We start from the raw sequence: 56,451 nt of genomic DNA, 5'->3' as shown, positions 1-56,451 counted from the left end.
TGAGCGACCCGATGCAGTCCATCCGCACCGCCGACTGGGGCGTGGTGCGCATCGACGACGGCGTGACCGAAACCGGCCTGTCCCACTCCCGCGACTTCAACGGCGGCGTGCAGGGCGAACCGGTGAAGATCACGCATGTGCGCGACTTCCGCACGCTCGCTCCGGGCGAGGTCTCGGTCGACAACTTCGGCCAGCCCATCTGCAAGGACGGCGCCACCACGGGCCGCACCTGCGCCAAGCAGATCGGCCGCACAAGAAACGGCATCTACAGCTGGGGGCTGAACTACGTGCAGGGCGACTCCGGCGGCGTGAACTTCGACCCCCGCGACGGCGCCGCCATCGGCGTGTCCTCCATGACGCTCGGGCCCCTCGGAAAGGCGCAGCCGGTGGACCGCATTATCGAGGACGCCTACGGCATCCCCGACGGCCACGTCAACGAAGTGTTCACCCCCACCGACTCCACCGCGCCGCGCGAGAACTTCACCACCTCCGGGGATGAGGAAGAGCGCGTCGCAGCCGAGATCGAGCGCCTCAACCCCGACTTCAAGCAGCCGGTGCCTCGCGACGAGCTCCGCAAGGCCGTCGACAACGCCCAACAGGAAGCAGCCGGCCTGGCGCAGAAGGCCTCGCAGGGCCAGTTCGACCCGGCGGAGATCAACCGCGCCATCGGATACCACTCCGACCGCATCGGCTATTGGGGCGGGGCATCCCTCGGCGAGGAGATCGGCAAGCGCCTCTAGCTACATTCCGCCCGCGTCCCGGGTGGCCTCGCCCGGGACGTAGCCGGACAGGGTGTCGGTGTAGACCTCTATCAGCTTGTCCGCCGAGGCGGCCCAGCTAAACGCTTTTGCGTGGCTGACGGCCTGTTCGCCCATGTGGATGCGCGTGGGATCGTCGATAAGCAATTGCTCCAGTGCTTGCGCCCACGCATCCGTGCCGTGGCCCTGAACCAGCAAGCCCGTCTCCCCGTCCGCGACCGCGAGCGGGAGGCCCCCGACGCGCGCCGCGACGACAGGAGTGCCCGCGGCCTGTGCCTCCACCGCCACGAGCCCGAAACTTTCGTTGTAGCTGGGCACGGCCACAATGTCCGCGGCCTGGTAAATGCTCACCAGCTCCTCCGGCGGGCGCGGCCCGAGGAAACGGGTGCAGCCGCCAATGCCTTCCGACGCCGCAAGCTCGCGGTAGCGCTCCACCGACGAGCCCGCGCCACTCGCGCCGCCGCAAATAATCACGCGCAGCGGGCCGTCAACCCGGCCGCGGCGCACCACCTCCCCCATCGCCTGGATCAGCACCTGCGGGCCCTTGAAATCCTGCAACCGGCCCACAAACGCCACCACCTTCGCGTGCAGCGGAATGCCCAGGTGGCGCCGCGCCAGCTCCGTGTTGCGGTTCGTGCCGGGAGTGAACAGATCCGTGTCCGCGCCGGGACTGACCACGGAAATCTTCGCCGGGTCCACGTCGTAGAAGCGCGCGAGCTCGCTCGTTTCATCCGGGGTGTTGACCACTAAGACCTCGGCGTTGTCCACCAACTGCTGCTCGCAGATACGGCGCGCCTCAGACTCTTCGGATTCGGTGGCGTAGGCGTTTTTCACCGCCGCCCAGGTGTGCCCGGTGTGCACCAGCGGGATGCCGGCCAGGTCCGCCAAGAGCCACCCCACCTGGCCGGAGAGCCAGTAGTGGGAATGGATCAGGTCGTAGTTTTCGTCGTTCGCGCGGGCGAACTGCACCACCCCGCCGGAAAATGCGGCGAGCTGGGTGGGCAGGTCGTGCTTCTCCAGCCCCTCGTAGGGCCCGGCCACCACGTTGATAACCCGGTAGCCGGGCTCCACCTCCACCACCTCGCCCTGGCTGGGGCGGGTGGCGCGGGTGAACACGTCCACCGTGGTGCCCTTGCGGGCCAGCTGGGTGGCGGTGTTGTGGACGTAGACGTTCATGCCGCCGGCGTCGCCGGTCCCCGGCTGCTCGAGCGGGGAGGTGTGCATTGAGATCATGGCGACGCGCATGCGGGCAAGATTAGCGCACACGGGTTTCACCTAGGTTCCTGACAGATCACGGCGGCCGTTTGCACCGACCTGGGCCGGAAGGGCCCGGCTGACAGATTCGGCCGCGAAGTGTCGGGGCGGGGCCGCGACGCCCGAACCGCACCCGTCAGAGCGCCGCGTGCCGGTGCCAGGAGCCGAAGTCCGCCGCGACCGTCGCCGCGAGGTGCTGGTACGCCTTCAACGTGGCGGGCGCGACGCGCTCCAGGTCCACCACGGCACCTTCGGCGAGGTGGCGGTCGTACGGGATGGTGTGCACTGCGCGGGCACGGGAGGCGAAGTGGTCGGCGACTTTGCCCATGTCGATGGTCGGCTTGCCCGGCGCGGACGCGGAAATGACCACCACGGCGTTGGCGGCGAGCTGGTCGTAGCCGTGCAGGTTCAGCCAGTCCAGGGTGGCGGAGGCCGACTGGGCGCCGTCCAGCGCGGGTGAGGTCACCAGCACCAGCGTGTTGGCCAGATCCAAAACTCCCGCCATGGCGGAGTGCATCAGGCCTGTGCCGCAGTCGGTGAGGATGACGTTGTAGTGGTGCTGCAGGATGTCGATGGCGCGGCGGTAGTCGTCCTCAGAGAACGCCTCGCTGACGGCCGGGTCGCGCTCGGAGCCGATGACTTCCAGGCGCGAGGATGCCTGGTTGGTGTAGGCGCGCACCTGGGGGTAGCGCTCCGTGCCCGGCGCCTGCAGCAGGTCGCGGATGGTCGCCGGCGGCGCGGTGGCGGCGCGCTGGGCCAGGGTGCCCAGGTCCGGGTTGGCGTCGATGGCGATGACGCGGTCGCCGCGGGTCTGCGCGAACACGCCGCCGAGCGCGACCGTGGTGGTGGTTTTGCCCACGCCGCCTTTCAGGCTCATCACGGCGATGCGGTAGTCGCCGCGCAGGGGTGCCCGGATGGCGTCGAAAAGCTGCTGCTGCTCCAGCTCCCGCCGGGAGCCTCCCGGGTTGATGCGGCCGCGCGTGGCGGAGTGGATGAGTTTGCGCCAGCCCTGCTTGGGCGGCGCCTTCACCGGGTCCACCAGGTTGGACTGGTCCAGCACTGCGGGCGGTGTGAGCTCAAACCCGGCATCGGTGTCGATGGACGGCTCGAAATAGGTAGTCATGGTTTCCCCCAATTCCCCCTCGAATGGTTTCGCGCCACAGCCTAGAGCAAACCCGCCCACCCTGCAGCGCAACAAACTTACCGCAACGTAGGTTACACTTGTCGCCAACTTGTTTTGCCCAACTAACAACAAGGAGGATTTCCGTGGGAGCCTTTGACACCAAAGCCTGGATCGACCACTACGCCGAGTGGACCGACCCCAACCCCGACATCGGGACGGACACCCTGGTCAGCTGGTTCAACCAGGCGGTGGCCATGCAGCCGAAGAGCACCGCCACCTGGTTCATGGGCAAAACGCTTACCTACAGCCAGCTCAACGAGCAGGTCGCCCGCGCCGCCGCAGCACTAACGCAACTCGGCGTGCGCCGCGGAGACCGCGTGGCCGTCGCGCTGCCGAATTGCCCGCAGCACGTCATCGCCGTCACCGCCATCCTGCGCCTCGGTGCGACCGTGGTGGAGCACAACCCGCTCTACACCGCGGCAGAACTGCAGCCGCAATTCGAAGACCACGGGGCGCGGGTAGCGATTGTCTTTGACAGGGTGGCGGAGACGTTTTCGTCGTTAAGCAAAAGCACCCAGCTTGAGACCGTGGTGGCAGTGAACATGCTCGAGGAAACCCCGCTGCACCTGCGCGCGGCGCTCGCGCTGCCCATTCCGCCGGTGACCAAGCTGCGCGCCGAGCTGACCAAACCCGCCCCCGGCGCGATGCCGTGGCGCGAGTTCATGCGCCAGCGCTCCCGCTCCGTGCACTTCCCGCAGATCACTCAGGACGCCACCGCGTTCATCCTTTACACCTCCGGCACCTCGGGCAGGCCCAAGGGCGCGCCGCTGACGCACGGCAACATCATCGCGGTGCTCAAGGCCGGCATGGAGTGGATGGAGGATTGGGGCGCGGTGCGCGAGAAGGTCCTCGGCGTGCTGCCAATGTTCCACATCTACGGCCTCGCGCTGAACTACGCGCTGCCGCTGAGCATCGGCGCGGAAATGGTGCTTGTGCCGGCGCCGAAACCGAAGCTCTACCAGGCCGCGATCACCAAAACGCGCCCCACAGTGCTGCCGGGCGTGCCCACCCTCTACGACAAGATTGTCGAGTGGGCGGTGGAAACCAACGCGGACCTGTCGTCCATCCACACCTCCGTCTCCGGCGCGTCCACCCTGCCCGTGGAAACCATCGAGCGCTGGGAAAACGCCACCGGCGGGCGCCTGATCGAGGGCTACGGGCTGACCGAAACCGCCCCGATCCTGGCCGGCAACCCCCTCGACGGCACGCGGCGGCCCGGCTACATCGGCCTGCCGTTTCCCAACACCGAGATCCGCATCGCCGACCCCGACGACCCGTCGCGCACCATGCCCGACGGCGAACCCGGCGAGCTGCTCGCGCGCGGGCCCCAGGTCTTTTCCGGCTACCTCAACAGCCCCGAAGCCAACGAGCGCGCGTTCCACGACGGCTGGTTCCGCACCGGCGACATGGCGGTGATGGAGCCGGACGGCTGGATCAAACTGGTCGCGCGCATCAAGGAAATGATCATCACCGGCGGCTTCAACGTCTACCCCGACGAGGTCGAAGGCGTGATGCGCAACCACCCGGACATCGAGGACATCGCAGTCGTGGGCCGCCCGCGCCCGGACGGCTCCGAGGATGTCGTCGCCTGCATCACGCTTATCGACGGCTCCGCCCTCGACCCCGACGGCCTCAAGGCCTACGCCCGGCAGCGCTTGACCCGCTACAAGGTCCCGCGCGACTTCTACCACTTTGACCAGCTCAACAGGGACCAGACCGGCAAGATCAGGCGGAGGGAAGTGCGCGACACGCTACTGCAGTTGCTTACGCAACCGTAGGTTACGGGCGGCAAAGCGCGTAGGGTGGTGCGCATGGCTCTCACCCCATCCAACGTCAACGACGTCAAACCCTGGCTGCAGTACTACCCCGAGTGGACCGCGCACTCGCTGGAATACGGCGAGAAAACCCTCGGCGAGCTGTACCAGGAAAACCTGTCGAAGAACGTCTCGCGCATCGCCACCCGCTTCTTCGGCCGCACCCAAACCTTCGGCGAGCTCGACCGCGAGGTGCGCCGCGCCGCCGCCGGCCTGAAAGCGTTCGGCGTGCGCCCCGGCGACCGCGTGGCCATCATGCTGCCCAACTGCCCCCAGCACGTCGCCGCCTTCTTCGCCGTGCAGATGATCGGCGGCGTGGTGGTGGAGCACAACCCGCTCTACACCGCGCACGAGCTTCGCCCCCAGTTCATCGACCACGGCGCCCGCGTCGCCATCGCCTGGGACAAAGCCGCCGACACGCTGGAGAAGCTGCGCGCGGACACCCCGCTGGAAACCGTGGTCAGCGTGAACATGACCAAGGCCATGCCGCGCGCTCAGCAGCTCGCCCTGCGCATCCCGCTGCCCAAGATCCTGGAGGCCCGTGGAGCGCTCACCGCCACCAGCAAGAACACCTCCCTGCACACGGTGCCCTGGGAGTCGCTGACCAGCTCTGCCATCGGCGGATTAGGCGCCGACCTGAAAACGCCCGAGGAGGTCACCGCGGACTCCACCGCCGTGATCCTCTACACCTCCGGCACCACAGGCACCCCGAAGGGCGCCGCATTGTCGCACCGCAACCTCATCGCCAATCCGCTGCAGGGCCAGGCCTGGGTCAAGGAGCTGCAGGAAGGCAACCAGCGCATGCTGGCCACCCTGCCGTTCTTCCACGCCTACGGACTGACGTTCTCCCTGACCCTGACCATGCTGATCGGCTCCGAACTCGTGCTGCTGCCGGCGCCCAAGATGGACCTGATCATGAAGGCCATCCGCATCACCCCGCCCACCTTCGTCCCGGGCGTGCCCACCGTCTTCGAGCGCATCGTGAAAACGGCGAAGAAGAAAAACGTGGACCTCTCCGACGTCAAAATCGGCTTCTCCGGTGCGTCGTCCCTACCCGCCGAGGTCATCGAGGAGTGGGAGCGCGCCACCGGCGGCCGCCTCGTCGAGGGCTACGGGCTCACCGAAACCTCCCCGATTATCGTGGGCAACCCCGAATCCTCGGACCGCCGCCCCGGCTACATCGGCATCCCCTTCCCCGACACCCAGATCCGCATTGTCAACCCCGACAACCCGGACGAGGACATGCCGTTCGGCGAAGCCGGCGAGATCCTGGCCAAGGGCCCCCAGGTCTTCTCCGGCTACTTCAACAACCCGGAGGCCACCGAAAAGGTCTTCCACGACGGCTGGTTCCGCACCGGCGACATGGGGATCATGGAGGAAGACGGCTTTATCAAGCTGGTCTCCCGCATCAAGGAGCTCATCATCACCGGCGGCTTCAACGTCTACCCGGCCGAGGTCGAGGAAGTCATCCGCACCCACCCGGACGTCGCTGATGTCGCGGTCGTGGGCCGCCCGCGCGCCGACGGTTCCGAGGATGTCGTCGCATGCATCGTGCTTAACGACGGCTCCGCCCTCGACCCCGACGGCCTCAAAGACTTCGCCCGCGAGCGCCTCACCCGCTACAAGGTCCCGCGCACGTTCTACCACTTCGACGAGCTGGCGAAGGACCAAATGGGCAAGATCCGCCGCCGCGAGGTGCGCGACGACCTGCTGTCCAAGCTCGCCGAGCGCTAGCGCTTCAGCGGCGCGGCCGCGGCGGAGGCGGGGCTGGAGCACGGAGCGGGCTGGGCCCGACGCCTAGAGGCCGACCCAGACGGGCTCGGGGTGCAGCTCCACCCCGAACGCGTCGCGGACCTGCGCCTGCACGCGGCGGGCAAGATCGACGATGTCGGCCGCGCGGGCGTTACCGCGGTTGGTCAGGGCGAGGGTGTGCTTGGTGGACAGGCGCGCCGGGGCATCCTCGCCGGGGAAGCCGCGGTGGCAGCCGGCGCGCTCGATGAGCCAGGCCGCCGAGAGCTTCTCCTTGCCGTCGCCGGCGGCGAAGCGCGGCATCGACTCCTCCCCCACGTGGGCGGCGATCTCGTTGGCAAGCGCTGTAGGCACCACGGGGTTGGTGAAAAACGAGCCGGCGGACCAGGTGTCGTGGTCGGCGGCATCGAGCACCATGCCTTTGGCCCGGCGCGTCTCCAACACCGAGGCACGCGCCTCGGCCAAGGGGACGCGCTTTCCGCCCAAGTGGCGCAGGGGGATGGAGTCGTCGGTCTTTTCCAGCTGCAGCTCAATCTCCAGCACCACGGCCCGCGAGGTGAACTTCAGGTTGGAGTACCGGTACGCCAGATCCAGCGAAGAGGCGGGCACCCACTCGTCCACGCCCGTCTCGCGGTCCCAAAGCCGCACGCGGGTGAGCACGTCGGCGATCTCCGCGCCGTAGGCTCCCACGTTCTGCACCGGGGTCGCGCCCGCGGAGCCCGGGATGCCGGACAGGGCCTCAATGCCGCCGAGTCCGTGCTCCACCGCGTAGGCGACTACTGCGTCCCATTCGGTGCCGGCTTGGATGCGCAACCGGAGGTCGTCGATAGGCAAGATGCCCTCATTGCGCACAAGCACCGCCGCGAGATCAAGATCACCGTCCGCGACGACCAGGTTGGAGCCGCCGCCGACGACCAAAAGCGGGGTCCGGTCGCGGTCGAGCTTGGCCACGGTTTCGGCGATCTCGTCGGCACTATGGCACTCGTAGGCCGCGGCCGGGGTGCCGCCGACGCGCAGCGTGGTCAGGGAGGCGAATGATGGGGCAATCACGTCCACAACGGTAGTCTGTGAGCCATGACTGCACGTAGTGAGATCACTGTGAACATCAACCAGCCGATCGAGAAGGTCGCGCAGGCCTACAGCACCCGCGAATACTGGGAGTTCATCGCCGAGAAGCTCTCCCCGGAGCCGGGCGAGCTCCACGAGTTCGCGGACAACACCGCCACCCTGTTTGAGATCCTGCCCAAGTCCATCCTCCCGGAGGCCGCGCAGGCCATGGTCTCCCAGGACCTGAAGCTCAAGCGCGTGGTCACCGTCGGCGAGCTGGACGGCGACACCGCCAAGCACACCATGACCGGCGACGTGAAGGGCACCCCGGTGGACCTGGGCGCCGAGTACACCGCCACCCGCGACGGCGATAACACCAAGCTGGACTACGAGCTCGAGGCGAAGGTGAACATCCCGTTCATGGGTGCCGCGCTGGAGCCGAAGGTGGCCGACGCGCTCGAGGAGATCGTGGAAAACGAGGCGAAGCTGACCGAGCAGTGGATTAGCGAGAACCTCTAATTCCCCACTACCACAACCTGCGCGCCACCCCGGGTGCCGCCGGCAAGCCCTACGGGGTGATCACCCGCGGCACCACCGGGGTGAATCGTTTGCGCAGGTCAGACCGCTGGACCCGCTTCAACCCGCGGGTCCAGTCCCTTTTGCGCTCCGCCGCCGCGCCGCTGGCGGTGGACGTGGGTTACGGCGCGTCGCACACCACCACCGTGGAGTGGGCCGGGTGGCTGCGCCAGATCCGCCCCGACATCGAGGTCGTGGGCCTGGAGATCAACCCCGAGCGCGTCCTGCCGCCTCGCGACGGCGTCCGCTTCGAACTCGGCGGCTTCGAACTCGCCGGCTACCGCCCCCACCTCGTGCGCGCGTTCAACGTGCTGCGTCAATACGACGTAGACCAGGTCCCGGACGTGTGGCGCACGGTGTGCGCGGGGCTCGCCCCCGGCGGCCTCTTCATCGAGGGCACCTGCGACGAGCTGGGGCGGCGTTGCGCATGGCTGCTTCTCGACGCCTCCGGTCCCCGCACGCTGACCTTGTCCTGGGACCCCTTCCACACCTCGAAACCCTCGGACGTGGCGGAACGGCTGCCCAAGGCGCTGATCCACCGCAACGTGCCAGGCGAGCCGATCCACCAGTTCCTGGTTGATGCGGACGCGGCCTGGGAGCGCGCCAGCGGCTGGGACCCGCACGGCCCGCGCGTGCGGTGGCGCCACGCCCTGGAAGACCTGGCCCGGGACTGGCCGGTGCACCCCCAGCGGCGCCGCCTGGCCGACAACTTTGTCACTGTGGATTGGCTGGCAGTCGCTCCTGCTTCGTAAACTGGCCCGCATGAAAACTGCGTGGAAAGTTGTCCTATCGATCATCGTGGCGGTGCTGCTGCTGTTCATCGTGGCGGAGGCAGGCATCCGGGCGTTCGTCGCCCACCAGGTCACCTCCCAGGCCCCGGAAGGCACGTCCGTGTCCTTCGGCGCCAGCCCCGTGACCATCGGCCTGCTCGGCGGCAAGTTCCCCCACATGACCGTGGACCAGCAGTCCGACCTCCAGATCAACGGCGACCAGATCACCGGCAACCCGGCGTCCGTGGTGGACATGGACAACGTGCGCCTGAACAACGGCGAGCCGGTGGCCGAGTCCGTGCGCCTGACCACGGAGCTGCCCAACGACTTCGTGCGCGCCATGCTGAACCAGCAGATTCAGGATCAGATCGGCGACAACTTCCTCGCCAACGTGATCACCGTTTCCGACGTGGTGTCCAACGAAGACGCCGGCACGTTCTCCATCGTGTTCACCTCCGGTGCCGCGGGGATTGAGCTGCAGCCGGAGATGCGGGACGGCCAGCTGACGTTCAAGGCCCGCAGCACCGAGTTGTTCGGCTTCGCCCTGCCTGACGACGTCGCCGACGCCATCAGCTCCGCCATGTCCCAGGGTGTCGCGCAAGAGGCCACCGGCGGGATGAGCGTGGAAGACTTCACGGTCATCCCCGGTGGCCTCCGGGTCACGGTTTCGGGCGAGAACGTCAACTTCAAGGAGCTGCAGGACATGCAGCAGTCCCAGCAGCTGCCGGGCCAGCCGGAGCAGGCGCTCCAGCAGCCCCAGCAGCCCGAGTCGCAGCCGGCGTAACCGCCGCTGCGGCGCGCTTTACCAGCCGTAGTCGCCGTTTACGATGCGCTGGATCTGCGGGCGTACGTCGAAGAAGTAGATGCCGATGGCCACTGCGCCGAACCACGCGATGAACGGGAAGCGCAGCAGGCACGCCAACGCCGCCAGCACCAGGATGCCCACCCAGGCGCCCTTGGACTGCCGGTTCGCCGCCTCGAAGGCGTCGGCGCGCGTGGTGGCCGCCATGACAGCCCCGACGATGCCGGCGATGCCCACCACCACCATCAGCGCCATCCCGACGCGGGACGGCAGCATCATAATCTGGTGAATTTGGCTGACAGCGGCGGTATCCATGGTGTTTACTTCTTCAGGTCCTCGACGTTGACGGTGGTGTCGTTCTTGGTGTTGTCCACAACTTCGCCGTCGATGATATCGCCGCCGGTCTTCTCTCCGGCGAACTGGTCCTGGACGCGCTGCACCAGGCCCTCGAAGCGGGCGCGCAGGTCGTCCACGGTGCCCTCAATGCCCTCGGTCTGGGTGCTGTCGAGGCGCTCGTTGAACGCGGCGCGCGCATCGTCGATAGTGCTGCGCAGCTTCGCCTTCACGTCGTCGGTGAACTGCAGGTCGCGCTCGCGCAGGCTGTTGAAGAGCTTCTCCGCCTCGTCCGTGAAGTTGGTGGCGGCGCCGCGCACCTCGCCCTCAGTGTTCGCGTTGCTCAGGTTCTGGCGCGCGTCCTCCGTGGCGGTCTTAAAGCGGTCCGACAGCTCGCCGGTGGCCCTCGTCAGCGCCGCACCGATAGCGGAGCCAGCGGACAGCAGCGCGTCGCCGGCCTCGCGGAGGTTGTTGCGCACCTCGTCGCCTGTGTTGTTTTCGGTGTTGTTGTTGAGGTTGGTGTTCTCGGTCATCATTCGCTCCTTCGCTAGTAGAAGATCAGTTGCGAACCAGTGTAAATAGCTAGCCCGGCCAGTGCACCGACGATTGTGCCGTTGAGGCGGATGAACTGCAGGTCTTTGCCCACCATGAGCTCAATTTTCTCCGCCGCTTCCTCGCCGTCCCAGCGCTCGATGGTCTCCGCAATGATGCCCACGATCTGGTCGGCGCCGTTGTCCGCGGCGAAGTGCGTGGCCTTCTCCAGGGCCCGCTCTGCGTCGGCGCGCACCGCAGGGTCGTCGACAAGCTTTCGCCCCCACTCGCGCGCCGAAGCAGCAGCTTTACGACGAAGCCCGCTTCGCCCATCCGACGCTTGCGCCACAATCGACGCCGAGATTTGCTCCCAGATGCTGCCCGCCGCGGACGTGACCGCGCCGGAGCCCATGATGTCGGCCTTGAGCGCCTCCACCCGCGAGATCATCTCGCCGTCGAACTGGAGGTCCTGGGCGAACTGGTTGATCTGGCGGCGGATCGCCCGGCGCGCCTCGTGGTGCGGGTTCGTGTCCACGTCCTCCATGAACGCGACCATCTCGTCGTAGACGCGCTGGCCCACCAGCTCCTTGGCAAAACGCGGGGCCCAGCGCGGCATCCGCTCGTCGATCATGGTGACCACGGTCTCTTCCATGCCGTCGACCTTGCGGCGCCCCCAGGCGACAATGTCGTCCACCACCGGATCCACCTTGCCGTCCGCGATCAGCCCCTCCAGGGTGCGGCCCAACGGCGGGCCCCAGATCGGCTCGGCCAAACGGTCGATGAGCTGGGTGTTGATGAACGCCTCCGCCTCCTTCGGATCGATGCCCTCGACCATGCGGACGGTGAACTTGCCGGCCTCCTCGCTGACACGCTCCGCGTTCTCCGGCTTGGCAAGCCAGCGCCCCACCCGCTCCGGGATGCCGGCAGCCATGACCTTGTCGGTAATCGTGCGGGCGTTGAGGAAGTTCTCGGACACAAAGTCGCTGAGCACCCCGGCGACCTGGTCCTTCTTCCGCGGGATGATCGCGGTGTGCGGGATGGGGATGCCCATCGGGTACGTAAACAGCGCGGTGACGGCGAACCAGTCCGCCAAACCGCCGACCATGCCCGCCTCCGCGGCGGCGCGGACGTAGCCGATCCAGGCCGCGCCGTTGCCCTGGGACTGCGCCCACGAGCACGACAGGAACACCACCGCCATCAGGCCCAGAAGACTGGTCACCGCGATCTTGTGCTTGCGCAGCACGCGGCGGCGCTCGTCCTCGTTTGTGGGGGTGGGCATCATGGAAAGCTGCTCGCTCATGCCCATGATTAAAGCAGGCGTGCCGACACGGGCACGAAAAATGCCCCCTCCGCAGGTGGAGAGGGCATTTTGCGGGAAGCGCTACGCGGCTAGTTCACGCGGCCGGTGCGCTTGCGGTAGGCCTTGTAGTCCTTGCGGCCCACGACGATCAGGATGGCGCCGAGGATGGCGGTGACCACTGCCTCGACGATGCCGAGGATCAGCAGGCGCTGGGCCAGGTCGTGGGTCTGGGAGCCGAAACCGTAGACCATCGCGCCGGCACCCCACACGGCCAGACCGATGCCGAAGAGGGTGGACAGGATCAGGCCCATTGCAACCCAGGTGGAGTTCCGGGTCAGGGAAGAGTGCGGAGCACTCAGCGACACCGGGTCGTAGCCGTCGATGTAGGTGTCATCGATGCGGCCGACGTACTCCGGGTAGGACTCGTTGCGGATATCTGCAACTGCGGTGGAACCCATTGTTCTTGTTTCCTTCTTCAGCTTCGGTGTGACTTCAGCGTGAGCTGCTGCGATGGTTCGAGTATACGACAGGACGCGTGGTCGTCCCTAGTCGTCGCCGCCCTTGAAGGCGGCGCGGGCGCGCTCGGCATTGATTGCGCCGACCGCATCCAGCGGGATACCAGCCGGGCACACGTCGGCGCACTCGCCGTACAGCGAGCAGTGGCCGAAGTTGGTCTCCAGCTCGTCGACCATCTTGCGGGCGCGGCGGGAACGCTCCTGCTTACCCAGCGGCAGCAGCTTCAGGTGCTTCAGCTTCGCGCCGGTGAACAGGTGCGCAGCGCCGTTCGGGCACGCAGCCACGCACGCGCCGCAGCCGATGCAGGCCGCGTAGTCGAGCGCGGTCTCCGCGTCGTGGTGGTTGACCAGCAGGGTGTCAGCGTCCGGTGCAGTGCCGGCGTTGACGGAGACGTAGCCGCCCTGCTCCATCACGCGGTCCAGCGCGGAGCGGTCCACGGCGAGGTCCTTGATCACCGGGAACGCGCCGGAGCGGAACGGCTCGATCTTCAGGGTGTCGCCGTCCTTGTAGTTGAACAGGCGCTGCAGGCAGGCAGTGGTGTTCTGGCCTGCGCCGTGCGGGCGACCGTTGACCAGCAGGCCGCAGGTGCCGCAGATGCCCTCGCGGCAGTCGGAGGCGAAGACGAACGGCTCCTTGCCCTGCTCGACGTAGGTCTCGTTCACGTGGTCGAGCAGCTCCAGGATGGACATCTGCTCCACAGCGTCATCGACCTGAACGGTCTCGAAGCTGCCCTCGGTGTCAGGACCAGCCTGGCGCCAGATTTCAAGTGTCAGTTTCATTACTTGTAGTTCCTTGCCATCAGCGGGATCGAATCAAAGTGCAGGGGTTCTGCGTGGCGGATGAACTGGCCTTCTCCGGCCGGCTCCCAGGCCGACACGAAGCACCAGTTGTCGTCGTCACGCTCTGCCTCGCCGTCATCGGTGAGGTGGTCCATACGGTAGTGCGCACCGCAGGACTCGTCGCGGTCCAGGGCGTCGATGCACATGAGCTCGCCGAGGTTGATGTAGTCGACGAGGCGCAGTGCAGCCTCCAGCGTCTGGTTCATGTCGTTCGGGGAACCCGGGATGGAGATGTTGGTCCAGAAGTCCTCGCGCAGGGCGCGGATCTTGCGGATGCCCTCCTCCAGGCCCTCCACCGTGCGGGACACGCCACAGTGCTCGTAGAGGATGTCGCCGAGCTGCTCGTGGAAGTGCTCCGGGCCGTGCGGCTCCGGGCCGCGGATGGACATGATGCGCTCGATGCGCTCGGTGACGTCAGCCACCACGTCCTGGGCTTCGCGGGAATCCTCGGCCAGCTTCTCCTCGCCGAGGTGGTCGGCCAGGTAGTTCGGCACCGTGAACGGCAGGGTGAACCAGCCGTCCACAGAAGCGGACAGCAGCGAGTTCGCGCCCAGGCGGTTCGCGCCGTGGTAGGTCCAGGAGCACTCGCCGGCGGCGAACAGGCCGTCGATGGAGGTCATCTCGTTGAAGTCCGTCCACAGGCCGCCCATGGTGAAGTGGACAGTCGGGGCGATACGCATCGGGGACTTGTACGGGTCCTCGCCGGTGGAGTCCTCGTACATCTCGAACAGGTTGGAGTAGCGCTCGCGGATGGTGTCTTCACCGAGGCGCTCGATGGCGTCGGAGAAGTCCAGGTACGCGGAGTTGTGCAGCGGGCCCACGCCGAAACCGGCGTTGAGCTGCTGGGAGATCGCGCGCGAAGCCACGTCGCGAGGCACGAGGTTGCCGAAGGCCGGGTAGCGGCGCTCCAGGAAGTAGTCGCGCTCCTCCTCCGGGATGGTGTTCGGGTCGCGGTCGTCGCCCTTTTCCTTCGGGGTCCAGATGCGGCCGTCGTTACGCAGGGACTCCGACATCAGCGTCGTCTTCGCCTGCCACTTCGCGTTGACCGGCAGGCCGGTCGGGTGGAACTGCACGAAGCACGGGGACGCGAGGTACGCGCCGCGCTCGTACGCGCGCATCATGGCGGAAGAGTTGGAGTTCTTCGCCAGCGTGGTCTTGTGGTACACGTTGCCGTAACCGCCGGTGGCGAGGATGACAGCGTGGCCGGTGAACGGCGCGATCTCACCGTTGATCAGGTTGCGAGTGACAATGCCCTCGCAGTGCTTCTTGCCGTCCTTCTCGGTGATGATCAGGTCCATCAGGTCGTGGTGGGTGAAGATCTCCACGTTGCCCAGGTGGATCTGACGCTGCAGCGAAGACGCGGTGGACAGCTGCAGCTGCTGGCCTGTTTGGCCGCGGGTGTAGTAGGTGCGGGAGACCTGCACGCCGCCGAAGGAGCGGGTGGCCAGGGTGCCGCCGTACTCGCGGGCGAACGGAGCGCCGATGGCGTTCATGTGGTCGATCACGCGGACAGACTCGACGGCCAGGCGCCAGCAGTCGGACTCGCGGCAGCGGTAGTCGCCGCCCTTGACGGTGTCCTTGGTGTGGCGGTAGGCGCCGTCGTTGTCCACCTTCTTGCCGCGGGCGGAGTTCACGCCGCCCTGGGCCGCAATGGAGTGCGCACGGCGCGGGGCGTCGTGGTAGGTAAAGGCCTTGACGTTGTAGCCGAGCTCGCCCAGTGCCGCGGCCGCGGCGCCGCCGGAGAGGCCGGTGCCGACCACCAGGACGGTGAACTTGCGGCGGTTCAGCGGCGAGACCAGGTTCATGTGGTCCTTCTGGTGCTGCCACATGTCCTTCATGCGAACCTCGTCGCGGTTCGGCTCGTTGGACTCGAGGACGTTGCCCGGGGTCACGCCTGCAGCTGCAGACTCGGGCTGGCGGAAGCCGCCGGTGCTCTGCTGGCCCTGTGCCTCAGCGGAGGTCTGCTCCCCGCCGTTGGAACCCTGGGCCCCGGAAAGACCGGAAATAGAGGTAGTCATAGTTGTTCTCCTAAAAAGCCGTTACCTGGAAAAATCCGGGACCCAGCCGAACGCGATGGCGAGCGGCATGACAACGTTGCCTGCGACAACGATGAACGGGAGGATGTACGCGAGGATGACCATCAGGCCCTCGCCGCGCTTGCCCAGCCAACCGAGGTCGGACACCGCAAGGTAGATACCGTGCGTCAGGTGCAGCAGCAGCGCCAGGTTGGCAACCACGTACACCAGCGTGACCCACCAGCGGCCCGGGGCAAAGGTGGCGAGCAGGTTGTTGCGCACCGCACCCTGGACGAACTCGTCGGAGGCGACAGCCTGGCCGAGAGTCAGGTCCAGCAGGTGGAAGATGATGAACAGCAGCAGGATGATGCCGGTCCAGATCATCGACTTCGTGGCGGTGGACTGCCACCCGCCCATCAGGTTGGTGCGCTTGAAGCGGCCGCGGGACGCGTTGGAGCGGGCGCGCAGGGTGAATGCGCCCCACACGTGCAGCACCAGGCAGGCCAGCAGGATGATGCGGAGAATCCACAGGAAGCCCTCGCGTGGGAACAGCGGCTCGCCGATCGTGCGCAGGAACTCGCCGTAGTCGTCGATCGGCGCGGAGCCGTCGGCGTTCAGCGGCATGAAGATCTTCAGGTTGCCCACCATGTGGCCGAGGACGAACAGGCCGAAGATCAGGCCAGTGATCGCCATGGTCAGCTTGACGGCCCACGTGGGGTAGGACGGCCGCTCGCGCAGCGGCTTCTCAGTAATTTTTCCGTGACGAATGGCTTCACGGTCTGCGTTTTGTACAGTCATGGCACCTCCAGTGTCGCTAATACTCTAAGAGATAGCCCCCGCTCATACACACCGGATTGCCAGGTTGCCCGAGACACCCCCTAGCCTCAACCCCCACTTGAGCCCTTCATCCAGCGCACCACATTGAATGTGACCTTCGTCACCGCATTGCCGATCCACCTTAGACCCCACATTCTCCACCCCTTTAAGTGTCAATCATTGGTTGGTTAGTTCACCCTTACTTCCAGCGCGACCCTATGAGCCGAAAATCGGTACCCTGGCTGCCATGGCTATCGACAAGAACACTGAAAACAAAGCAACCCGCCAGATCGACGCTCCCGCAGCCGAGATCTTCGACATCCTCTCCAACCCCGAGCGCCACGCCGAAACCGACAACTCCGGCATGGTCGTCTCCGCGGACCAGGGCGAGCGCCTGAAGAACGTCGGCGACACCTTCACCATGAACATGACCAAGGAGGACGGCGACTACCAGACCGTCAACGAGGTCTTCGCCATCCAGGACGACCGCATCATCGGCTGGAAGAACGTGGAAAACACCACCGCCGAGGTGAAGGTCGGCGCGAAGTGGCTCTACGAGCTCGAGCCGATCGACGCGGACAACACCAACGTCACCCTCACCTACCAGCGCGATGAGCTGGAGGAGAACCTACTCGCCATGACCGAGAAGTTCGACGACGACTTCCTGGCCAAGTCCCTCGATTCCCTCGCAGAGGCAGTCGCAGGCGCATAAGCCTTCGCTTCTCGACGTCACCAAAGGCGGCCCGCCGGACCCAGCGCCCGGCCGGCCGCCTTTCCCATGCCCGCCGCTTCGCCAACCGTCCCCGCACCGACCCCGTCCCCACACCAGCCCCGCCCGCTCTCCTGATCTGCTAGTTCCCCAAATTTGCGAACTAGCAGATCAACTGTCCAACTTTTCGTTTCCGCAGTTGATATCGGCAACGACTTTCACTATGAGCCTGATCTGCTAGTTGCCCGGAGGAAGACGGGGCGGGGAACTAGCAGATCTGCCACTGAAGCAGCCCAGCCGTGCCACCCTCGCCGCCAGGGTTGGTCCCACTCCGGCCCTGCCGTGTTCGTCTAGCGGTGTCGAAGCGCTGCTAGACGGTCACGCTGGTAATGAACATCAGCTTCATTACGACCTGGGGAAATACAATCGGGGATTGCTGATCGTCTAGCAGGGTCGCGCGCGCCGCTAGACGATCCACGGATTCGCGCGGGCGGCTGCCACGGCACGCAAAAAGGCGGGCCCTGCCAGAAAGCGGGGCCCGCCTTTGGTGCGTCGTAAAGCGAAGGCTTACAGGTTGATCATGTGGCCTTCGATGCCGTGCGCGATCTCCTTGATCACCTCCGGCAGAGTCGGGTGGATGTGGATGGAGCGCGCGATCTCGCCTGCGGTGAGGTCGAAGCGCTGCGCGAGGACGACCTCCGGTATGAGCTCGGAGACGTTTGCGCCGACGAGGTGGCAGCCCAAGATCTCGCCGAACTCGGCGTCCGCGACGAGCTTGCCAAAGCCAGCGGTCTCCGCCAAGCCCACTGCCTTGCCGTTTGCGGAGAACGGGAAGGTGGCAACCTTGATGTCCTTGTCCGGCCACTTCTCCTTCGCCTGCTCCTCGGTGTAGCCCATGGAGGCGACCTGCGGGTTGCAGAAGGTGGCGCGCGGGGTCATCATGTAGTCCTCGATTTCGAGGGTCTCCGCGTCCGCGATGGTCTCGGCGGCGATGATGCCCTGGGCCTCAGCCAGGTGGGCGAGCTGGAGCTTCGCGGTGACGTCGCCGATGGCGTAGATGTGGTCGACGTTGGTGCGCATGCGCTCGTCGATAGCGATGGCGCCGCGGTCGGTGAGCTCGACGCCGGTGTTCTCCAGGCCGTAGCCCTCGGTGCGCGGGGCGAAGCCCACGGAGATCATGACGCGGTCCGCGGTGAGGGTCTGAACGTCGTCGGAGCCGTTCTTCTTCACGTCGACCTCGACGGAATCGCCGTTGTCGCGAACCTCGGTGGTGGCGTGGCCGGTGAGCAGCTTCACCCCGAGCTTCTTGTAGGCCTTGGCGATCTCCTTTGAAACGTCCTTGTCCTCGTTGGGCAGGACGCGGTCCATGTACTCGATGACGGTGACGTCCACGCCGTAGTTGGACAGCACGTAGGCGAACTCCATGCCGATGGCGCCGCCGCCGACGATGACCATCTTTTCCGGAGCCTCCGGGTTGAGGATCTGCTCCTCGTAGGAGACCACGTTCTCGGACAGCTCAATGCCCGGCAGGGTGCGCACAACGGCACCGGTGGCGATGATGCAGTCATCGAAGGTGACGGTCATGCCCTTGTCGTCGCCGTCAGTGATCTCGATGGTCTTGGCGTCCTTGAACGAGCCCAGGCCGTTGATCTCCTTGATCTTGTTCTTCTTCATCAAGTAGTGCACGCCACCGACGATCTTCTCGGAGACCTTGCGGGAGCGCTTTTGGGCGTCCGTGTAGTCGAACTCCACGTCACCCTTGATGCCGAAGGTCTTCGCCTCGTGGTTGAAGATCTCCGCAACCTCTGCGTTCTTGATCAGGGCCTTGGAGGGGATGCAGCCCACGTTGAGGCAGACACCTCCCCAGTACTGCTTCTCAATGACAGCCACTTTCTTACCAAGCTGAGCTGCACGGATGGCGGCAACGTAGCCACCGGGGCCCGCGCCGAGGACAACAACGTCAAAATGTTCTTTACTCACAATGCATATCGTACGTGCCCGTCTGGCAAAATGTTGCGGAGCATCTTGTTTCTTCCTTGAATGAAAGTGAGCGATTCACTGTGAAGTTCACTCGCACGGCGGTAGCCCTGGGCGCCGCTGCCCTTATCGCCGCGGGCTCCGTTCCCGCCGTCCAGCACTTCGCAGCCGAGGGTGACGCCGACAAGCCGGTCACCGTACTGTCTCCGGCGGCGACGACGGTGCAGACCTCGCTTGAGACCCCGACTTCCAGCACAACCACCCCGACTTCCAGCCCCACCACCACGTCGGAGAGGCCGAAGGTCGTGCAGAATTCCACGACGGAGACGGCGACGACGACGACGGCGGCGGATGCGCCGTCGACAAGCACGAGCACGAGCCCGACCGCAACGGTCGTGGAAACCACCGCCGAAGAAGAAGCGCACCCGAACATTAGCCCGCTAGGTGAGGCCCCGAAGACCTTCCAAGGCAAAGACCAAAGGTGGGTGCGCATCCTCGCCGGCAACCGCAAAAACTGGGACAACGAGGCAATCAGCGTGTACTCCGAGTCGATGGAACGCGAGATTCCGGTGGCGATCTTCTACGCCACCGACGAAAACGGTGAACGCAAGGAGAACGCGCCGACGGTCTACCTCCTCAACGGGGCCGGCGGCTCCGAGCAGGACACCGACTGGGTCGCGCAGGCCTACGACGAGCTGGAAAAGACCTACAAGGACTCCGGCGCGAACGTTGTCATCCCGATGGAAGGCGCGTTCTCCTACTACGTGGACTGGGCCGCCGAGCCGCCGGTGGACACGGACACCAACCCGTTCTTCCACGGCAAGCAGATGTGGTCGACCTTCCTGGCGCACGAGCTGCCACAAGCGGTCGAACCGTACATGAAGGCCGATGAGGAGCACCGCGCGGTGGCCGGCCTGTCCATGGCCGCGACCTCCGTGCTGCTTTTGGCGGAGCACAACCCGGGTTTCTACGACGCTGTGGGCTCCTTCTCCGGCTGCGCGGCGACGTCCACGCCGATTCCTTGGGAGTTCGTGAACCTGACCGTCAGCCGCGGCGCGCCGAATGTGATGTCGCCGGAGTACATCTTCGGAGAACGCGGCTCGGACTACAACCGCCACTACGACGCGCTGGTCAACGCTGCCGATCTGAAGGGCACTGCGGTGTACCTGTCCACCGGCACCGGCCTGGCGGGCGAGAGCGATACGCCGGGCTACCTGAAGGACCGCTTGATCAATCAGTACGGCGTGGACCCGGACTCGGCTTCGGCCCGCGCGCTGTCCAACGCGATGACTCTGCAGGTTGAAGGCGGCGTGATCGAGGCTGCGATGAACGCCTGCACCCACGATCTGATGGTGAAGATGCGCGCCAACGACGTGGAGGTCACCCACGCTGAGCTGCGCAATGTGGGCACCCACAGCTGGGCGTCCTGGCGCGACGACGTGAAGCTTTCCTTTGACAAGGTGTTCAAGGAGGCGCTCGGCCTGGAGCAGTAGGCACCTGCTTCTCGACGAACCAAAGGTGCCTCCCCGAAAACAGTCCGGGGAGGCACCTTTTTCGCTGCGTAGCGCGCTAGAACATGCCCTTTTAGAACATGCCCATGCCGTAGGCGATGGTGGAGGACATGGAGGAGCCTGCGTGCACGAGCTCGCCGAGAATCTGGTTGATCTGCACCTGGACAGTTTCGATGGGGTTCATGTTGGGGTCCTTTCGGGGTTTCCGGGCGGGAGGCGCAACACGCCACACGCGTAACGCTGGCCACTACAGTAACGAATGTCCCATAGAATGGCGCAATAATTGCCTGTCAGTTTAACCCCTCCCCCAGGACTGGATACACAGATGAAGAAGATCAAGGCGGCGGCGCTTGCCGCCCTTACGGCAGTCTCCCTCGCATGCACCGGCGCACCGGCGGCCTCCGCACAACCGGCCGGCCAGGAGGGCATTGTGAAGGCGTGGGACGCGCGAACGAATCCGCCGCTGATCACCCGCACCGGCCAGGCGCAGGAGTGGGTCAACCAGGTGGACCACAAGACGGTGCTGTCCTACAACGTGTACTCCCCCTCCATGCGCCGCGACATCCCGGTCGCGGTCGTGCCGGCCACCAACGCCGCCGGCAACCGCGTGCGCAACGCCCCGACGCTGTACCTGCTCAACGGCGCCGGCGGCGCGGAGCAGAACCAGGACTGGCTGAAGCTCTACCCGGTGAAGGACTACTTCGCCGGCAAGGGCGTCAACGTGGTGGTGCCGCAGGCCGGCGCGTTTTCCTACTACACGGACTGGGTGAAAACGGACGTCGCCTCCGACTACGTCAACGGCCCGCAGAAGTGGGAGACGTTTTTGACCAAGGAGCTTCCCGGTCCGATCGAGCGCGTGGTGGGCGCCAACGGCCGCCGCGCCGTAACCGGATTGTCCATGTCCGCCACCTCTGCCCTGCTGTTCGCGGAGCATAACCCGGGGATGTACCAGGCCGTGGCGGCGTTTTCCGGCTGCGCGTCCACGTCTTCGCCGCACGGCTACAATTTCGCGCGCGTGACCGTCAACCGCGCGGGCAACCCGAATTTCCAAACGGTCACCCCGGAGATGATGTGGGGGCCGATGAACGGGCCGTACAACCGCTACAACGACGCGCTTTTGGGCGCGGAGAAGCTGCGCGGCACCCGCCTGTACGTCTCCTCCGGCACGGGGCTGGCGGGCCACCCGGACCAGGTCAGCTACCTGCTGGGCAAGGGCGCCCCGATGCCGGCGGCGCAGCTCGGCTCGGGCGTGCTGCAGGTCGAAGGCGGCGTGATCGAGGCCGCGGTGAACAAGTGCACCCACGATCTGAAGGCCAAGCTGGACGGCCTGGGCATCCCGGCGCACTTCGAGCTGCGCAACGTGGGCACCCACTCCTGGCCGTACTGGACCGAGGACATGGACCACGCCTGGCACACCACAATCAAGCCTGCTCTGGGGGCTTAGCGTGCGCGACATCGAGCCCAAGCTTCTCGACGACCTCACGGCCGCCCCCGCCCTGAAATGGGCCCGGGAGTGGTCCGACGCGACAGAAGCGCGGCTCGATTCGGCCGCGCTACGTAAGCGGATCCGCGCCGCTTTGGATTCGGACGACCGGATCCCGTTTGTCACCCGGCGCGGCGAGTACCTGTACAACTTCTGGCGCGACAGCGAGCACGAGCGCGGGCTGTGGCGCCGCACGACGCTCGCCTCGTTCCTCGCCTCGTCCCTCGGCGAGGAGGGAACCGGAACCGAATGGGAGGTCCTCCTCGACGTCGATGCGCTGGCCGCCGACGAAGACGAGGACTGGGTGTACAAGGGCGCAACCGTGTTGCCGCTGAGCTGGGACCGGGCGCTGATCCGCCTGTCGCAAGGCGGCGCGGACGCGGTGATGGTGCGCGAGTTCGACCTTGAAACCCGCACCTTCGTCGATGCAGCAGCGGGCGGCTTCACCATCGACGAGGCGAAAACGGATGTCAGCTGGGTAGACCGCGACACCATCCTGGTGGGCACCGACGAAGGCCCGGGCACGGTCACCAACTCCGGCTACCCCATGCAGGTGGCGCGCTGGACCCGCGGCGGCGACAAGACCGTCATCTTCACCGGCGAGCCCGACGACGTGGCCGTCGGGGCGGGCTATGACGTGGTAGACCAGAGGACCGTCGTCACGCGGGCGCTCGATTTTTACACCTCGCGCACGTGGGTGGACGGCGAGTTCCTCGACGTGCCGGACGATTGCGACGCCGTCCCCCACCGGAAGTGGCTGTTCATCCAGCCGCGCACCGAGTACGCGGGCGTGCCCGCGGGTGCCCTCGGCGTAATCGGCCTCGACGCGTTCCACAAAGGCGACCGCGATTTCACCGTGCTGGAGCAGGACGCGACCGTCGAAGCGATCACGTTCACCGAAAATGCGCTGCTTATCGCCTGCCTTGTGGACGTGGCCACCAGCATCTCCCGCGTCACGCTGGGCACCTGGGAGCGCACCGAGCTCACCCTGCCCGAGGCCGCGAGCGCCCACGTGGTGGCCGCAAGCCCGCTCGCCGGGGACGAGTTCTGGGTCGCCGCCTCCTCCTTCACCACGCCGACAACGCTGTTGCGTGGCGACGCCTCCGGCGCGCTCACCGAAGCCAAGCACGCCCCCGCCCACTTCGACACGAGCGGGCTTGAAACCCGCCAGCACTGGGTGACCTCCGCCGACGGCACGCGCCTGCCGTACTTCATCACCGGCGACTTCTCCCTTGGCCCCCGCCCCACGCTGGTGGGAGGCTACGGCGGCTTCGAGGTCTCGCTCACGCCCGCGTTTTCCAACGTGCGCGGCATCGCGTGGCTGGAGCAGGGCAACTTCTACGTCCAGCCCAACCTGCGCGGCGGCGGCGAGTTCGGGCCCGAGTGGCACTCGCAGGTGGTCAAGACCAACCGCCACAAGGTGTGGGAGGACCACAAGGCGGTGCTCGAGGACGTCGTCGCCCGCGGCTACGCCACGGCTGCGCAGATTGCCATCCGTGGCGGCTCGAACGGCGGGCTGCTCACCTCCGGCGCGCTGGTGCAGTACCCGGAGTGCTTCGGGGCGGCGGTGATCCAGGTGCCGCTGACGGACATGCTGCGCTACCACACCCTGTCCGCCGGCGCTTCCTGGATGGCGGAGTACGGCGACCCGGACAACCCCGAAGAGCGCGCCGCGATTGCAACCTGGTCACCGCTGCACAACGTCCGCCCGCGCGAGGAAGTGGCCTACCCGCCGGCGCTGGTGACCACCTCCACGCGCGACGACCGCGTCCACCCCGCCCACGCCCGCACCTTCGCGCTCGCGCTGTGGCGGGCTGGCCAGCCGGTGGATTACTTCGAAAACACCGCAGGCGGTCACGCAGGTGCCGCCGATAATGCACAGGTGTCGCGGGTGGAAGCGTTGATCTACCTGTGGATCGACGACAAGATCGGCAACACCCTGGCGTAGACTTCCCGGCGATGAGAAACCTGAGGCTTCGCTCCACACCCATCCCCGGCACCCGCGACCGCTACACCGGCGTGGAGTTCAACCTGGGGTTCCACGTCACGCACTACGACCTGGATTTTGACTACAAGGTTGCCCCGAACCGTCTCGAAGCAACTGCGACCCTGACGCTGAGCACCTGGCGGGAGTTAAACCACCTCACCCTCGACCTCACCCAGGGCCTGTCGGTGCGCCGCGTGGAGGTATCCGGACGCTTTGAAATCAAGCGCTACCGCCACCACGGCGGCAAGCTGCGCATCACCTTCGACCAGTTCATCCCGGTGGACACGGAGCTGCAGCTGACCATCCGCTACGCCGGCTCCCCGCGCCCCCGCCGCACCGCGTGGGGCATGCTGGGCTGGGAGGAGCTGGAAAACGGCGCGCTGACTGCCAACCAGCCCGACGGCGCGCCGTCCTGGTTCCCCTGCGACGACACCCCGGACGAGAAGGCCACCTACACCTTCAACGTGCGCGCGGACCGCGGGTACGTGGCGGTGACCAACACCACCGCCCGCCCCATGGCCACCTACCTGGCCACGGTGCAGGTGGGCCAGTTCCACCGCGTGGATCTGGGCCGCAACACCGTGGCGTGGCTGCCGCCGGCGACCCAGGTGGGCGACTTGGACAAGCAGCAGGCCATGCTGGACTACTTCGAAACCGTCTTCGGCCCCTACCCGTTTGAGAACTACCAGGTGGTCGTGCATGAAGATGAGCTGGAGATCCCGCTCGAGGCCCAGGGGCTATCCATCTTCGGCGTAAACCACCTGCAGGGCAACGAGCGCCTCATCGCGCACGAGCTGGCGCACCAGTGGTTCGGCAACTCGCTGGGCATCGCGCAGTGGGAGGACATCTGGCTCAACGAAGGTTTCGCCTGCTACTCCGAGTGGCTGTGGGCGGACTTTACGGGGCAAATGCCTATCGACGCCTCCGTGCGCACCCACTACGCCAAAATCACGCCCATGCGGTTCACCCTCGCTGACCCGGGCCCGCGCGACATGTTCGACGACCGCGTGTACAAACGCGGCGCCATCGCCCTCCACGCACTGCGCCGCGCCTTCGGCGACGCCGTGTTCTTCAACGCGGTGCGCGATTACGTGGCCACCAACGCCCACGGCATCGTGGAGACCTTCGACCTGGTCAACGCGTTTAAGCGCCAGGGCGTGGACATCTCCCCGATCCTGGACGCGTGGATCCAGCACCCCGAGCTTCCGGAGTGCCCGTGAAAAACCTCTCCCTGGCCACCATCTTCGCCGCGGCCAGCGGCTTTGTGGTCATGTGGATTGCCAGCTGGGCCCTGGACGCCGAGCACGGCTACAACTCCTTTTTGGCCTACTGGGGCCTGTTTTTCGCCTGCACCGGGCTCATCGACGGCATCACGCAGGAAACCACCCGCGCCGTGGCAGCCTCGCGCGAGACGCAGGTGCGTGGCAGCGCTAACCCGTGGAAGCTCGGCGCGGCGATCGGCGCGGCGCTAGCTGCAGTGGTGCTGCTGGTGGGGTTTTTCACCATGGGCCGCATCGTGCCCGCCCACCCGGGCACCGCCACGGGGTTGTTGGCGTTCGGCCTGCTCAGCTACGCCTTCCAGGCGGTGCTCTCCGGCATCTTGAGCGGCTCCGGGCTGTGGAACCGCTACGCCGCGCTGGTCGCCCTGGACTCCGGTGTGCGCCTCGTGCTTGCGGTCGTGGTGTGGGCGCTCGGCGGCGGGCTGGTGGAGTTTTTGGCCATCACCGTCATCGGCGCGCTGAGCTGGGCGGTGGTCCTGGCGCTGGCGCCGGTGCGCGTGCAGCTGGACGTGGACCGCGGGGCGTTTGTGCGCCGCGTCGGCTCCGCCATGGTGGCCTCCGGGGCGTCGGCCGCGCTGATCACGGGCTTTCCCACCGCCGCCTCCGCCGCCTTCCCCGCGGCGACTGCTGGCGCTGCCGTCGCCGCGATCAACAACGCCGTCATGCTCACCCGCGCGCCGGTGCTGGTGCCGCTGCAGCGTTTCCAATCGGCGCTGGTGGTGCGCTTCGTGGAGCGCCGCAGCACCGTCTACAGGGCGCTCGCCGCGCCCGTCGGCGCGATCATGGGCGTCGGCCTCATCGGCTTCGCGGCCGCCTGGCTGATCGGCCCGTGGATTTTGCGGGTGGCGTACAAACCGGAGTTGTTTGTCGACGGGCTCACGCTCGGCCTGCTCACCTTCGCCTCCGCGTTCATGGGCATGCTCATGATCACCGGCGTGGCCGTGCTCGCTTTAGAGCGCCACGCCTTCTACGTCGCCGGCTGGCTCGCCGCCACCGCCACCGCGTTCGCCGTGTTGTTCCTCGCGCCGTGGGGCGTCGCCACAACGGTTGTGGTGGCGCTGTTCGCCGGGCCGATCGTCGGCGCGCTCGTGCACCTGGCGGGCCTTGTAAGGTAGCCGGATATGGAGTCTTTGCTGGTCACCGGCGGCGCCGGTTTCATCGGGTCGAACTTCGCGCGCATGGCGTCCGAGCGCTACCGCGTCGTGGTCGTGGACAAGCTCACCTACGCCGGCAACCGCGCGAACCTGCCGGAGGGCATTGAGTTCGTGCGCGGGGACATCTGCGAGCAACCGCTCATCGACGAGCTCGTGTCCGCCACCGACGCCGTCATCCACTTCGCGGCCGAATCGCACAACGACAACTCACTGAGGGACCCGTCCGCGTTCGTGCACAGCAACATCAACGGCACATTCGCGCTGCTGGAGGCGGTGCGTAAGTTCGACAAACGCCTGCACCACATCTCAACCGATGAGGTCTTCGGCGATTTGGAGCTCGGCGGCACGGACGCGTTTTCCGAGACCACGCCGTACAACCCCTCCTCGCCCTACTCGGCAACGAAAGCCGGCTCCGACCACCTCGTGCGCGCTTGGGTGCGCTCGTTTGGGGTGCGCGCGACGATCTCGAACTGCTCCAACAACTACGGGCCTTACCAGCACATAGAGAAGTTCATCCCCCGCCAGATCACCAACATCCTCACCGGCCAGCCCGCCAAGCTCTACGGCACCGGCGCGCAGGTGCGCGACTGGATCCATGTGGACGACCACAACGACGCCGTCCTGGCCATCTTGGAGCGCGGGCGCATCGGCGAGACCTACAACATCGGCGCGAGCAACCCCGGCGACGCTCACGTCACGAATAAGCAGGTCATCGAGACCATCTGCGAGCTCATGGGCGGCGAATACGTCCACGTCGCCGACCGCCCCGGTCACGACCAGCGCTACACCATGGACGCCACCAAGCTGCGCCGCGAGCTCGGCTGGCAACCGCAGCACACGGACCTGCGCAGCGGGCTGGAGCAGACCATCGCCTGGTACACCGACAACCGCTGGTGGTGGGAAAACGACAAAGCAGGCATTGAACGCGGGTACGCGGAAAGGGGACAGTGAAATGACCACCATCGACGGCCTCGAGGTTCACCGGCTCACCGTCCACGAGGACAACCGCGGCTGGTTCAAAGAGAACTGGTCCGGCCAAAAACTCACCCCGAAGCAGCACAACGTCAGCTTCAACGCCCGGCGCGGCGCGACCCGCGGCATGCACGCCGAGCCGTGGGACAAGTGGGTCTCCGTGGCCACCGGCCGCGTGTTCGGCGCGTGGGTGGACATGCGCGAAGGCTCCGCCACGTACGGCGAGAAGTTCACCTGCGAGATCGGCCCGGACACCGCCGTGTTCGTCCCCCGCGGCGTGGCCAACGGCTTCCAGGCGCTCGAGGACGACACCACCTACATCTACCTGGTCAACCAGCGCTACTCCCCCGGCGGCGCGTTCTGCTCCTACAAGGAGATCGACTGGCCGCTCGAGCCCACCGAGCTGTCCGCCAAAGACCTCGAGCATCCCATGCTTATCGACGCCACAGCGCTGCCCCCACGCCGCATCCTCGTCACCGGCGCCAACGGCCAGCTCGGACGCGCCCTGCGCCAAATCTGGTCGGATACCGAAGCCCACTTCGTGGGCCACGACGAGTTCGACATCTGCTGCGCCGCCGACGCGGCGAAACGCGCCGGCATTGACTGGGCGGACTACTGGGCGATTGTGAACTGCGCCGCCTACAACGACGTCAACGGCGCGGAGGACGACCGGGCCGGGGCATGGAGGGTGAATGCGGCGGCACCGGCGGAGCTTGCGTCGATAAGCAATGAGGACGACCTCACGCTCGTCCATGTCTCCTCCGACTACATCTTCGACGGCAACGTCGAGGTGCACGACGAGGCTGAGGCGCCGTCGCCGCTGAGCGCGTACGGCGCGTCGAAGGCCGCCGGCGACACCGCCGCGCAGGTCGCGCGCAAGCACTACGTGGTGCGCACGAGCTGGGTGTTCGGCGACGGCCGCAACTTCATGTCCGTCATGGCCGACCTCGCGGCGAAAGGTGCGGCGCCGAAGGTGGTCTGCGACCAGCGCGGCCGCCCCACCTGGGCCGAGGACCTGGCCAAAGGCATCGCGCACCTGCTCGACACCGGTGCCGAGTACGGCGTGTACAACATCACCTCCGACGGCGACGCCGTCACCCGCGACGAGATCGCCATGGCCGTGTTCATCGCCGTCGGCGGCGACCCGGCGGACGTCCACCCCGTGACCACTGAGCAGTACGGCGCCGAATTCGGCGTTGAGGCGCCACGCCCCCGCGAATCCACCCTGGCGCTGGACAAAATCAAAGCCACAGGTTTCAACCCGACGAACTGGCGCGCGGCGCTGGCGCTGTATGTGGCGCTGCGGTAACTAGACTTCCCACTCATGAAGGGCATCATTCTCGCCGGCGGCTCGGGCACGCGCCTGTACCCGATCACCCAGGGCATCTCGAAGCAACTCATGCCCATCTACGACAAACCGATGATCTACTACCCGCTATCCACGCTGATCAGCGCGGGTATCAGGGAGATTTTGATCATCACCACCCCGGAGGACCGGCCGAACTTCGAGCGTTTGCTTGGCGACGGCTCACGCCTCGGCATCATGCTCCACTACGCCGAACAACCCCGCCCGGAGGGACTGGCGCAGGCGTTTTTGATCGGCGAGGAGTTCATCGGCGACGACTCGGTGGCGCTGGTGCTCGGCGACAACATCTTCGACGGCAGCGGCATCTCGGAGGCGCTCGGCCAGGTGCGCGACATCGACGGCGGGGCGATTTTCGCCTACGAGGTCTCGGACCCGCAGCGCTATGGCGTGGTCGAGTTTGACGCGGACGGCACCGCGCTGTCCATCGAGGAGAAACCGGAGGCTCCGAAGTCTAACTTCGCCGTGGTGGGGCTGTATTTCTACGACAACGATGTTGTGGACATTGCCAAATCCATCACCCCCTCGGCGCGGGGCGAGCTGGAGATCACCTCCGTCAACGAGGCCTACCTGCGCCGCGGCGACCTGAAGGTGCACCGCCTGCACCGGGGTGATGTGTGGCTGGACACCGGCACCATCGACTCCATGAGCGAGGCCAGCGCCTACGTGGAGGTGCTGCAAAAGCGCACCGGCACCGTCATCGGCTCACCGGAGGTGGCGGCGTACCGCGAGGGCTTCATCGACGCCACGCAGTTGGAGGCCCTGGGCGAGCAGGTGCTGAAATCCGGCTACGGCCGCTACCTCATCGACGCAGCAAGGGACTAACCATGGCCACGATTACCGCACTGGTGACCGTCTACCACGGCACCGACGAACACGACCTGGTCCGTGCCCTCGATTCGCTGGCGGCGCAGACGCGGCCTGCGGACGAGCTGGTCATTGTGGCGGACGGGCCGGTGTCGGAGGGGGTCCGGAGGGTCGTCGAGAAGCAAGATGCCCGGGTGATTCGGCTGCCTGAGAATGTCGGCGCGGGCCCGGCGTCGCAGGCTGGCCTTGCCACGATCGATTCCGACTACACCGCACGGCTGGACTCCGACGACGCCGCGAAACCGACACGCTTCGCCCGGCAGCTGGAGTATTTGGAGGCGCACCCGGAAGTTGGCGCGCTAGGCACCGCGGTCGAAGAATTCGCGGAAACCCCCGGCGACACCGGCAAGGTGCGCGCCCTGCCGGAAAACCCGCACGCGTACGCGAAGATGAACTCGCCGGTGAACAACCCCTCGGTGATGCTGCGCACCCGGGCGGTCAAGGAGGTCGGCGGCTACCGGGACGTGCACTTCATGGAGGACTACGACCTCTACGCGCGGCTGATCGCCGGCGGTTGGCACGTGCGCAACCTGCCGGAAGCGCTGACGGACTTCCAGGTCACCGACGCGCAGTTTTCCCGCCGCACCGGCCGCGAGATGCTCGCCGCGGAAGTGCAGATGCAGCGCAACCTGGTCGCCTACGGCCTTGTTTCGCGCCCGCGGGCGGCGTTCAACCTGGCGGCGCGCACCGCATACCGCGCGCTACCCACAGGTTTGCTCCGGCGCGTGTACGCCGCTTTGTTCCACCGTGGGGAGTAACCTAACGGGCGATATGAGCGGATTTTCAGACACTTGGCTGATCGTGCCTTGCTACAACGAGGGCACGGTCATCTTCGACGTGCTCACGAATGCGCGCGAGACGTTCCCCAACATCGTGGGTGTCAACGACGGGTCCGCCGACGACTCGGCCGCGCAGATCCGCGCCGCAGGCGCCCACCTGGTGGACCACCCGGTCAACCTGGGGCAGGGCGCGGCAATCCAGACCGGCGTGGAGTACGCCCGCGCCCAACCCGGCGCGAAATACTTTGTCACCTTCGACGCGGATGGCCAGCACCAGGTCAAAGACGTTATGCGGATGATCGAGCGGCTGCGCACAGAGCCGTTGGACATCATCGTGGGCACCCGGTTTGCCGGCCAGGAGAACTCACAAGTGCCGTGGATCAAGCGCGCGGTGTTGAAGACGGTGGTGATGCTGTCGCCGCGCACGAAGAAGCTCGGGCTCACGGACGCCCACAACGGGCTGCGAGCGTTCAACCGCAGGGTGGCCGAGGAGATGAACATCCGCATGAACGGGATGTCGCACGCCTCGGAGATCGTCTCCATGATTGACAAGCACGGCTGGCGCGTGGACGAGGAGCCGGTGGACATCCTTTACACGGAGTACTCGATGTCGAAGGGCCAGTCGCTGATCAACGGCGTGAACATCCTCGCCGACGGGCTCGTTGCAAGGAGGTTGCCATGATTCAAGCGTTGTTGCTGCTCGCTATCGTTGCGTTGGCCTGGTACTTCTTTGCTAATCGACGAAAAGCTAACGCCAAAGCCTGGGTAAAAATCGGCTTCGCCCTCATGATGGTGGCGGCGGTGTGGGCGATTGCCCGCCCCGACGATGTCACGGTGGTTGCCAACTGGCTGGGTGTGGCCCGCGGCACCGACCTGATGCTGTACGTGCTGGTGGTAGCGTTCTTCTTCGTCACCATCTCCACGTGGACGCGCTTCCGCGAGCAGGAGTTGCGCTACGCGCGCCTGGCCCGCGCCGTCGCGCTGCAGAACGCGCAGGCGCCGGACGCGGGCGACGCTAACCAGCAGCGCTAGAAACCGCGGCGGATCCACTCCTCCAGGTGCGGCGCCTCTGCGCCGATGGTGGTGTGGTCGCCGTGGCCGGTGCGCACCACCGTCTCCGCCGGCAGGTCCAGCACGGACTTCTGCAGGGAGTGGATGATGGTGTCGAAGGAGGAGAACGACCGCCCCGTCGCGCCCGGCCCGCCCTGGAACAGGGTGTCGCCGGAGAACAACTCACCGGCTTCTTCGGCGTAGATGACCACGGAGCCCGGTGAGTGGCCCGGGGTGGACATCACACGCAGGTCGGTGCCGGCGATGGTGAACGTGGCGCCGTCGAGAAGCTGGCGGTAGTGCGCGCCCGGGTTCTGGCGCTGCCACAAAAAGCCGTCGGTGGGGTGCAGGTACACCGGGGCGTCCACAAGCCGCGACAGCTCGGGCGCGGCGTCGACGTGGTCGGAGTGGCCGTGGGTGGCCAAAATGCCCTTCACGCGCCTGTTTCCCACCGCCTCAGCGATGGCTTCGGCGTTGTGGGCGGCGTCGATGATGTAGACCTCGGAGTCGTCGCCGACGATCCAGACGTTGTTGTCCACCTCCCACTCGCCGCCGTCGAGCTTGAACAGGCCGGAGGTGACGACGTTGTCGATGCGCATTTAGAACTCCACCACGCTTCGCAGCACGTCACCGCGCTTCATCTTCTCGAAGGATTCCTCGATGTCGCCGACGCCGATGCGCTCGGAGACGAACTCGCCCAGCGGGAAGCGGCCCTGCTTGTACAGCTCCACGTACGTGGGGAAGTCGCGCTCCGGCAGGCAGTCGCCGTACCAGGCCGGCTTGATGGAGCCTCCGCGGGCGTACAGATCGATCGCGGGGATGTCCACGTGGTCCGTCTGGTTGGGCACGCCGACCATGACCATGCGGCCGGCGAAATCGCGCGAGTAGAACGCCTGGCGCCAGGTGGGCTGGATACCCACCGCGTCGATGGCGACGTCGGCGCCGAAGCCGCCGGTGAGCTCGCGCACGGCCTCGATCACCTCGTCCTCGCTCATGTCCTTGGCGCAGATGGCGTGGGTGGCGCCGAACTTCTCGGTGGCAACGTCGCACTTTCGCTTATCGACGTCTACAGCCACCACCGTCGTCGCCCCCGCCAACGCCGCACCGGCCACAGCCGCAAGTCCGACGCCGCCGAGGCCGAAGACGACCACGGACTCGCCGCGCTGCACGTCGCCGGTGTTCACCGCGGCGCCGAGGCCGGCCATGATGCCGCAGCCGAGCAGGCCGGCCGCCGCCGGGTCGGCCTCCGGGTCGACCTTCGTGCACTGCTTTTCGTGCACGAGGGTCTTCTCTGCAAACGAGCCGATGCCGAGGGCGGGGGTGAGCGGAGTGCCGTCGTCAAGCGTCATGCTCTGCGAGGCGTTGTGGGTGTTGAAGCAGTTCTTCGTGTCGCCCTTGCGGCAGGCGCGGCACTCGCCGCACACCGCGCGCCAGTTCAGCACCACGAAGTCGCCTTCTTGGACGTGGGTGACGTCCTCGCCGATCGTTTCCACGACGCCGGCCGTCTCGTGCCCGAGGAGGAACGGGAACGCGTCCTCGATGTCGCCGTCGCGGTAGGCCAGGTCCGTGTGGCACACGCCGGTGGCCTGGACCTTGACCACGACGTCGTTGGGGCCGGGTTCGGGGATCACAATGTCCACGACCTCGACCGGGGCGCCCTTTTCGCGGGCGATTACGCCTTGAACAGTCTGTGTCATGTCCCCCAACACTACGAGCGGGCGATGACGTTTGCCACGTGCTCGTGTCCGCGCTGGTTAACGTGGATGGGCAGGTTGCCCGGGCCGCCGTAGAAGTCCACCAGGCCGGCCCACATGCGCGTGTTGTCGGGGGCGCACATGTTGTTGTTCCACGTGGAGGGTTTCAGGTCCAAAAACTCCACGCCGGCGGCGCGGGCGGTATCCACCTGCATCCACTGCGCGAGGTTCTCCCAGCGCTGCACGTCTTGGAAGCGGGTCCAATCGGAGGTGTTCGGGGCGATGTGGAACAGGCACACGCGGTCGCCGGCGGTGATCTTCGGGTAGCCCACGATCTGGATGCGCGCGTTCGGCGCGGCGGCGCGGATGCGGTTGATCTGCGGGACCATGTAGCGGGTGAAGTCGCGGCGGATGTCGGCATCCGGGCGCGAGGTGTTGTTGTACGTGTCGTTGAAGCCGACGGAGATGATCACGCGCGCGGTCGCTGGGGACAGGCCGCGGTCCGCGATCGCGCGGTCCACCTGCTGGAACAGGCCCGGGCCCTTGGAGATGGTCACCACGCCGGTGCAGGAGTAGTCGCGGGCGGCCAGGCCGAGCTTGGCGGCGGAGCGCTTGCCCCAGTTCGTCGGCGAGGTCGGGCACCAGGTGCCGTTGTCGGAGCGCCCGCGCGGGTCGAGCCCCAGCTTGCCTGCGGCCCACTGGCCCATGTTCGGGTCGGAGATGACAGAGTCGCCGAAGATGACCATGTTGCGGTCCTGCGCTTGCGCCGCCGGGGCGAGCGGGGCGAGAAGCGTGGCCGCCGCAACGAAGGCGGCGGCGATGCGGCGGGAAAATGACACGGCGAAATCCTTTCACAGGGGGAACTTGCGTAACAGTAGGCTACATTATCCACATGCGACCCACCCACCGTCCGCTGTTCCTACTCAAGTCTTTCGCCCGCTTCGTGCCCGCCGTTACACGTGCCGGCATCGTCAGCGCCGAAGGCGGCCCCCGCGCAGCCCTCGCGCTCGCGCCTAACCTCGCGCGCTACTGGTTCACCACCGCCCGCGAGGTCGAACAGGGTGCCGCTGCCGCACCGGACCGCATCGCACTTATCGACGACACCGGCGTGACCACCTACCGCCAACTCCGCGACGACTCGCGCACCCTGGCCAAATGGCTGCTCGCGCTACAAGACGAACGCGGCCTCGACGAACTGCGCATCGGTGTGATGGCCCGCAACGGCCGCGGCATCATCCTGCCGCTGGCCGCTAAAGGCTACGCCGGCGCCCATATCTTCCTGCTCAACATCGGCTCCTCGCCAGAGCAGCTCGCGGGCATCTTCGCCGAAAACAACATCAACGTCCTGTTCATCGACGACGAATTCGCCGACCGCCTCCCCGCCAACACCAACGGCATCGCCATCGTCCGCGCCCACGAAGACGGCGGCGAGGGGCTTTCGATTGGGCAGGTGGTCCGGATGGACGTCGATAGGCAACTGCCCCGCTGGCCGAAACACGGCAACCTCGTCCTGATGAGCTCCGGCACCACCGGCATCCCCAAAGGCATCGTGCGGCCCGAACCGCGCCTGCCGTTCGTCGTCGCCGGCTACCTCGAAGCCATCCCGTGGCGCGCGGGCGACACCGTGCAACTGACCGCCTCGATCTTCCACACCTGGGGCTGGTCCGCCCTGCAGGTCGCGCTGGCGACGCGCTCCACCATCGTCACCCGCCGCATCTTCGACCCGGAAGCCTGCTTCCGCGACATCCAGAAATACCGCTGCGACGGGCTGATTTCCTCGCCCATCTTCTTCAAACAGATGCTGGACGTGGAAGAAAGCTACGACACGTCCTCGCTGCGCTACCTCGCCTCCGCCGGCAACGCCGTCACCCCGTCGCTGCTGCGCCGCACCACCGAGCGCTTCGGCCCGATCCTGGCCAACATCTACGGCTCCACCGAACTCGCCCTCGCCGCGGCCGCCTCGCCCGAACAGATGCAGGCCGACCCCACCACCGTGGGCAAAATCCCGCCCGGCACGGTGCTCAAGCTTTACGACGACCAAGGGAACGAAGTCCGCCCCGGCCAAACCGGCCGCATCTTCCTGCACAACGAAACGGCGCTGCGCGGCTACACCAACCCGGCGACCGAGATGGTCGAGATCGACGGGCTGGTGGAAATGGGCGATTTGGGCTACCTCGACGACCGCGGGTATTTGCACGTGCAGTCGCGCAACGACGACATGATCATCGTCGGCGGCGAAAACGTCCACCCGCAATCCGTGGTGGAAGTGCTCGAGGACATGCCGGGAGTCGGCGAGGTGTACGCGCACGGCGTCGACGACGAGCAGATGTTCAAGCGCATCGCCGTGTGGGTGGTTCGCAGCGCCGACATCACCGCCGACGCGGTGCGCGACTGGGTGCGCGCCCACCTGGCCGACCACTCCATCCCCCGCGACGTGCACTTCGTCGACGAGCTGCCGCGCAACGCCGTCGGCAAGGTTGTGCCGCGGTTTTTGCCCGGTTTAGGGCAAAAAAATTGAGCCACCTGCGAGAATCGAACTCGCGACCTTCTCATTACGAGTGAGATGCTCTACCGACTGAGCTAAGGTGGCCGGGCATACAAAGATGCACCATCGCGAAAGTGTAGTGCAGCCGGGGAAAACTAAGAAACCGGCAGCTCAGGACACTTTGCAGGCGAGCCGGATCCGGCCCAGCATGCCGTTAAACGCCACCGCCGGCTGCACCTGCTGCGCCAGCCGCTCGCGGCACTGCGCGATGGCTTCCTGGCATTCCACCAGCCCGTCGGGGGTGGTGCGCTCCGCGATCTCGCGCGCCAGGCCCTCGTAGTCCGGGTGGATCAGGGCAAGCCCCGCGCCGGACTGGATGATCATCGCGTCGCGGTACACCCCCGCCAGATCCACCAGGACCAGGTCGAACATGTCGCGCTTGCGGCGGGTGCCGCGTTTCTTCTGCTCCTCTTCGAGCGCTTTTATCGACGACGCAACGCCAACCAACGCCTTGCCCGCGCCTTTTCCTTTCGCGCCCATGCCGAGCGCGTTTTCCAGCTTCGCCCGCTCGGCTTCGTCCTCGGCCTTGTGGGCCTCCACGGCCTCCTTCTCCGCCGCCTTGACCAGCGCGCCGACGGCCTGGAACGCCTGCGCGCCGTGGAACACCAGCTCAGCCAGGTTGATCGCCATGGAGCGGCGCTGTTGCACCTTGTCCGAGCGCACCAGTAGCCGCGCGCGCCCCACGTGCCGCATCGTCGCCGCGGCGGCAAGGCGCGCGTCGCGCTCGGTCGCGCCCTCCTCCTCGACCAGGATGCGCACGACCTCGTCCTCCGTCGGCGCCGGCACGTACAGGTGGCGGCAGCGCGAGCGCAGCGTCTGCGAAAAGTCCTGCGGGTCCGCCGAGGGCGCGCACATGATGATCACGGTGTGCTCCGGCGGCTCCTCCACGGTCTTCAGCAACGCGTCGGCGGCGTCCGTGTTCAACCGGTCGGCGTTTTCGATGACGATGACGCGCCAGGCGGCGACCGTCGGCAGGCGGGCTGCTTGCGGCACGATCGTGCGCCGCACGTAATCCACCGGGATGTTCACCCGCTGCGGCACCACGTGCAGCAGATCAGTGTGCGTGCCTGCCAACGCCAACCGGCACGCCTCGCAGCGCCCGCACCCGACCTCCACCGGGTCCGTGCACATCAGCGCCGCCGCGAACGCCAACGCTGCCTGCGACCGGCCCGCTCCCGGAGGGCCGGTGAAAAGCCAGGCGTGGGTCATGGCGTAGCCGTCGCCAAGCCTTGCAGCCTTGGCCGCCGACATGATTGTCTCGCGCACCGCCGGAGTACCGGCAAGCCGCTCACTGACGCTACGGGTAGTCACGGATGATCACAGTACCCGCGCGCTAAGGTGATACACCATGGAAAGATTCTGGCGCGAGCTGCGGTGGCTCTGGGGCACGTCATGGCCCCTGTACGCCGCGACCGTGCTGGGAACCAACGTCATCGCCGCGATCGGCTGCATGCTGTTCGTGCGCTACCTCATCCCCATGCCGGAAGTGCGCGAACTCGGCCTCGGCGGGCAGCTCGGCGCCATCGGCGTGATCTACGCGGCAATCGCCGTGGTGCTGGGCGTGGTGGTCACGCTGTACCTGTTCCGGCCCGTGCTGGAATGGCAGCGCCACCCCGACGGGCACGACCCGAACATGGTGCGCCACCTGGTCATGCGGCTGCCGGTGCTGCAAACCATCATTGTGGTGGGCGTGTGGGGTATCGGCACCGCGATCGTCACTGTGGGGGCTTGGCGTGTCGACGTCCGCCTGGCCACCGTCGTCCTCGCCACCGCCGCGCTGACCACCTTCGTCACCGCCGTGCTGACCTACCTGCAGGCCGAGCGTCTCGTGCGCCCCATCGCCGCGTCCGCGCTGGCGCGCCGCTTCGAGGACTCCACGCTGCAGCCGCCGATCAAGTGGCAGCTCTACCTGACGTGGTTCACCACCTCCGCCGTGCCGATGGTGGGCGTGCTGCTTTTGACGGTGGCGCAGCGCTATGGCTACTTCTCCGGCAACGTCGGCGAACTCACCTCCGCGATCGTCGCGCTGATCACCGCCGGCATGGTCACCGGTTTCGTGGGCACCGCGCTGGTGATCATGAGTGTGGCCGACCCGATCAAGGAGCTGCAGGGCGCGATCAACCGCGTGCGCCGCGGCGAGCAGAACACGCAGGTGGACATTTACGACGGCTCCGAGATCGGCGTGTTGCAGGCCGGGTTCAACGAGATGATGAAGGGGCTGCGCGACCGCCAGCGCGTGCGCGACATCTTCGGCCAGTACGTCGGCGTGGAGGTGGCGCAGAAGGCGCTGGAGGAGATCCCGGAGCTCGGCGGCGAGGAGCGCAAGGTGGCGGTGCTGTTCATCGACGTCGTCGGCTCCACCACCTACGCCGTGGACCACACACCGGAGGAGGTTGTCGCTGCGCTGAACGACTTCTTCGACGTCGTTGTCGAGGTGGTGCACCGCAACAAGGGCGTGATTAACAAGTTCCAGGGCGATGCGGCCTTGGCCGTGTTCGGGGCGCCCGTTTCGCTTCACGACGCCGCTTCGCACGCCCTCCAAGCCGCCCGCGAACTCCAGCGGGATTTGGCCGGCCAAGAGCTGCGCGCTGGCATCGGTGTGGCGTCCGGGCACGTGGTGGCGGGCCACATCGGCGGCTCGGACCGCTTCGAGTACACCGTGATCGGCGACGCCGTCAACGCCGCGGCGCGCCTGACCGACATGGCGAAGGACACCCCGGGCCTGGTGCTGACCAACGCCGGAACCCTGCGCGCGGCGAACGAGGTGGAGCAGCAGCGCTGGACGCTGATGAAGTCCGTGGAGCTGCGCGGCCGCGGCAAGATGACGCAGCTGGCGCGCCCGGTGCGCTCCACCATGGCCGACCGCGCCTAGTTTCGGGCATGCCGATGTGCCCGCCCGGTGGGGCGGGTTTTCGGTGTGTGGTTAGTCGAAGAGCAGCTCCATGGCGCCTGGGGTGGTCATGGGGACGCGTGTGCCGTTGGGTGCGACCCAGTGGATGCGGGCGTTGGGGTTGTCGATGTAGCCGAACGGGCCTTGCCTGTTGTCGGCGTTGACCCCGTTGTGGAAGGGGCAGAGTTCGGCGAGGTTGTCCATGTTGGTCATTCCCCCGTAGCGCCAGGCATTGATGTGGTGGGTTTGGGTGGTCTCTGCGGAGTGTTTGCAGTCGGGAAACGCACATCGCGGGCAGAGCAGCTTCGACATGACCTTCTGCTTCGCGTTGGCGCAGCGCTCGGCGTAGTACAGGTTGACTGGTCCTTCTTGGGGGTGGAACGCGGCGACTTCGAGTATGTCGCCGAATTCGTGCTCCATGTACTCGGCCCCGGTCATGGTGGTGCCGTCGGTGCAGATCAGGGTGACCTCGTCTGCGTGGCCGGATTGGATGCGGGCCCAGTCGGCGATCGGCACCAGAATGATCGGCCGGAAGTTCGCCTTCGGCACGCCTTTGCCGTCGCGCAGGATCCCGATGAGGGTGTGGGCCATTTGGGCGGCGGCGGGGTCGTCTGCGTCGATGAGTTTGCGCAGCAGGTGCTCCAAATCTGCGAGGTCGCGCTCGTTGTAGGTCAGGATCATGGTGCGCATGCCGGCCTTGGAGCGGGAAAACTTGCACGAGGGTGGGGCGGGTTTGACGGGTTGTTTGATCAGCCGTTTGATCCGCTTGGTCAGTGCCCTGTAGGAGCCGCGGAGGCGCACCAGGTCTAAGCGGATGCGCCAGCGTTCGGCGGCGCCTTCGACGGCGAGCAGTTTCTTCTCGATGTGCACGAGCTGGTCGATAGGTAAGCCTTCCGCGGCGGCGAGGGCGTCGCGTTGTTTGCGGGTGAACTGGGTCGGCCCGTAATACGCGTGGTGCACCCGGGCCAGGTCGCGCACCCGGCCGGTGGACAGGCCGGCGGCCATGGCTACGTCGCGGTCGAAGTCGGCGAGCACGGCCACGCCTGCGGAAACAAAGTCAGTGAAGTTCATGGCCCAGAAGCTATGGCGGCATCGCAACCCCGACAAGACCCAAATCAAAATCTGTGGATAACCCCCGCCGATTGTTGACGCCGCAACACAGTTGTCCACAGGAACGCAAAACGCGGTGGCGCACGCACGCCACCGCGGTATACGCTGCCTACTTCTAGCGCTTGCGGGCCTTGACCACCCGCTTGGTGGTCTGCTTCGGGCGAGCAACCTTCTTCGCAGCTTTTTTGGCGGCCTTCTTGCTGGCCTTTTTGGTGGCCTTCTTCTTCGTGGCCTTCTTGCCTCCGCCCTCAGCCTCGCGGGCGCGGCGGGCGGACAGCAGCTCGTTGGCGCGCTGGTCCGTCATGGTTTCCGGGGTGTCGCCGCGCTGCAGGGACGCGTTGGTTTCGCCGTCGGTGACGTACGGGCCGAAGCGGCCGTCCTTGATGGTCATCGGCTTGCCGGAGACGTCGTTGTCGCCGAGCATCTTCAGCGGCGGCTTCGCGGCGGCGCGTCCGCGGCGCTTCGGCTCGGCGTAGATGCGGCGGGCCTCCTCCAGCGTGATGGAGAAGATCTGGTCCTCCGAAGCCAGCGAACGCGAGTCGGAGCCCTTCTTCAGGTACGGGCCGTAGCGGCCGTTCTGGGCGGTGATCATCTCGCCGTCCGCCGGGTCCTCGCCAACCTCGCGAGGCAGGGACAGCAACTGCATCGCCTCGTCGAAAGTGACGCTCGACGGCTCCATCGAGGAAAACAGGGACGCGGTGGCGGGCTTGAGCTGCTCGTCGACAAGCTGCGCCATGCGCTTTTCCTTCTGCGCCGCGGCCGTCTTGGTCTCCCAGTTCTTCGCGCGCTTGCCTTCTGCGGCGCGCTGGGCGTCCTCCTCGGCGCGCTCCGCGGCGATGACTTCCTCGGCGCGGGATTCGGCGGTGGCGCGCTCGTCGTCACGCACGAGCTCCGTGACGTACGGGCCGAAACGGCCCTCCTTCGCCACCACCGTGCGTCCGTTGGCGGGGTTGACGCCGAGTTCGCGGCCGGACTGCGGGGTGGCGAAGAGCTTCTCCGCCATCTCCAGGGTGATCTCGTCCGGGGTGGCGGATTCGGGCAGGTTGGCGCGCTGGTACTCGGGCTCGCCGTCCTTCTCGCCGATCACGCGCTCGATGTAGGGCCCGTAGCGTCCGACGCGGACGATGACGGGGCGGCCTTCGGCATCGTCGAAAAGCTTCAACGAGTTCGCGGCGCGCGCGTCGATGGACTCGAGGTTGTCCTCGATCATGTGCTTCAGCCCGCCGCGGCGCGCGAGTGCCTGCGCCATGGATTCGCGCGCGTCGGCGTCGCCGAAGTAGAAGCCGGACAGCCACTTGGTGCGGTCCTGGTTGCCGTGGGCGATTTCGTCGAGCTCGTCTTCCATGGACGAGGTGAAGTCGTAGTCCACGAGCGCGTCGAAGTTGTTCTCCAAAAGGCCCACCACGGAGAACGCGACCCACGACGGCACCAGGGCGTTGCCGCGGGCGACGACGTAGCCGCGGTCCTGGATGGTCTTGATGATCGACGCGTAGGTGGACGGACGCCCGATGCCGAGGTCTTCCATCTTCTTCACCAGCGAGGCTTCGGTGTAGCGCGCCGGCGGGTTGGTGGAGTGGCCGTCTGCCGTGACCTTATTGGTGGCCAGCTCGTCGCCCTTGGTCAGCTGCGGCAGGCGGGTTTCGTTGGCTTGGCGGTCGGAGTATGCGCGCAGCCAGCCGGGGAAGGTGACGGTGCGGCCGGTGGCGGCGAACTCGCACGCCTCGCCGGCGGCGTCACCCTGAACGGTGACTTTCATCGAGGTGCCGCGGGCGTCTTGCATCTGGGAGGCGACGGTGCGCGCCCAGATGAGTTCGTAGAGTTTGAACTCCTCGGCGTCCAACGATCCAGCCAGCTGTCCGGGGGTGGCGAAGCGTTCGCCGGCGGGGCGGATGGCTTCGTGGGCTTCCTGCGAGTTTTTCACCTTGCGGTCGTAGGTGCGCGGCGCATCCGTGACGTAATTGGCGCCGTACAGCTCGCGGGCGGCGGAGCGCGCGGCGTCGAGGCCCTGCTTGGACAGCGACGTGGAGTCTGTACGCATGTAGGTGATGTGGCCGTTTTCGTACAACCGTTGCGCGATGCGCATGGTGCGCGCGGAGGTGAAGTGCAGTTTGCGCCCGGCTTCTTGCTGCAGCGTGGAGGTCATAAACGGCGCGTACGGTTTGCGCGAGTAGGGCTTTTCCTCCACTGCGGTGACGTGCATGGGCGCGGTGCCCAGCGCGTCGGCAAGCGAGTGCGCCTTTTGCTTATCGACGACCACCGCCTCGCCCTTCAGCCGCCCGCGGTCATCGAAATCGCGGCCCTGGGCGATGCGCTTGCCGTCGAGCGCGACGAGCTTCGCGTCGAACGTCTCGTCCTTGTGCAGCTCCGCCACCAGATTCCAATATTCGGCAGAGATGAAGGCCATGCGTTCGCGCTCGCGCTCGACGATGACGCGGGTGGCCACGGACTGCACGCGCCCGGCGGACAGGCGCGGCATGACCTTCTTCCACAACACGGGCGAGACTTCGTAGCCGTAGAGGCGGTCGAGGATGCGGCGGGTCTCCTGGGCGTCGACGAGCGCCATGTCCAGCTCGCGGGTGTTTTCGGCGGCTTCGCGGATGGCGGATTCGGTGATCTCGTTGAACACCATGCGCTCCACCGGCACCTTGGGCTTGAGGGTTTCCAGCAGGTGCCAGGCAATGGCTTCGCCTTCGCGGTCGGGGTCTGTCGCGAGCAGGAGTTTGTCGGCCTGCTTGAGCTTGGATTTGAGGTCGGTGACCTTCTTTTTCTTGTCCGCGGAGACGACGTAGATGGGTGTGAAGCCGTCTTCGGGGTTGACGCCGAGTTTCGCCCACGCCTCCTTCTTGTACTTGGCGGGGATGTCGGCGGCGCGGCCGGGCAGGTCACGGATGTGGCCGACGGAGGCTTCCACAATAAAGTCGTCGCCCAGGTACTTCTGGATCTTCTTCGCCTTCGTCGCGGACTCCACGATCACCAGAGTCTTGCCGCCTTCAGCCACGTTGACTGACACCTCGCTTTGCACAGAGTTATTGCCTAACAGACAACTAGCACACGATTGTGCACCCGGGTAATAGGACTACACTGCTCGGGTGCCCCGGTGCCGTTTTGGCCGGGGGCGGAAAGGATGCGTCTACGTGGTCGATTCCCTCATCGATTTCCTGCACACGCTCATGGCGATGCCGGTGTTTTACCCGCTGGTGACGGTACTTATTGTCGCTGATGCGCTGGCGCCCGTGGTGCCGTCGGAGACGGTGCTGAACTTGGCGGGCGCGTTTTCCGCCTCCCGCGGGGTGCCGAGCGTGTGGGGCGTGATCGTTGCGGCGATCATCGGCGGGATCATCGGCGACAACATCTGCTTCGCGCTCGGCGGAAAGCTCATCGGCCGGGTGGAGGCGCTGGACCCGGAGTCGAAGGCGGGCCAGGCGATCCGGTGGGTGCGCCGGAACATGAACCGCGGCGCGGGCGCGACGCTTATCGTCGCGCGTTTCATTCCTTGGGCGCGCTGGGTGGCCACGATTGTGCTGGGGTCGGTGCGCTACAACTGGTTCAAGTTCGTCTTCTTCGACACCGTCGGCGTGATTCTGTGGGCGTTGTTGAGCGTCGGCGTCGGCTACCTGGGTGGGCGCATCTTGCAGGACTACCCGCTGTTGGCGATGCTTCTGGGCGTGGTGCTCGGCTCGACTGTCGGCTACTTGATTCAAAAGGGCCAGAACAAGCTGGCCGAGTGGCGTGATGTGCGCCAGGGCGTGAGTAACGTGTAAAAAACGGGGCTTCGAGCGAAGCCCCGTCGATAAGCAAGGAGTGCTTAGAGCGCGCGCACCTGCTGTGCCTGCGGCCCCTTGGCGCCCTCGCCGACCTCGAACTCGACCTGCTGGTTTTCTTCCAGGGTGCGGAAGCCGGAGCCCTGGATTTCGGAGTAGTGGACGAAGACGTCGGAGGAGCCGTCGTCCGGGGCGATGAAGCCGAAGCCCTTTTCGGCGTTGAACCACTTCACGGTACCGGTTGCCATGGTGAAACCTTTCAAAAATTTGCGTAGAGATGTCGTCCACCAGGGCCTAACGGGTCCTGGTGCCCGCGTGCACAATCCTCGCGAGCACCGCTTCGGGCGCACACAAAATCTGTGACCGCCACCTAGTGTGCCATGAAGTGCGGGCCTTAGCACTGGGAACTGGCATACTTCCCTGTGATTATGGTTTCCCCGTTCGGTACTGAGCTGCTCGGCGCGCTCAAGCGCCGCCACCCCGCGGCGACGATCACGCATGTCGAGCAGGTCCCCGCACGTCAGGCCCGCTTCAGCGAGTGGCCTGGGTGGGTGGAGCCGCGTTTGAAGCAATTGCTTATCGACGAAGGCTTCGCTTCCCCCTACCTCCACCAAGCCTTGTGCGCAGAGCACGCGTGGCGCGGCGAGGACGTGGTGGTGGCGACGGGGACGTCCTCCGGCAAGTCGTTGGGCTACCAGCTGCCGGTGCTGACCGCGCTGGCGCAGGATCCGACGGCGTGCGCGGTGTATCTGACGCCGACGAAAGCGCTGGGCTCGGACCAGCTGCAGGCCACGCTGCGGATGGTTAAGGGCGCGGGCTTGGAGGGCATCCACCCGGCGCCTTACGACGGGGACACGCCGACAGAGTCGCGCGCGGGCATTCGGGAGCACACGCGCTACGTGTTCACCAACCCGGACATGCTGCACGCCTCTGTGTTGGGCTCGCACGCGCGGTGGGCGCGGGTCTTGCGGCACTTGAAGTACGTGGTGGTGGACGAGTGCCACACCTACCGGGGCGTGTTCGGCGCGAACGTGGCTTTAGTGCTGCGGCGGCTGCTGCGCATCGCCGCCGCGTACGGGTCTTCCCCGACGCTGATCTACGCGTCGGCCACCGCGGCGGACCCGGCGGGGCAGGCCCGCCGGCTGAGCGGGCGCGAGGCTGTGGCCGTGACCGAGGACGCCGCCCCTTCCGGCGAGCGCACCATCGTGCTGTGGGAGCCCGGCTTCATCGAGGGCGCCGAGGGCGAGGGCGGCGCGCCGGTGCGCTACCCCGCCACCGCGGAGGCCGCTTCAGTGTCCGCGGAGCTGTTGCTGCAGGGCGCGCGGACGCTGACGTTCGTGCGGTCCCGGCGCGCCGCGGAGACGGTGGCGATGCGCACCCAGGAGCACCTGTCGACGGCGGGCCGCGCGGATATGGCCGAGCGCGTCGCGCCGTACCGGGCGGGGTATTTGGCGGAGGACCGCCGCGAGCTGGAGCGCCGCCTGGACAACGGTGAGCTGCTGGGGGTGGCGTCCACGAACGCGCTGGAGCTGGGCATCGACGTCGGCGGACTGGACGCGGTGGTGATGGCGGGGTTTCCGGGCACGGTGGCGTCGTTTCGCCAGCAGGCGGGGCGCGCGGGCCGTCGCGGGCAGAGCTCGGTGGCGGTGCTGGTGGCGCGCGACGAGCCGATGGACACCTACCTGGTCCACCACCCGGAAGCGCTTCTGGGTACACCGGTGGAGAATTCGGTGTTCGACCCGACTAACCCGTTCATTTTGCGCGGGCACGTGTACTGCGCCGCGGTGGAACGGCCGTTGAGCGAGGCGGACGTCGAGGCCTTCGGCGCGCGCGACGTGGTGGACGACCTGACCGCCGCGGGCCTTCTGCGCCGCCGGCCGGCCGGGTGGTTCGCGGTGCCGCAGTTAGACGGCGAGATCACGCCGGAGTCGGCGCACGCCTCGGTGTCGCTGCGCGGCGGTGTGGGCGAGCAGGTGATGATCGTGGACGTCACCGACGGTCGGCTGCTCGGCACCGTGGACGCGGCGCGCGCGATGAGCCAGGTGCACGACGGGGCGGTCTACATCCACCAAGGCGAGTACTTCGTGGTCCAGGCGCTGGACCTGGACGACTACGTCGCACTGGTGGCGCCTGAGCGGCCGGACTACTCCACGCAGGCGCGCTCGACGACGGACATCACGATCCTGGGCGAGGCCCACCAGCTGGTGAACCCCTCGCCGGGGCTGTGGGTGGCAAGCGTCGACGTGGAGGTCATCGACCGGGTCACCGGCTACGTGGTGCGGCTTGCCGACGGCACCGTCAGCGAACACATCCCCCTCGACCTGCCCGAGCAGCGCTTGGTCACCCGCGCGGTGGCGTACACCATCGACCCGATGGTGCTGGACGAACTGGGCATTACCGCCGGCGAGATCCCGGGCGCCCTGCACGCCGCCGAGCACGCCGCGATCGGGCTGCTGCCGCTGTTGGCCACGTGCGACCGCTGGGACATCGGGGGCGTGTCCACCGCGCTGCACCCGGACACGATGCTGCCCACGGTGTTCGTCTACGACGGCCACCCCGGCGGCGCGGGCTTCGCCGACGAGGGCTTCGCCCGCTTCCACGAGTGGATCGAGGCGACCTGGGAGACCGTGCGCTCCTGCGGCTGCGAGGACGGCTGCCCGTCGTGCGTGCAGTCGCCGAAGTGTGGCAACGGCAACCAGCCGCTGGACAAGCGCGCCGCGCTAAAACTGCTCGGCGCGCTGGTGACCATGACGGCTGGTGAAAAGCCACGCTAAGGCCCGGCGCGGGCGGCGGCCTCCGCACGGCGGCGGGTGGCTTCCACAACGACGTCGCCCGCTGTGATCTCGCAGGAGACCACGCGCGCGCCGTTGAGCTGCGCGGTGCGGTCCGCGGTGGCACAGGCGTCACCGCCCCGGTACATCGCGGTCGCGCCGGCCACGGCGGCCAGGTCCGCCGCGACCCGGGCCCGGTGCGTGTCGGAGGTGTGCACCCCGAGGGCCACCACCGCCAGCGCGAGCGACACGACTGACGTGATGATGCCGGTGGCGGTGATGGTGGCGGAGCCTTCGTCGGAAAGCAGACGCATCAGAATTCCACCGGGAACACGGCTGTGGCGCGCATGGTGCCGATCGGTGCCGGGACCGAGGCCGCCGCGGTGGCCAGGCCCGCGTTTTCGGTGACGGCAACGTCGCCGCGGGGCGCGGCGTAGTCCACCCCCAGCGCGTGGGCGCGAGCCGCGGCGCCCGCGATGTCCACCGCCGTGATGTAGGCGGCAACGGTGGCGATCCCGCCCACGATCGCGGCTGTGACCACCACGAGGGCCGACAGCGACAGCGCGGTTTCGATGGTGCTCATCAGCCCGGCGTGTTGCTCAGCGCGTCGGTGATGACGCTTTCGATGGCGTTAGTGACGGCGTCGCCGTTGACCACGAGGTAGAGCACGCCGGCAAGCGCCGCGGCCGCCAGACTTCCAAAGGCGTATTCGATGGTGGACATCCCCTGGTCAGAGCGCAATTTCTGGGCTCTGGAGGCAGCGTACAGGTAGGTAGCAGTGAGTGCGGAATTGAGGTGACGCATGGGAAAACTCCTTCTAGTTGATCAGTGAGGTGCCGAGGCTGATCACCGCGGGCGCGAGCCCGAGGACGAAAAACGCCGGCAGAAAAAACGCGGTGAGCGGGATGGCGATGAGCACGCCCGCGCGTTCCGCTTTGGCTTTGGCCCGGTCCCCCGCGCCCGCGCGCAGCTGGGCGGCGATGCGCCCGCAGCCTGCGGCCAGCGAGGTCCCGGAGGTGGCGGATAGGGCAACAAGCCCGGCGAGATCCTCACCACCTGGCAGGTGGCAGATCTCGGCCCAGGCGCGCTGGGGTTCGACCCCCAGCGCCGTCAGCGAGGCCACGGTGTGCCACGGGCTGCGTGTCCCGTGGGTGTCGGCGACCGCAGCCGCCGCGGTGGCGGCGGGCAGGCCCGCTGAGACGCATGCAGCGAACAGTTCGATGTCGCTGGCGCAGCGCTCCGGGTCGGCCCTTTCGGGACCGTCGCGGGGCGCCTTCGGGGTGGCTGCGGTGACGCGGCCGCCCGGGCCAGCCGGAGCGACAAACAGCGCCGCAGCGACGAGGAGTGCTGGAACAAGGCCGATCATGCGCTGGCCCCCTCGATGATGCGGCGCGAGACTGCCACGCCTGCGCACACCAGCGCGGTGCCCACCACCAACAGCGCCCCGCCGAGCCCGCCGCCGGTGAGAAACGCCAGCGGGTTCGCGCCCATCGCGGTGCCCATGAGCACCCCGGCAACAGGCAGCAGTGCGAGGACTGCGGCGGTGGTTTGCGGGCCGGCCAGGGCGGCGCGGGTGGCGTCGCGGTGTCGGTTGGTGTGGTCGATGTCGTCGCGGAGTGCGGCGACCAGCTTCGCCAGCGGCACCCCGCGCGAGGCCGACAGGGCCCACAGCGTGCCGAGGCGTGCAAGCTCCGGCACGTGTGTCTCCAGCGGCGCGCCGGAGCGGGCAAGTTGCGTCAGGCGGGCCGCTTCCGGTTGCAGCGGGGCCGGCGCCTGCTCGGCGGCACGCGCCAGCGCGTCCGGCATGGCGGCGCCTGCCTGCAGGTTGGTGGACACTGCCCCGAGGTACGTCGCGGCCGCCGCGCTGCGCCGCCGGGCGGCCCTGTCGTCGCGGCGGGCGCGCAGCACGTGCACCAGCGTCGCGCCGGCCATGGCCGCGGCGACCACGAGGCTGACGCGGCCGAACACCACCGCGCCGATGCCCGCAACCGCCACGGTGGCCGGGATAAGCCTGGGCGCGGGGCTTAGGGTGCGCTCGACCACCCGGTACGCGGGCGACGGCGCGGCGACGGCGACAGCGCAGGCGAGCAGAATCACGGTGATCATCGGGCGAGATCCTCGTAGCCATCCAGCTCGCCGCGATCGGCGTCCCAGACCACTCTCGCGCGCACCGGCTCGCCCTCGAGCACGCCGATCTGCTGCAGGTAGCGGGTGCCGTCGGTGCGGCGTTTGACCACCAGCACCACGTCGATGGCGGCGGCGAGCTGGGCATGCAGCCCGGCGCGGTCCATCCCGCCGAGTGCCGCGAGCGCCTCGAAGCGGGCGGGCACCTCCTCGATGGAGTTGGCGTGCAGGGTGCCGGCCCCGCCGTCGTGGCCGGTGTTTAACGCGGCGAGCAGGTCCACCACTTCCCCGCCGCGGATCTCGCCGACGACGATGCGGTCGGGGCGCATGCGCAGCGATTGGCGCACCAGGTCCGCGATGGTGATCGCGCCGGCGCCCTCGGCGTTGGCGCCGCGGCTGGTCAGGTTCACCACGTGCGGGTGGCCCGGGGTCAGCTCGAGTGTGTCCTCGATGGCCACGATGCGCTCGGCCGGGTCCACCTCCGCCAGCAGCGCGGACAGCAACGTGGTCTTGCCGGAGCCGGTGCCGCCGACCACCACGAATGCCTTTCGCTTTGCGACGATCCCCCGCACCAGCGCCGCCCTCTTTTCGTCAAGCGCGCCACGCGCCACCAGATCGTCGAGCGTGGCCGAGGCAGTGCGCAGCACGCGCAGGGAAATGCACGTGCCCGCCTGGGCGGTCGGGGCGAGCACGGCGTGGAAGCGCAGCAGGGTGCCGTCGTCGCGGGTGACGTGCCCGTCGCAGAACGGCTGCGCGTCGTCCAACCTGCGCCCGCAGCTCACGGCCAGGCGGGTGGCGAGCCGTCGCACGGAGGCCTCCGAGTCGAACGTCAACCCCGAGCGCTCCAGCCCCTGGCCGGTGTCCACGTACACCTCGTCCGGGGCGTTGACGCAGATGTCGGTCACGGCAGGATCCGCCAGGATGGCTTCTAGGGGGCCGGCGCCCGTGGTGTCGTCGCGAAGCTTGCGCATGATGTCGAGCACCCCGATGTCGCTGATCACCACCGCTTCTTCGCGGATGATCGCGGCGATGCGCGCCGGGTCGGGCTGAGCCGGCTCGTCGGCCAGGCGGCGCTTCACGCGGGCGAGCACCTCGTCCATCTAGGCCACCTCCCCCAGCACTGCCTCGGCGGCGCGGTTGAGCGTGCGCGGCAGCTTCGCCGGCAGGCCGGCCTGGTCCAGCTGCTTGGTCAACCCGCGGACCTGCTGCACCTGCGCGATCACGGACGCTTTCGCCGTGTCCTCCACCTGAGCGGGCTCCAGCGAGGCCCACTCGCTGTGCCGCAGCACCAGCGCGTTGGCCACCCCGGCGGCGTTGCACTCGGCGACGATCCGGGCGGCGGCAGCGGCCGCGCGCAGCTCGGGCCGCAGCATGACCACGGCGAGGTCGCAGCGGTCCGGCAACAACGCAAGCGGGGCGTCCACCACCGTCAGCCCCTCCGTGCCGGCGGCGTGCACCACGGCGTTGAGCTCATCCAATGTCAGCCGGAACGGGTCCGCCACGGTTGTTCGCGGAAACGTCAGCAGCGCGGTGCCGTCCTCGCCGGCGGGCAGCGCCCCGCGCAACTCCGCGCGCGAGACCGCCCCGCCGGCGGCGAAGTCGATCTCGCCCCAGCGCGCGCCGGGCGTGCTCTCTAGCCCCAGCAACAGGTCCAGGCCGCCGGAGAGCTGGTGGGCGTCCACCAGCGTGGCGTTGCCCGCCGCCCGGCACAGCGCCGCGGCGAGCACCGACGCGCCCGCCCCGCCGCACGCGCCGAGCACGGCGACGACCTTCCCACTCGCCGCCGACACAGCCGGGGCCAGCGCGAGCGCGCCGATGCTGCGCAGCACGTCCGCGGCCTGGGCGGGCAGGGCGAAGACGTCCTCGCGCGTCGCGGCCGGGGCGGTGTCCGCGACCACGGTGAACACGTTCGGTCCCCGTGTTTGGGTGCTTAAGGAGGGGGCCCGGAGGTCGTCGATAAGCAAGGCATGCGCCTTGGGAGCGTGGCGGGCGAGCTGGGTGTCGTCGGCGGCGTCGATGACCTTGCGACCTGTGGCGGCGGCGATGTGGATGGCTTCGGAGTGCAGCGCCGGGTCCGCGACCGCGACGACGATGGGGCCTGTGTTTGCGTGTGTCATGGCGGTAGCGTGCAACCGTGGCAACCCGGAAACAATGGGCAAAATTTTTTCTGTGGATAACCCACCCCTATTGCGGACGCTTCAACAATTCCGCTGTGGATAAGTCGCCCCACGCGTCACACTGGTTTCACAGGCCTTAGCTACGCATCCGTAGGGTTTGGGGTCTACACTGCAGGAGTATGTCTGCTAACAAGCCGGTGGCGGCCTTCTTCGACCTGGACAAGACGATCATTGCGACGTCGTCCGCGTTCGCCTTCGGCAAAGAATTCCTGAACAACGGGATGATCACCCGCCAGGAAGCCTGGGAGCTCTACCTCACCAAAGCCCAGTACATGCTGGTGGGCCAGTCCAGCCAGAAGATGGACTCCACCCGCGACGCGCTGGCGCAGATGGTCGCCGGCTGGGACGTCGCAGCCATCCAGCGCATCACCCGCGACACTCTGCGCGAGGTGGTCGCCCCCGCTATTTACGCCGAGGCGCGCCAGCTTATCGACGACCACAGGAACGCCGGCCACCACGTCATCATCATCTCGGCCTCGGCTGCGATCCTGGTGGAGCCGATCGCCGACGAACTCGGAGTGGACACCGTGGTCGCCACCGAAATGGCCGTGGAAAACGGCAAGCTCACCGGCGAAATCACCCGCTACCTCAAAGGCGACGCGAAGGCCGAGGCGGTGCGACAGTTCGCCGCCGAGCACGACTTCGACCTGGACCACAGCTACGCCTACTCCGACTCGGCCACCGACATCCCCATGCTGGAGCTGGTGGGCAACCCGGTGGCCGTGAACCCGGACCGGGCGCTGAAGAAACACGCGCTGGCCAACGGCTGGCAGGCCCGCACCTTCAAAAACCCGGAGCCGCTGTTCCAGATGCCGAACGCGCGCGAAGTGGGCATCGGCGCGGGCGTGATCGCTGGCGTGACCGCCCTGGCAGTCGCCGGTGTCCTCATCGCCCGCGCCATGGGCGGCGGCAAGGACGACAAGCGCTCGGCGTAAAACCGCGTGACTTTTCTACCCCGATTCGGGCAAATACCTCCATACATCGCTAACATCGTGTGAAGAATTTCCAGGCACCTTCCCGGGTGCCGTATAAAAGCCACCCAGGAAGGTGAACTACAAGTGAGCAACGAAGGCCTCTACACCAGCGGCTCCACCGCCGTGAACGCCAAGGTGGACTCCATCCCGCTGCGCGACACCTACGCCACCCAGCCGGGCAACGACTCCATCGGCACCCTGATCTCCAACGCGTCCCAGCAGGTCTCCACCCTGGTCCGCGGCGAGATCGAGCTGGCCAAGGCCGAGGTCGTCGGCGAGGTGAAGAAGGGCGCCATGGGCGGCGGCCTGTTCGCCGTGGCCGGCGTGATCGCGCTGTACTCCTCCTTCTTCCTCTTCTTCGCCATCGCGGAGATGCTCGCGTCCTGGATGCACCGCGGCTGGGCGTTCCTGATTGTCTTCCTGGTCATGCTGGCGCTGGCTGGCCTGCTCGCCTTCATCGGCTTCAAGAAGATCAAGAAGATCAAGGCGCCGGAGAAGACCATCGAGTCCGTCAACGAGCTGAAGAACCTCAAGCCGGGCCAGGCGCAGAAGAACCTGGCCAAGGACGAGGCTGGCCTCTACACCTCCTCCGGCACGGGCTCCTCGCTGCCGCGCACCGGCTCCACCGCCGTTAACCGCTAACGCACGCTTGCGTATCCGCGGGGCGCGTTAAGCTCCGCACATCCCCTACGCGCTGCTGCACCTGGTGTGCAGTCAGCGCGTATCCCGTTTCTGAGGTGTCCAGGGACGCCCCGAAGATCATTCCCGCGACTTCGCCTCCCGGGGTGAGCAGCGGCCCGCCGGAGTTGCCCTGGCGGATGTTGCCGCGGATGGTGTACGCCTCGCGCTCCACGCGCCCGGTGGTGTAGATGTCCGGGCCCGCGATTTCCAGCTTGCCGCGGATGCGCACCGGCGCCGCCTCGAACGGGCCGGACTTGGGGTAGCCCATCACCACGGCGCTGTCGCTGACCGCCAGCTCGTCTTCGGCCCAGCGCAGCTCCGGCAGGCCCAGTTCCTCGGCGCGCAGCACCGCGATGTCGGTGTCCGGGTCAAACAGCACCACCTGCGCGGGCTTGACTCCCACCACAGTGTCCAGGGCCACCCGTTCGGTGCCGGCCACCACGTGCGCGTTGGTGAGCACGTAGCCGTCCTCGATGACGAAACCGGTGCCCATCAGGCGCCGCCGGCAGGTTTCCGCGTCCCCCATCACGTGCACCACGCTGGGGCGAAGCTTCTCGACGACCTCCGGCTCCACCACGGACCCATCCGGCGCCGCTACCTGCGCCCCGCCCAGCGAATGGAAGGGGGAGACCAACGGCGGCAGCCCGGATTCGTCGAGAAGCGCGGCGAACCTCGCCGGCAGCTTCGAGGCGGACTCGGGCGCGGCGGCGTTGATGGTGCCGAAGACGCGGGAGGAGCGGATGCCGTCGCCGATCTCGCCCGGCACCGAGGCCGCCAGCGGGATGGAGATGAACCACAGCACCGCAGCCACCGCCACCGATTGGAACGTCGCGCCGAGCGCGGAATCCAGCACGCGGCGGCCCCGGGAGCGCACACGCCCGCGCAGGCTGGCGCCGACGGTGACGCCGACCAGGTTGCCCAGGCCCACAAACAGCACGACCAGGGCGATGAGCAGCACAATGCGCACCGTCTGGGACTCCGACAAGTCCAGGACGAACGGTGCCAGCGCAAGCCCGATGACCAGGCCCGCCACCACGCCGATTGCGGAAAGCACCGCGGAGAGCGCCCCCTGGCGCCAGCCGCTGATGCAGGCGGCGACGACGGCGAGCGCGAGCAGGACGTCGATAACCAGGTGCATTCCGGTGATGTTACCGCTCACGGTTGGCAGAACGCGCCAGCGCAGCCCGCAAGTCGCCAGGCTTTTCGTCCCAGGGCCGCACCCAGCCGCCCAGCTTCAGCACCACGGCGAGCAGCACGCCGGTAAAGCCCCACACCAGAAACTCGCCTGCCCAAAACGCCGGCCCCGACCATTCCTTGATGCCCAGCATCGCCCGGTTTCGCGGATCCACCAGCTCGCGCACCGGCACGAAAAACACCGCGTCCGTCTCCTCCTTGCTGGCCGGGTAGACCTCCCCCGGCTCCGGGGTGAACGCCACCACGGGGCGCACGCGCCGGTTGCTTCCGCCGGTGGTCGCCGCGGCCAGCATGGCCAGCGGGATCACCCGGTCCGGGTCCAGGCCGGTTTCCTCCCACGCCTCGCGCAGCGCGGCGTTCACCGGGCCGCCGTCATCGGGGTCAATGTGGCCGCCGGGAAAGGCCATCTGCCCGGAGTGGCTGCGCATGCGCGGGGTGCGGTGGGTAATCAGCACCCGTGCGTCTTCTGGCAGCTCGGTGGCGCGCGGGTCGCCGGCGAACAGGATTAGCACCGCGGCTTGATCCGCGCCGTCTTGTTGCAGCACGCGGGGCGACAGGAGCCTGCGTGGGATCTCTGCCCCGCCATCCGCGATGGCCTCTAGCAGGGGTTTGAGCCACAGCGGCGCACGGTCCGGGCGCAGCGGGGCATCCATCTACAACGCCCCCTCGACAGCTGCGGCGAGCTCTTCAGCCGAGGTGAATTCCCTGGCAAACACCGCCACCTGATCGCCGCCGCGCAGCACCACCGTCACCGGCACCACCGGCGGCAGCCCCTGCTCGGCGGCGAAGGCGCCCGAGTCGTCCTGGTAGCTGGGCAGGCCCACCCCGACATCCTCCAGCAGTGCCGCGCCATTGCCCGCGTTTTGGTCCGCGTGCACGCCCACCACCGTGTATTCCGGGTGCGTGCGCGCGAACTCCTCCACTGCCGGCAGCTCCGCGCGGCACGGCTGGCACCACCAGGCCCACACGTTGACCACGGTGATCTCCTTGGCCTCGCCGGCCACGTCCCCGCCCAGGCACGGCAGGTCCAGCCCAGCCGGGCAGTCCGGCCGTTGAGGCACCTGCTTCTCGACGGCCACAGGGTCCCCCGTTGGTTGATCGTCGACAAGCAAACTGCGCGCGCCCGCCACCACGAGCAGGGTCACCGCGACGATGACCGCAACACTCACCCAGATCGCGCGCTTCATGCAAGCCCCAGGATGTGGTCGCGCTCCGGGCCCGTGACCAGGTCCGAGGCCGCCTCCGGATCGGTGGGGCCGGCGCCGAAGCTCGGGCAGTCGAACGCGATCGGGCACACGCCGCACGCCGGTTTGCGGGCGTGGCAGATACGGCGGCCGTGGAAGATGATGCGGTGGGAGAACATGGTCCACTCGCGGCGCTCGATGAGCCCGGCGATGGCGTGCTCGATCTTCACCGGATCCGTTTCCTCGGTGAGCATGAGGCGCTTGACCAGCCGCTGAAAGTGCGTGTCCACCGTCAGCCCCGGCATGCCGAACGCGTTGCCGCGCACCACGTGCGCCGTCTTGCGGCCCACGCCCGGAAGCGTCACCAGATCCTCGAGTTTGGTGGGCACTTCCCCGCCGAAATCCGCCACCAGCTTCTGGCCTAAACCGATGAGGTTTTTCGCCTTCGAGCGGTAGAAACCGGTGGAACGGATAAGCTCCTCCACCTCGGTTTGATCGGCTTCCGCGTACGCGTGGGCGGTGGGGTACTTGGCAAACAACGCCGGGGTGACCATGTTGACGCGCACGTCCGTGGTCTGCGCCGAAAGCACCGTCGCCACTAGCAGCTCCAGCGGGTTGGAAAAGTCCAGCTCAGCGTGCGCGTCCGGGAACGTCTCCGCCAGCGTGCGGTTGATCCGGCGGGCCCTCCTCGTGCGGCCGATGTCCGTCTCCGCCCCCTTCGCCGCCGGATGGGATCCGGGGCGGCGGTGTTTTTTCGGCGTGGTGGAGGACATGACCGACATGCTAGTTATGCGTGGCGTAAAATGACACCTATGAATGTGATTCTCGTGCTGCTGATCCCGGTAGTGCTCGGAGCGTTCCCGCTGGCGATGGAGCGGCTCGAGGCGCGCGTGGTGGATTAACACCAACTTGGCCAACCACCTGACCAAGACCGCGCATGGGTGGTAAAGTGCAAAACGCACTGTGACGGCTGCCAAAAAGTTACGCGAAAGTGACTGCAACCACTGCCCCCTGGCCGTCCCAACCGAGGAGGATTCATGGAAGGCGTACAGGACACACTCGCCCGCGCCGGCATTTTCCAGGGCGTGGACCCGGAAGCAGTAGCCGCGCTAATCAACGAGATGGACACGGTGACCTTCCCCAAAGGCACCACCATCTTCGACGAAGGCGAACCCGGCGACCGCCTCTACATCATCGTCGACGGCAAAATTAAGCTCGCCCGCCACGCCCCGGACGGCCGCGAGAACCTGCTGTCCGTGATGGGCCCGTCGGACATGTTCGGCGAGCTGTCTATCTTCGACCCGGGTCCACGCACCTCCTCCGCAGTGTGCGTCACCGAAGTCACCTGCGCCACCATGGACTCCACCATGCTGCGCACCTGGATCGACACCCACCCGGAGATCTCCCAGCAGCTCCTCCGCGTACTGGCCCGCCGCCTGCGCCGCACAAACGCGTCGCTTGCGGACCTCATCTTCACCGACGTGCCCGGCCGCGTGGCCAAGACGCTGCTGCAGCTGGCCAACCGCTTCGGCACCCACGAAGGCGGCGCCCTGCGCGTCAACCACGACCTGACGCAGGAAGAGATCGCCCAGCTCGTCGGCGCCTCCCGCGAGACGGTGAACAAGGCGCTGGCCACCTTCGCCCACCGCGGCTGGATCCGCCTCGAGGGCAAGAGCGTGCTCATAGTCGACACCGAGCACCTCGCCCGCCGCGCCCGCTAGCGCGCCCCCGTTTGCACAAATCGACAACGCTCCGGCATTTCCCCAGGTGGGAGAAGCCGGAGCGTTGGCGTCGCTTTGTGTCAAGTGGTTGTGAACAGTTTCTGGTTCAGGCGACGGTAAGTGTGGGTGATTGTGGGCGGGTTTTGGTGGTTGTGCGGATGATGGTGACCTCTTTGGGTAGTCCGGTCGG

At 67.1% G+C, this 56,451-nt stretch carries 53 protein-coding genes, 1 tRNA gene and 1 pseudogene (1 of these 55 only partly in view); 25 read left to right on the top strand and 30 right to left on the bottom strand.

Annotated features, from left to right (window positions below; genetic code table 11):
- Positions 1–740, top strand: the 3' portion of a protein-coding gene (locus tag MHX64_RS03885; RefSeq protein WP_239355956.1) for a S1 family peptidase. 358 nt of this gene lie to the left of the window's left edge; only the last 740 of its 1,098 coding nucleotides appear in the window; its start codon lies off the left edge, out of view; it ends in the stop codon at positions 738–740.
- Here the strand turns inward: MHX64_RS03885 and mshA are convergent, their stop codons facing one another.
- Positions 741–2,003, bottom strand: a complete 1,263-nt coding sequence (gene mshA, locus MHX64_RS03880) for a D-inositol-3-phosphate glycosyltransferase (protein WP_239355957.1) — start codon at positions 2,001–2,003, stop codon at positions 741–743.
- Positions 2,004–2,148: 145 nt separating this feature from the next.
- Positions 2,149–3,135, bottom strand: coding sequence for a MinD/ParA family protein (locus MHX64_RS03875; RefSeq protein ID WP_239355958.1), 987 nt, complete (start codon positions 3,133–3,135; stop codon positions 2,149–2,151).
- A gap of 143 nt (positions 3,136–3,278) precedes the next feature.
- Here MHX64_RS03875 and MHX64_RS03870 point away from each other — a divergent pair, with 143 nt between their 5' ends.
- Together MHX64_RS03870 and MHX64_RS03865 are read left to right on the top strand one after the other, a co-directional pair.
- On the top strand, positions 3,279–4,973 hold the full coding sequence (locus MHX64_RS03870; RefSeq protein ID WP_181889691.1) for a long-chain-fatty-acid--CoA ligase: 1,695 nt from the start codon (positions 3,279–3,281) through the stop codon (positions 4,971–4,973).
- Between the two features lie 33 nt (positions 4,974–5,006).
- Entirely contained in the window at positions 5,007–6,743 is a 1,737-nt protein-coding gene (locus tag MHX64_RS03865; RefSeq protein ID WP_239355959.1) for a long-chain-fatty-acid--CoA ligase, read from the top strand.
- Between the two features lie 63 nt (positions 6,744–6,806).
- Here MHX64_RS03865 and MHX64_RS03860 read toward each other — a convergent pair whose 3' ends face one another.
- Positions 6,807–7,814, bottom strand: coding sequence for a UDP-N-acetylmuramate dehydrogenase (locus tag MHX64_RS03860; protein WP_239355960.1), 1,008 nt, complete (start codon positions 7,812–7,814; stop codon positions 6,807–6,809).
- An 18-nt stretch (positions 7,815–7,832) separates the two neighbouring features.
- Between MHX64_RS03860 and MHX64_RS03855 the strand changes: the two genes are divergently transcribed.
- Genes MHX64_RS03855 through MHX64_RS03845 form a run of 3 tightly spaced genes read left to right on the top strand, consistent with a single transcriptional unit; the run spans position 7,833 to position 9,935 of the window.
- Positions 7,833–8,324 carry a DUF2505 domain-containing protein gene (locus MHX64_RS03855; RefSeq protein ID WP_239355962.1) on the top strand — a complete coding sequence of 164 codons (492 nt, stop codon included), beginning with the start codon at positions 7,833–7,835 and terminating at the stop codon, positions 8,322–8,324.
- Entirely contained in the window at positions 8,324–9,133 is an 810-nt protein-coding gene (locus tag MHX64_RS03850; protein WP_239356008.1) for a class I SAM-dependent methyltransferase, read from the top strand. The genes MHX64_RS03855 and MHX64_RS03850 overlap by 1 nt, the downstream gene beginning before the upstream one ends.
- A 10-nt stretch (positions 9,134–9,143) precedes the next feature.
- Positions 9,144–9,935, top strand: a complete 792-nt coding sequence (locus tag MHX64_RS03845) for a DUF2993 domain-containing protein (protein ID WP_239355963.1) — start codon at positions 9,144–9,146, stop codon at positions 9,933–9,935.
- A gap of 18 nt (positions 9,936–9,953) precedes the next feature.
- Here MHX64_RS03845 and MHX64_RS03840 read toward each other — a convergent pair whose 3' ends face one another.
- The 7 genes from MHX64_RS03840 to MHX64_RS03810 all read right to left on the bottom strand — a co-directional run bounded on the left by MHX64_RS03840 (position 9,954) and on the right by MHX64_RS03810 (position 16,285).
- Positions 9,954–10,229 carry a DUF2516 family protein gene (locus MHX64_RS03840; RefSeq protein WP_239356010.1) on the bottom strand — a complete coding sequence of 92 codons (276 nt, stop codon included), beginning with the start codon at positions 10,227–10,229 and terminating at the stop codon, positions 9,954–9,956.
- A 44-nt stretch (positions 10,230–10,273) separates the two neighbouring features.
- A complete protein-coding gene (locus MHX64_RS03835; RefSeq protein ID WP_239355964.1) occupies positions 10,274–10,819 on the bottom strand; it encodes a CGLAU_01105 family protein in 546 nt (181 codons plus the stop codon).
- A 14-nt stretch (positions 10,820–10,833) separates the two neighbouring features.
- Positions 10,834–12,117, bottom strand: a complete 1,284-nt coding sequence (locus tag MHX64_RS03830; protein ID WP_181889687.1) for a DUF445 domain-containing protein — start codon at positions 12,115–12,117, stop codon at positions 10,834–10,836.
- 89 nt (positions 12,118–12,206) lie between these two features.
- Complete coding sequence (locus tag MHX64_RS03825) at positions 12,207–12,575, bottom strand: hypothetical protein (protein ID WP_181889686.1); 369 nt, start codon at positions 12,573–12,575, stop codon at positions 12,207–12,209.
- An 87-nt stretch (positions 12,576–12,662) separates the two neighbouring features.
- Positions 12,663–13,412 (bottom strand): succinate dehydrogenase/fumarate reductase iron-sulfur subunit, encoded by a 750-nt coding sequence (locus MHX64_RS03820; protein ID WP_181889685.1) that lies wholly within the window; start codon positions 13,410–13,412, stop codon positions 12,663–12,665.
- On the bottom strand, positions 13,412–15,490 hold the full coding sequence (locus MHX64_RS03815) for a fumarate reductase/succinate dehydrogenase flavoprotein subunit (protein WP_239355965.1): 2,079 nt from the start codon (positions 15,488–15,490) through the stop codon (positions 13,412–13,414). The genes MHX64_RS03820 and MHX64_RS03815 overlap by 1 nt, the downstream gene beginning before the upstream one ends.
- A gap of 21 nt (positions 15,491–15,511) precedes the next feature.
- The gene (locus MHX64_RS03810) at positions 15,512–16,285 is read right to left on the bottom strand and encodes a succinate dehydrogenase cytochrome b subunit (protein ID WP_181889683.1); all 774 of its coding nucleotides are present in this window, start codon (positions 16,283–16,285) and stop codon (positions 15,512–15,514) included.
- 265 nt (positions 16,286–16,550) lie between these two features.
- On the opposite strand from MHX64_RS03810, the gene MHX64_RS03805 reads away from it, so the two are divergent.
- Positions 16,551–17,015, top strand: coding sequence for an SRPBCC family protein (locus tag MHX64_RS03805; protein ID WP_239307427.1), 465 nt, complete (start codon positions 16,551–16,553; stop codon positions 17,013–17,015).
- A 564-nt stretch (positions 17,016–17,579) separates the two neighbouring features.
- Here the strand turns inward: MHX64_RS03805 and lpdA are convergent.
- Positions 17,580–18,992: a dihydrolipoyl dehydrogenase gene (lpdA, locus tag MHX64_RS03800; RefSeq protein WP_239355966.1), complete on the bottom strand. Its 1,413-nt coding sequence runs from the start codon at positions 18,990–18,992 to the stop codon at positions 17,580–17,582.
- A gap of 80 nt (positions 18,993–19,072) precedes the next feature.
- Here lpdA and MHX64_RS03795 point away from each other — a divergent pair, with 80 nt between their 5' ends.
- The 11 genes from MHX64_RS03795 (at position 19,073) to MHX64_RS03745 (ending at position 31,417) form a co-directional block, all read left to right on the top strand.
- On the top strand, positions 19,073–20,482 hold the full coding sequence (locus MHX64_RS03795) for an alpha/beta hydrolase family protein (RefSeq protein WP_239355967.1): 1,410 nt from the start codon (positions 19,073–19,075) through the stop codon (positions 20,480–20,482).
- 343 nt (positions 20,483–20,825) lie between these two features.
- A complete protein-coding gene (locus tag MHX64_RS03790; protein WP_239355968.1) occupies positions 20,826–21,944 on the top strand; it encodes an alpha/beta hydrolase family protein in 1,119 nt (372 codons plus the stop codon).
- A gap of 1 nt (position 21,945) precedes the next feature.
- Positions 21,946–23,931 (top strand): prolyl oligopeptidase family serine peptidase, encoded by a 1,986-nt coding sequence (locus MHX64_RS03785; protein WP_239355969.1) that lies wholly within the window; start codon positions 21,946–21,948, stop codon positions 23,929–23,931.
- An 11-nt stretch (positions 23,932–23,942) separates the two neighbouring features.
- On the top strand, positions 23,943–25,190 hold the full coding sequence (locus MHX64_RS03780; protein ID WP_239355970.1) for a M1 family metallopeptidase: 1,248 nt from the start codon (positions 23,943–23,945) through the stop codon (positions 25,188–25,190).
- Positions 25,187–26,365 (top strand): hypothetical protein, encoded by a 1,179-nt coding sequence (locus tag MHX64_RS03775; RefSeq protein WP_239355971.1) that lies wholly within the window; start codon positions 25,187–25,189, stop codon positions 26,363–26,365. Before MHX64_RS03780 ends, MHX64_RS03775 begins: the two co-directional genes overlap by 4 nt.
- Positions 26,366–26,371: 6 nt before the next feature.
- Positions 26,372–27,355 (top strand): dTDP-glucose 4,6-dehydratase, encoded by a 984-nt coding sequence (rfbB, locus tag MHX64_RS03770; RefSeq protein ID WP_239355972.1) that lies wholly within the window; start codon positions 26,372–26,374, stop codon positions 27,353–27,355.
- Position 27,356: 1 nt separating this feature from the next.
- On the top strand, positions 27,357–28,685 hold the full coding sequence (locus tag MHX64_RS03765; protein WP_239355974.1) for a sugar nucleotide-binding protein: 1,329 nt from the start codon (positions 27,357–27,359) through the stop codon (positions 28,683–28,685).
- Between the two features lie 15 nt (positions 28,686–28,700).
- Positions 28,701–29,564 carry a glucose-1-phosphate thymidylyltransferase RfbA gene (gene rfbA, locus MHX64_RS03760; protein WP_239355976.1) on the top strand — a complete coding sequence of 288 codons (864 nt, stop codon included), beginning with the start codon at positions 28,701–28,703 and terminating at the stop codon, positions 29,562–29,564.
- Positions 29,565–29,566: 2 nt separating this feature from the next.
- Complete coding sequence (locus MHX64_RS03755) at positions 29,567–30,364, top strand: glycosyltransferase (RefSeq protein WP_239355978.1); 798 nt, start codon at positions 29,567–29,569, stop codon at positions 30,362–30,364.
- Between the two features lie 13 nt (positions 30,365–30,377).
- Entirely contained in the window at positions 30,378–31,067 is a 690-nt protein-coding gene (locus MHX64_RS03750; RefSeq protein WP_194560087.1) for a glycosyltransferase family 2 protein, read from the top strand.
- Positions 31,064–31,417 carry a DUF2304 domain-containing protein gene (locus MHX64_RS03745; protein WP_239355980.1) on the top strand — a complete coding sequence of 118 codons (354 nt, stop codon included), beginning with the start codon at positions 31,064–31,066 and terminating at the stop codon, positions 31,415–31,417. The genes MHX64_RS03750 and MHX64_RS03745 overlap by 4 nt, the downstream gene beginning before the upstream one ends.
- Here MHX64_RS03745 and MHX64_RS03740 read toward each other — a convergent pair.
- From MHX64_RS03740 to MHX64_RS03730, 3 genes are read right to left on the bottom strand one after another with little or no spacing between them, the layout of a single operon-like run.
- On the bottom strand, positions 31,414–32,034 hold the full coding sequence (locus tag MHX64_RS03740) for an MBL fold metallo-hydrolase (RefSeq protein WP_239355982.1): 621 nt from the start codon (positions 32,032–32,034) through the stop codon (positions 31,414–31,416). The genes MHX64_RS03745 and MHX64_RS03740 overlap by 4 nt on opposite strands.
- Entirely contained in the window at positions 32,035–33,132 is a 1,098-nt protein-coding gene (locus MHX64_RS03735; RefSeq protein WP_239355984.1) for an S-(hydroxymethyl)mycothiol dehydrogenase, read from the bottom strand.
- An 11-nt stretch (positions 33,133–33,143) separates the two neighbouring features.
- Positions 33,144–33,968, bottom strand: a complete 825-nt coding sequence (locus tag MHX64_RS03730) for a GDSL-type esterase/lipase family protein (protein WP_239355985.1) — start codon at positions 33,966–33,968, stop codon at positions 33,144–33,146.
- Between the two features lie 53 nt (positions 33,969–34,021).
- Here MHX64_RS03730 and MHX64_RS03725 point away from each other — a divergent pair, with 53 nt between their 5' ends.
- Entirely contained in the window at positions 34,022–35,647 is a 1,626-nt protein-coding gene (locus MHX64_RS03725) for an AMP-binding protein (protein WP_239355986.1), read from the top strand.
- Here MHX64_RS03725 and MHX64_RS03720 read toward each other — a convergent pair.
- Positions 35,647–35,719, bottom strand: a tRNA-Thr gene (locus MHX64_RS03720). The two genes, MHX64_RS03725 and MHX64_RS03720, sit on opposite strands and share 1 nt — an antisense overlap.
- A gap of 66 nt (positions 35,720–35,785) precedes the next feature.
- Positions 35,786–36,985 carry a DNA polymerase III subunit delta' gene (locus MHX64_RS03715; RefSeq protein ID WP_239355987.1) on the bottom strand — a complete coding sequence of 400 codons (1,200 nt, stop codon included), beginning with the start codon at positions 36,983–36,985 and terminating at the stop codon, positions 35,786–35,788.
- A gap of 235 nt (positions 36,986–37,220) precedes the next feature.
- On the opposite strand from MHX64_RS03715, the pseudogene MHX64_RS03710 reads away from it, so the two are divergent.
- Positions 37,221–38,546: pseudogene (locus MHX64_RS03710) on the top strand (adenylate/guanylate cyclase domain-containing protein); the annotation flags it as partial.
- A gap of 51 nt (positions 38,547–38,597) precedes the next feature.
- Here the strand turns inward: MHX64_RS03710 and MHX64_RS03705 are convergent.
- Together MHX64_RS03705 and topA are read right to left on the bottom strand one after the other, a co-directional pair.
- Positions 38,598–39,635 (bottom strand): HNH endonuclease signature motif containing protein, encoded by a 1,038-nt coding sequence (locus MHX64_RS03705; protein WP_239355989.1) that lies wholly within the window; start codon positions 39,633–39,635, stop codon positions 38,598–38,600.
- Positions 39,636–39,789: 154 nt separating this feature from the next.
- Positions 39,790–42,672, bottom strand: a complete 2,883-nt coding sequence (gene topA, locus MHX64_RS03700; protein WP_239355990.1) for a type I DNA topoisomerase — start codon at positions 42,670–42,672, stop codon at positions 39,790–39,792.
- Between the two features lie 136 nt (positions 42,673–42,808).
- On the opposite strand from topA, the gene MHX64_RS03695 reads away from it, so the two are divergent.
- Entirely contained in the window at positions 42,809–43,435 is a 627-nt protein-coding gene (locus MHX64_RS03695) for a VTT domain-containing protein (protein WP_239355991.1), read from the top strand.
- A 44-nt stretch (positions 43,436–43,479) separates the two neighbouring features.
- Here the strand turns inward: MHX64_RS03695 and MHX64_RS03690 are convergent, their stop codons facing one another.
- Entirely contained in the window at positions 43,480–43,683 is a 204-nt protein-coding gene (locus tag MHX64_RS03690) for a cold-shock protein (RefSeq protein ID WP_034996968.1), read from the bottom strand.
- Positions 43,684–43,863: 180 nt separating this feature from the next.
- On the opposite strand from MHX64_RS03690, the gene MHX64_RS03685 reads away from it, so the two are divergent.
- Complete coding sequence (locus MHX64_RS03685) at positions 43,864–46,209, top strand: DEAD/DEAH box helicase (RefSeq protein WP_239355992.1); 2,346 nt, start codon at positions 43,864–43,866, stop codon at positions 46,207–46,209.
- Here MHX64_RS03685 and MHX64_RS03680 read toward each other — a convergent pair.
- From MHX64_RS03680 to ssd, 7 genes are read right to left on the bottom strand one after another with little or no spacing between them, the layout of a single operon-like run.
- On the bottom strand, positions 46,206–46,520 hold the full coding sequence (locus MHX64_RS03680; protein WP_239355993.1) for an Rv3654c family TadE-like protein: 315 nt from the start codon (positions 46,518–46,520) through the stop codon (positions 46,206–46,208). The genes MHX64_RS03685 and MHX64_RS03680 overlap by 4 nt on opposite strands.
- Complete coding sequence (locus tag MHX64_RS03675) at positions 46,520–46,789, bottom strand: hypothetical protein (RefSeq protein WP_181890100.1); 270 nt, start codon at positions 46,787–46,789, stop codon at positions 46,520–46,522. Before MHX64_RS03675 ends, MHX64_RS03680 begins: the two co-directional genes overlap by 1 nt.
- Entirely contained in the window at positions 46,789–47,010 is a 222-nt protein-coding gene (locus tag MHX64_RS03670; protein WP_239355995.1) for a DUF4244 domain-containing protein, read from the bottom strand. The genes MHX64_RS03675 and MHX64_RS03670 overlap by 1 nt, the downstream gene beginning before the upstream one ends.
- A 13-nt stretch (positions 47,011–47,023) precedes the next feature.
- Entirely contained in the window at positions 47,024–47,572 is a 549-nt protein-coding gene (locus tag MHX64_RS03665) for a type II secretion system F family protein (protein ID WP_239355997.1), read from the bottom strand.
- Positions 47,569–48,312, bottom strand: a complete 744-nt coding sequence (locus MHX64_RS03660; RefSeq protein WP_239355999.1) for a type II secretion system F family protein — start codon at positions 48,310–48,312, stop codon at positions 47,569–47,571. The genes MHX64_RS03665 and MHX64_RS03660 overlap by 4 nt, the downstream gene beginning before the upstream one ends.
- Positions 48,309–49,430 carry a TadA family conjugal transfer-associated ATPase gene (locus MHX64_RS03655; RefSeq protein ID WP_239356000.1) on the bottom strand — a complete coding sequence of 374 codons (1,122 nt, stop codon included), beginning with the start codon at positions 49,428–49,430 and terminating at the stop codon, positions 48,309–48,311. Before MHX64_RS03655 ends, MHX64_RS03660 begins: the two co-directional genes overlap by 4 nt.
- Positions 49,431–50,447 carry a septum site-determining protein Ssd gene (gene ssd / locus MHX64_RS03650; RefSeq protein WP_239356001.1) on the bottom strand — a complete coding sequence of 339 codons (1,017 nt, stop codon included), beginning with the start codon at positions 50,445–50,447 and terminating at the stop codon, positions 49,431–49,433.
- A gap of 179 nt (positions 50,448–50,626) precedes the next feature.
- Here ssd and MHX64_RS03645 point away from each other — a divergent pair, with 179 nt between their 5' ends.
- Both MHX64_RS03645 and MHX64_RS03640 read left to right on the top strand, forming a co-directional pair.
- Positions 50,627–51,442 (top strand): HAD family phosphatase, encoded by an 816-nt coding sequence (locus MHX64_RS03645; protein ID WP_239356002.1) that lies wholly within the window; start codon positions 50,627–50,629, stop codon positions 51,440–51,442.
- A gap of 123 nt (positions 51,443–51,565) precedes the next feature.
- Positions 51,566–52,123 (top strand): phage holin family protein, encoded by a 558-nt coding sequence (locus tag MHX64_RS03640; protein ID WP_239307010.1) that lies wholly within the window; start codon positions 51,566–51,568, stop codon positions 52,121–52,123.
- On the opposite strand, the gene MHX64_RS03635 is transcribed toward MHX64_RS03640, so the two are convergent.
- Genes MHX64_RS03635 through nth form a run of 4 tightly spaced genes read right to left on the bottom strand, consistent with a single transcriptional unit; the run spans position 52,113 to position 55,313 of the window.
- Positions 52,113–53,300, bottom strand: a complete 1,188-nt coding sequence (locus tag MHX64_RS03635) for a MarP family serine protease (RefSeq protein ID WP_239356003.1) — start codon at positions 53,298–53,300, stop codon at positions 52,113–52,115. The two genes, MHX64_RS03640 and MHX64_RS03635, sit on opposite strands and share 11 nt — an antisense overlap.
- 10 nt (positions 53,301–53,310) lie before the next feature.
- Complete coding sequence (locus tag MHX64_RS03630) at positions 53,311–54,009, bottom strand: CoA pyrophosphatase (protein ID WP_239307011.1); 699 nt, start codon at positions 54,007–54,009, stop codon at positions 53,311–53,313.
- Positions 54,010–54,543 carry a TlpA disulfide reductase family protein gene (locus MHX64_RS03625; RefSeq protein ID WP_239356004.1) on the bottom strand — a complete coding sequence of 178 codons (534 nt, stop codon included), beginning with the start codon at positions 54,541–54,543 and terminating at the stop codon, positions 54,010–54,012. It abuts the gene before it with no gap.
- A complete protein-coding gene (gene nth, locus MHX64_RS03620) occupies positions 54,540–55,313 on the bottom strand; it encodes an endonuclease III (protein ID WP_181890111.1) in 774 nt (257 codons plus the stop codon). Before nth ends, MHX64_RS03625 begins: the two co-directional genes overlap by 4 nt.
- 264 nt (positions 55,314–55,577) lie before the next feature.
- Here nth and glxR point away from each other — a divergent pair, with 264 nt between their 5' ends.
- Positions 55,578–56,261 carry a CRP-like cAMP-activated global transcriptional regulator GlxR gene (glxR, locus tag MHX64_RS03615; RefSeq protein WP_034996942.1) on the top strand — a complete coding sequence of 228 codons (684 nt, stop codon included), beginning with the start codon at positions 55,578–55,580 and terminating at the stop codon, positions 56,259–56,261.
- Positions 56,262–56,451 lie beyond the last annotated feature (190 nt).

The organism is Corynebacterium sp. ACRPZ, assembly GCF_022346205.1.
In the GTDB taxonomy this organism is placed as follows: domain Bacteria; phylum Actinomycetota; class Actinomycetes; order Mycobacteriales; family Mycobacteriaceae; genus Corynebacterium; species Corynebacterium lehmanniae.
This window is presented reverse-complemented; position numbering and strand designations above follow the sequence as displayed.

Excerpts from the sequence above, each read along its gene's own strand:
- ssd (WP_239356001.1), bottom strand. The coding sequence starts at position 50,447 with ATGACACACGCAAACACAGGCCCCATCGTCGTCGCGGTCGCGGACCCG.
- MHX64_RS03820 (WP_181889685.1), bottom strand. The coding sequence starts at position 13,412 with ATGAAACTGACACTTGAAATCTGGCGCCAGGCTGGTCCTGACACCGAG.
- MHX64_RS03725 (WP_239355986.1), top strand. The coding sequence starts at position 34,022 with ATGCGACCCACCCACCGTCCGCTGTTCCTACTCAAGTCTTTCGCCCGC.
- MHX64_RS03665 (WP_239355997.1), bottom strand. The coding sequence starts at position 47,572 with ATGATCGGCCTTGTTCCAGCACTCCTCGTCGCTGCGGCGCTGTTTGTC.
- MHX64_RS03875 (WP_239355958.1), bottom strand. The coding sequence starts at position 3,135 with ATGACTACCTATTTCGAGCCGTCCATCGACACCGATGCCGGGTTTGAG.
- MHX64_RS03680 (WP_239355993.1), bottom strand. The coding sequence starts at position 46,520 with ATGCGTCTGCTTTCCGACGAAGGCTCCGCCACCATCACCGCCACCGGC.
- MHX64_RS03745 (WP_239355980.1), top strand. The coding sequence starts at position 31,064 with ATGATTCAAGCGTTGTTGCTGCTCGCTATCGTTGCGTTGGCCTGGTAC.
- MHX64_RS03765 (WP_239355974.1), top strand. The coding sequence starts at position 27,357 with ATGACCACCATCGACGGCCTCGAGGTTCACCGGCTCACCGTCCACGAG.
- MHX64_RS03750 (WP_194560087.1), top strand. The coding sequence starts at position 30,378 with ATGAGCGGATTTTCAGACACTTGGCTGATCGTGCCTTGCTACAACGAG.
- MHX64_RS03690 (WP_034996968.1), bottom strand. The coding sequence starts at position 43,683 with ATGGCAACCGGTACCGTGAAGTGGTTCAACGCCGAAAAGGGCTTCGGC.
- MHX64_RS03780 (WP_239355970.1), top strand. The coding sequence starts at position 23,943 with ATGAGAAACCTGAGGCTTCGCTCCACACCCATCCCCGGCACCCGCGAC.
- nth (WP_181890111.1), bottom strand. The coding sequence starts at position 55,313 with ATGTCCTCCACCACGCCGAAAAAACACCGCCGCCCCGGATCCCATCCG.
- MHX64_RS03675 (WP_181890100.1), bottom strand. The coding sequence starts at position 46,789 with ATGAGCACCATCGAAACCGCGCTGTCGCTGTCGGCCCTCGTGGTGGTC.
- MHX64_RS03740 (WP_239355982.1), bottom strand. The coding sequence starts at position 32,034 with ATGCGCATCGACAACGTCGTCACCTCCGGCCTGTTCAAGCTCGACGGC.
- MHX64_RS03825 (WP_181889686.1), bottom strand. The coding sequence starts at position 12,575 with ATGGGTTCCACCGCAGTTGCAGATATCCGCAACGAGTCCTACCCGGAG.
- MHX64_RS03835 (WP_239355964.1), bottom strand. The coding sequence starts at position 10,819 with ATGACCGAGAACACCAACCTCAACAACAACACCGAAAACAACACAGGC.
- MHX64_RS03790 (WP_239355968.1), top strand. The coding sequence starts at position 20,826 with ATGAAGAAGATCAAGGCGGCGGCGCTTGCCGCCCTTACGGCAGTCTCC.
- rfbB (WP_239355972.1), top strand. The coding sequence starts at position 26,372 with ATGGAGTCTTTGCTGGTCACCGGCGGCGCCGGTTTCATCGGGTCGAAC.
- MHX64_RS03845 (WP_239355963.1), top strand. The coding sequence starts at position 9,144 with ATGAAAACTGCGTGGAAAGTTGTCCTATCGATCATCGTGGCGGTGCTG.
- MHX64_RS03645 (WP_239356002.1), top strand. The coding sequence starts at position 50,627 with ATGTCTGCTAACAAGCCGGTGGCGGCCTTCTTCGACCTGGACAAGACG.
- MHX64_RS03855 (WP_239355962.1), top strand. The coding sequence starts at position 7,833 with ATGACTGCACGTAGTGAGATCACTGTGAACATCAACCAGCCGATCGAG.
- MHX64_RS03635 (WP_239356003.1), bottom strand. The coding sequence starts at position 53,300 with ATGCACCTGGTTATCGACGTCCTGCTCGCGCTCGCCGTCGTCGCCGCC.
- rfbA (WP_239355976.1), top strand. The coding sequence starts at position 28,701 with ATGAAGGGCATCATTCTCGCCGGCGGCTCGGGCACGCGCCTGTACCCG.
- MHX64_RS03705 (WP_239355989.1), bottom strand. The coding sequence starts at position 39,635 with ATGAACTTCACTGACTTTGTTTCCGCAGGCGTGGCCGTGCTCGCCGAC.
- MHX64_RS03670 (WP_239355995.1), bottom strand. The coding sequence starts at position 47,010 with ATGCGTCACCTCAATTCCGCACTCACTGCTACCTACCTGTACGCTGCC.
- MHX64_RS03755 (WP_239355978.1), top strand. The coding sequence starts at position 29,567 with ATGGCCACGATTACCGCACTGGTGACCGTCTACCACGGCACCGACGAA.
- MHX64_RS03815 (WP_239355965.1), bottom strand. The coding sequence starts at position 15,490 with ATGACTACCTCTATTTCCGGTCTTTCCGGGGCCCAGGGTTCCAACGGC.
- MHX64_RS03830 (WP_181889687.1), bottom strand. The coding sequence starts at position 12,117 with ATGAGCGAGCAGCTTTCCATGATGCCCACCCCCACAAACGAGGACGAG.
- MHX64_RS03660 (WP_239355999.1), bottom strand. The coding sequence starts at position 48,312 with ATGATCACCGTGATTCTGCTCGCCTGCGCTGTCGCCGTCGCCGCGCCG.
- MHX64_RS03840 (WP_239356010.1), bottom strand. The coding sequence starts at position 10,229 with ATGCTGCCGTCCCGCGTCGGGATGGCGCTGATGGTGGTGGTGGGCATC.
- MHX64_RS03810 (WP_181889683.1), bottom strand. The coding sequence starts at position 16,285 with ATGACTGTACAAAACGCAGACCGTGAAGCCATTCGTCACGGAAAAATT.
- mshA (WP_239355957.1), bottom strand. The coding sequence starts at position 2,003 with ATGCGCGTCGCCATGATCTCAATGCACACCTCCCCGCTCGAGCAGCCG.
- MHX64_RS03630 (WP_239307011.1), bottom strand. The coding sequence starts at position 54,009 with ATGGATGCCCCGCTGCGCCCGGACCGTGCGCCGCTGTGGCTCAAACCC.
- MHX64_RS03685 (WP_239355992.1), top strand. The coding sequence starts at position 43,864 with ATGGTTTCCCCGTTCGGTACTGAGCTGCTCGGCGCGCTCAAGCGCCGC.
- MHX64_RS03735 (WP_239355984.1), bottom strand. The coding sequence starts at position 33,132 with ATGACACAGACTGTTCAAGGCGTAATCGCCCGCGAAAAGGGCGCCCCG.
- MHX64_RS03625 (WP_239356004.1), bottom strand. The coding sequence starts at position 54,543 with ATGAAGCGCGCGATCTGGGTGAGTGTTGCGGTCATCGTCGCGGTGACC.
- glxR (WP_034996942.1), top strand. The coding sequence starts at position 55,578 with ATGGAAGGCGTACAGGACACACTCGCCCGCGCCGGCATTTTCCAGGGC.
- MHX64_RS03805 (WP_239307427.1), top strand. The coding sequence starts at position 16,551 with ATGGCTATCGACAAGAACACTGAAAACAAAGCAACCCGCCAGATCGAC.
- MHX64_RS03655 (WP_239356000.1), bottom strand. The coding sequence starts at position 49,430 with ATGGACGAGGTGCTCGCCCGCGTGAAGCGCCGCCTGGCCGACGAGCCG.
- MHX64_RS03865 (WP_239355959.1), top strand. The coding sequence starts at position 5,007 with ATGGCTCTCACCCCATCCAACGTCAACGACGTCAAACCCTGGCTGCAG.